Annotated in this window: 48 protein-coding genes and 3 pseudogenes (1 of these 51 running past the window's edge); 21 read left to right on the forward strand and 30 right to left on the reverse strand. The window is 64.9% G+C overall.

Annotated features, from left to right (window positions below):
* Positions 1–166 (reverse strand): annotated as a pseudogene (locus tag A5791_RS26490) (hypothetical protein); the annotation flags it as partial.
* Between A5791_RS26490 and A5791_RS13165 the strand changes: the two are divergent.
* The 7 genes and pseudogenes from A5791_RS13165 to A5791_RS13195 all read left to right on the forward strand — a co-directional run.
* Positions 159–1,025, forward strand: a pseudogene (locus A5791_RS13165) (pyruvate dehydrogenase (acetyl-transferring), homodimeric type); the annotation flags it as partial. The pseudogenes A5791_RS26490 and A5791_RS13165 sit on opposite strands and share 8 nt — an antisense overlap.
* Before the next feature lie 117 nt (positions 1,026–1,142).
* On the forward strand, positions 1,143–2,453 hold the full coding sequence (locus A5791_RS13170; RefSeq protein ID WP_067236932.1) for a CdaR family transcriptional regulator: 1,311 nt from the start codon (positions 1,143–1,145) through the stop codon (positions 2,451–2,453).
* A 140-nt stretch (positions 2,454–2,593) separates the two neighbouring features.
* Complete coding sequence (locus A5791_RS13175; protein WP_067236936.1) at positions 2,594–3,502, forward strand: ACP S-malonyltransferase; 909 nt, start codon at positions 2,594–2,596, stop codon at positions 3,500–3,502.
* 81 nt (positions 3,503–3,583) lie between these two features.
* The gene (gene acpM, locus A5791_RS13180) at positions 3,584–3,931 is read left to right on the forward strand and encodes a meromycolate extension acyl carrier protein AcpM (RefSeq protein ID WP_067236939.1); all 348 of its coding nucleotides are present in this window, start codon (positions 3,584–3,586) and stop codon (positions 3,929–3,931) included.
* Positions 3,928–5,178, forward strand: coding sequence for a 3-oxoacyl-ACP synthase KasA (gene kasA, locus A5791_RS13185; RefSeq protein ID WP_067236942.1), 1,251 nt, complete (start codon positions 3,928–3,930; stop codon positions 5,176–5,178). Before acpM ends, kasA begins: the two co-directional genes overlap by 4 nt.
* Positions 5,179–5,269: 91 nt before the next feature.
* A complete protein-coding gene (kasB, locus tag A5791_RS13190) occupies positions 5,270–6,532 on the forward strand; it encodes a 3-oxoacyl-ACP synthase KasB (protein WP_067236946.1) in 1,263 nt (420 codons plus the stop codon).
* A 70-nt stretch (positions 6,533–6,602) separates the two neighbouring features.
* Positions 6,603–8,024, forward strand: coding sequence for an acyl-CoA carboxylase subunit beta (locus A5791_RS13195; RefSeq protein WP_067236949.1), 1,422 nt, complete (start codon positions 6,603–6,605; stop codon positions 8,022–8,024).
* Between the two features lie 83 nt (positions 8,025–8,107).
* On the opposite strand, the gene A5791_RS13200 is transcribed toward A5791_RS13195, so the two are convergent.
* Together A5791_RS13200 and A5791_RS13205 are read right to left on the reverse strand one after the other, a co-directional pair.
* On the reverse strand, positions 8,108–9,685 hold the full coding sequence (locus A5791_RS13200; RefSeq protein WP_067236951.1) for an FAD-dependent monooxygenase: 1,578 nt from the start codon (positions 9,683–9,685) through the stop codon (positions 8,108–8,110).
* A 72-nt stretch (positions 9,686–9,757) separates the two neighbouring features.
* A complete protein-coding gene (locus A5791_RS13205) occupies positions 9,758–10,387 on the reverse strand; it encodes a TetR/AcrR family transcriptional regulator (RefSeq protein ID WP_067236954.1) in 630 nt (209 codons plus the stop codon).
* A 174-nt stretch (positions 10,388–10,561) separates the two neighbouring features.
* Between A5791_RS13205 and A5791_RS13210 the strand changes: the two genes are divergently transcribed.
* Positions 10,562–11,821, forward strand: a complete 1,260-nt coding sequence (locus A5791_RS13210; protein ID WP_231995891.1) for an ecdysteroid 22-kinase family protein — start codon at positions 10,562–10,564, stop codon at positions 11,819–11,821.
* 91 nt (positions 11,822–11,912) lie between these two features.
* Positions 11,913–12,887 (forward strand): DMT family transporter, encoded by a 975-nt coding sequence (locus tag A5791_RS13215; RefSeq protein ID WP_067236960.1) that lies wholly within the window; start codon positions 11,913–11,915, stop codon positions 12,885–12,887.
* Between the two features lie 29 nt (positions 12,888–12,916).
* Here the strand turns inward: A5791_RS13215 and A5791_RS13220 are convergent, their stop codons facing one another.
* Entirely contained in the window at positions 12,917–14,455 is a 1,539-nt protein-coding gene (locus A5791_RS13220; RefSeq protein WP_156661232.1) for a glycerol-3-phosphate dehydrogenase/oxidase, read from the reverse strand.
* Positions 14,455–15,024, reverse strand: a complete 570-nt coding sequence (locus A5791_RS13225; RefSeq protein ID WP_067237077.1) for a TetR/AcrR family transcriptional regulator — start codon at positions 15,022–15,024, stop codon at positions 14,455–14,457. Before A5791_RS13225 ends, A5791_RS13220 begins: the two co-directional genes overlap by 1 nt.
* Positions 15,025–15,071: 47 nt before the next feature.
* On the opposite strand from A5791_RS13225, the gene A5791_RS13230 reads away from it, so the two are divergent.
* Positions 15,072–16,661, forward strand: a complete 1,590-nt coding sequence (locus tag A5791_RS13230) for an FAD-binding oxidoreductase (protein WP_067237080.1) — start codon at positions 15,072–15,074, stop codon at positions 16,659–16,661.
* Positions 16,662–16,669: 8 nt separating this feature from the next.
* Positions 16,670–17,608 (forward strand): diacylglycerol kinase, encoded by a 939-nt coding sequence (locus tag A5791_RS13235; protein WP_067237085.1) that lies wholly within the window; start codon positions 16,670–16,672, stop codon positions 17,606–17,608.
* A gap of 162 nt (positions 17,609–17,770) precedes the next feature.
* Here the strand turns inward: A5791_RS13235 and A5791_RS13240 are convergent, their stop codons facing one another.
* From A5791_RS13240 to A5791_RS13250, 3 genes are all read right to left on the reverse strand, one after another.
* Positions 17,771–18,283, reverse strand: a complete 513-nt coding sequence (locus A5791_RS13240; protein ID WP_067237088.1) for a DUF3145 domain-containing protein — start codon at positions 18,281–18,283, stop codon at positions 17,771–17,773.
* Between the two features lie 140 nt (positions 18,284–18,423).
* Positions 18,424–19,242: a serine hydrolase gene (locus tag A5791_RS13245; protein WP_067236964.1), complete on the reverse strand. Its 819-nt coding sequence runs from the start codon at positions 19,240–19,242 to the stop codon at positions 18,424–18,426.
* On the reverse strand, positions 19,242–20,294 hold the full coding sequence (locus A5791_RS13250) for a class I SAM-dependent methyltransferase (RefSeq protein WP_156661233.1): 1,053 nt from the start codon (positions 20,292–20,294) through the stop codon (positions 19,242–19,244). The genes A5791_RS13245 and A5791_RS13250 overlap by 1 nt, the downstream gene beginning before the upstream one ends.
* 215 nt (positions 20,295–20,509) lie before the next feature.
* Between A5791_RS13250 and A5791_RS13255 the strand changes: the two genes are divergently transcribed.
* Positions 20,510–21,607 carry an S-(hydroxymethyl)mycothiol dehydrogenase gene (locus tag A5791_RS13255; RefSeq protein ID WP_067237091.1) on the forward strand — a complete coding sequence of 366 codons (1,098 nt, stop codon included), beginning with the start codon at positions 20,510–20,512 and terminating at the stop codon, positions 21,605–21,607.
* Complete coding sequence (locus A5791_RS13260; protein WP_067236970.1) at positions 21,607–22,230, forward strand: MBL fold metallo-hydrolase; 624 nt, start codon at positions 21,607–21,609, stop codon at positions 22,228–22,230. Before A5791_RS13255 ends, A5791_RS13260 begins: the two co-directional genes overlap by 1 nt.
* 129 nt (positions 22,231–22,359) lie before the next feature.
* Here the strand turns inward: A5791_RS13260 and A5791_RS13265 are convergent, their stop codons facing one another.
* Positions 22,360–22,935: an SHOCT domain-containing protein gene (locus tag A5791_RS13265; RefSeq protein WP_231995892.1), complete on the reverse strand. Its 576-nt coding sequence runs from the start codon at positions 22,933–22,935 to the stop codon at positions 22,360–22,362.
* Positions 22,932–24,440 (reverse strand): apolipoprotein N-acyltransferase, encoded by a 1,509-nt coding sequence (lnt, locus tag A5791_RS13270; RefSeq protein ID WP_082966896.1) that lies wholly within the window; start codon positions 24,438–24,440, stop codon positions 22,932–22,934. Before lnt ends, A5791_RS13265 begins: the two co-directional genes overlap by 4 nt.
* An 85-nt stretch (positions 24,441–24,525) precedes the next feature.
* Here lnt and A5791_RS13275 point away from each other — a divergent pair, with 85 nt between their 5' ends.
* On the forward strand, positions 24,526–25,482 hold the full coding sequence (locus tag A5791_RS13275) for an SDR family oxidoreductase (RefSeq protein ID WP_067236973.1): 957 nt from the start codon (positions 24,526–24,528) through the stop codon (positions 25,480–25,482).
* A 357-nt stretch (positions 25,483–25,839) separates the two neighbouring features.
* Positions 25,840–26,502: a hypothetical protein gene (locus A5791_RS26775; RefSeq protein WP_231995893.1), complete on the forward strand. Its 663-nt coding sequence runs from the start codon at positions 25,840–25,842 to the stop codon at positions 26,500–26,502.
* Positions 26,503–26,528: 26 nt separating this feature from the next.
* Here the strand turns inward: A5791_RS26775 and A5791_RS13285 are convergent.
* Positions 26,529–27,596, reverse strand: a pseudogene (locus A5791_RS13285) (Hsp70 family protein); the annotation flags it as partial.
* Positions 27,597–27,610: 14 nt separating this feature from the next.
* Positions 27,611–28,696 carry a dihydrodipicolinate reductase gene (locus A5791_RS13290; protein ID WP_067236980.1) on the reverse strand — a complete coding sequence of 362 codons (1,086 nt, stop codon included), beginning with the start codon at positions 28,694–28,696 and terminating at the stop codon, positions 27,611–27,613.
* Between the two features lie 115 nt (positions 28,697–28,811).
* Between A5791_RS13290 and A5791_RS13295 the strand changes: the two genes are divergently transcribed.
* From A5791_RS13295 to A5791_RS13305, 3 genes are all read left to right on the forward strand, one after another.
* Entirely contained in the window at positions 28,812–29,153 is a 342-nt protein-coding gene (locus tag A5791_RS13295; protein WP_067236983.1) for an MmpS family transport accessory protein, read from the forward strand.
* Between the two features lie 93 nt (positions 29,154–29,246).
* The gene (locus A5791_RS13300; RefSeq protein WP_067236987.1) at positions 29,247–30,533 is read left to right on the forward strand and encodes a cytochrome P450; all 1,287 of its coding nucleotides are present in this window, start codon (positions 29,247–29,249) and stop codon (positions 30,531–30,533) included.
* A gap of 100 nt (positions 30,534–30,633) precedes the next feature.
* A complete protein-coding gene (locus A5791_RS13305) occupies positions 30,634–31,998 on the forward strand; it encodes a flavin monoamine oxidase family protein (protein ID WP_067236990.1) in 1,365 nt (454 codons plus the stop codon).
* Between the two features lie 65 nt (positions 31,999–32,063).
* Here the strand turns inward: A5791_RS13305 and A5791_RS13310 are convergent, their stop codons facing one another.
* The 7 genes from A5791_RS13310 to A5791_RS13340 form a co-directional block, all read right to left on the reverse strand.
* On the reverse strand, positions 32,064–35,357 hold the full coding sequence (locus A5791_RS13310) for a LuxR C-terminal-related transcriptional regulator (protein ID WP_082966897.1): 3,294 nt from the start codon (positions 35,355–35,357) through the stop codon (positions 32,064–32,066).
* Between the two features lie 85 nt (positions 35,358–35,442).
* Entirely contained in the window at positions 35,443–36,153 is a 711-nt protein-coding gene (locus A5791_RS13315) for a haloacid dehalogenase type II (protein ID WP_067237104.1), read from the reverse strand.
* Between the two features lie 64 nt (positions 36,154–36,217).
* The gene (locus tag A5791_RS13320; RefSeq protein ID WP_067236995.1) at positions 36,218–37,390 is read right to left on the reverse strand and encodes a Fic family protein; all 1,173 of its coding nucleotides are present in this window, start codon (positions 37,388–37,390) and stop codon (positions 36,218–36,220) included.
* Positions 37,391–37,517: 127 nt separating this feature from the next.
* Complete coding sequence (locus A5791_RS13325; RefSeq protein WP_369828064.1) at positions 37,518–39,089, reverse strand: protein kinase; 1,572 nt, start codon at positions 39,087–39,089, stop codon at positions 37,518–37,520.
* Between the two features lie 69 nt (positions 39,090–39,158).
* A complete protein-coding gene (locus A5791_RS13330) occupies positions 39,159–40,133 on the reverse strand; it encodes a hypothetical protein (RefSeq protein WP_231995894.1) in 975 nt (324 codons plus the stop codon).
* A gap of 81 nt (positions 40,134–40,214) precedes the next feature.
* Positions 40,215–40,988: an Rv3717 family N-acetylmuramoyl-L-alanine amidase gene (locus A5791_RS13335; RefSeq protein ID WP_067237002.1), complete on the reverse strand. Its 774-nt coding sequence runs from the start codon at positions 40,986–40,988 to the stop codon at positions 40,215–40,217.
* Positions 40,989–41,043: 55 nt separating this feature from the next.
* Complete coding sequence (locus tag A5791_RS13340; RefSeq protein ID WP_231995895.1) at positions 41,044–41,391, reverse strand: hypothetical protein; 348 nt, start codon at positions 41,389–41,391, stop codon at positions 41,044–41,046.
* A gap of 430 nt (positions 41,392–41,821) precedes the next feature.
* Here A5791_RS13340 and A5791_RS13345 point away from each other — a divergent pair, with 430 nt between their 5' ends.
* Positions 41,822–42,991, forward strand: a complete 1,170-nt coding sequence (locus A5791_RS13345; RefSeq protein WP_067237005.1) for an acyl-CoA dehydrogenase — start codon at positions 41,822–41,824, stop codon at positions 42,989–42,991.
* A 4-nt stretch (positions 42,992–42,995) separates the two neighbouring features.
* Here the strand turns inward: A5791_RS13345 and A5791_RS13350 are convergent, their stop codons facing one another.
* The 4 genes from A5791_RS13350 to A5791_RS13365 form a co-directional block, all read right to left on the reverse strand.
* A complete protein-coding gene (locus A5791_RS13350) occupies positions 42,996–43,631 on the reverse strand; it encodes a TetR/AcrR family transcriptional regulator (RefSeq protein ID WP_067237010.1) in 636 nt (211 codons plus the stop codon).
* Complete coding sequence (locus A5791_RS13355) at positions 43,628–44,701, reverse strand: oxygenase MpaB family protein (protein ID WP_067237013.1); 1,074 nt, start codon at positions 44,699–44,701, stop codon at positions 43,628–43,630. The genes A5791_RS13350 and A5791_RS13355 overlap by 4 nt, the downstream gene beginning before the upstream one ends.
* Positions 44,702–44,786: 85 nt before the next feature.
* On the reverse strand, positions 44,787–45,353 hold the full coding sequence (locus tag A5791_RS13360; protein WP_067237016.1) for a TetR/AcrR family transcriptional regulator: 567 nt from the start codon (positions 45,351–45,353) through the stop codon (positions 44,787–44,789).
* 10 nt (positions 45,354–45,363) lie between these two features.
* Entirely contained in the window at positions 45,364–46,848 is a 1,485-nt protein-coding gene (locus A5791_RS13365) for an MFS transporter (RefSeq protein ID WP_067237020.1), read from the reverse strand.
* 191 nt (positions 46,849–47,039) lie between these two features.
* Between A5791_RS13365 and A5791_RS13370 the strand changes: the two genes are divergently transcribed.
* A complete protein-coding gene (locus A5791_RS13370) occupies positions 47,040–48,617 on the forward strand; it encodes a serine/threonine-protein kinase (protein WP_067237023.1) in 1,578 nt (525 codons plus the stop codon).
* A gap of 361 nt (positions 48,618–48,978) precedes the next feature.
* On the opposite strand, the gene A5791_RS13375 is transcribed toward A5791_RS13370, so the two are convergent.
* The 5 genes from A5791_RS13375 to A5791_RS13390 form a co-directional block, all read right to left on the reverse strand.
* Positions 48,979–50,190 (reverse strand): restriction endonuclease, encoded by a 1,212-nt coding sequence (locus A5791_RS13375; RefSeq protein ID WP_067237026.1) that lies wholly within the window; start codon positions 50,188–50,190, stop codon positions 48,979–48,981.
* Positions 50,191–50,367: 177 nt separating this feature from the next.
* Positions 50,368–50,913 carry a very short patch repair endonuclease gene (locus A5791_RS25990; protein ID WP_369828065.1) on the reverse strand — a complete coding sequence of 182 codons (546 nt, stop codon included), beginning with the start codon at positions 50,911–50,913 and terminating at the stop codon, positions 50,368–50,370.
* Positions 50,880–51,980 carry a hypothetical protein gene (locus A5791_RS13380; protein WP_067237029.1) on the reverse strand — a complete coding sequence of 367 codons (1,101 nt, stop codon included), beginning with the start codon at positions 51,978–51,980 and terminating at the stop codon, positions 50,880–50,882. The genes A5791_RS25990 and A5791_RS13380 overlap by 34 nt, the downstream gene beginning before the upstream one ends.
* Positions 51,977–53,308: a DNA cytosine methyltransferase gene (locus tag A5791_RS13385; RefSeq protein ID WP_197504683.1), complete on the reverse strand. Its 1,332-nt coding sequence runs from the start codon at positions 53,306–53,308 to the stop codon at positions 51,977–51,979. The genes A5791_RS13380 and A5791_RS13385 overlap by 4 nt, the downstream gene beginning before the upstream one ends.
* Before the next feature lie 372 nt (positions 53,309–53,680).
* Entirely contained in the window at positions 53,681–54,133 is a 453-nt protein-coding gene (locus tag A5791_RS13390; protein WP_067237116.1) for a VOC family protein, read from the reverse strand.
* Positions 54,134–54,286: 153 nt separating this feature from the next.
* Here A5791_RS13390 and A5791_RS13395 point away from each other — a divergent pair, with 153 nt between their 5' ends.
* Entirely contained in the window at positions 54,287–55,528 is a 1,242-nt protein-coding gene (locus A5791_RS13395; protein WP_067237035.1) for a cytochrome P450, read from the forward strand.
* Between the two features lie 3 nt (positions 55,529–55,531).
* Here the strand turns inward: A5791_RS13395 and A5791_RS13400 are convergent, their stop codons facing one another.
* Positions 55,532–56,275: a serine/threonine-protein kinase gene (locus tag A5791_RS13400; RefSeq protein WP_067237038.1), complete on the reverse strand. Its 744-nt coding sequence runs from the start codon at positions 56,273–56,275 to the stop codon at positions 55,532–55,534.
* An 82-nt stretch (positions 56,276–56,357) separates the two neighbouring features.
* A protein-coding gene (locus A5791_RS13405) for a protein kinase (RefSeq protein WP_067237041.1) crosses the window boundary here: on the reverse strand, positions 56,358–57,671 show its 3' portion. 150 nt of this gene lie beyond the right edge of the window; the window shows 1,314 of its 1,464 coding nt (coding positions 151–1,464); the start codon falls outside the window, past its right edge — the gene reads right to left on this strand; its stop codon occupies positions 56,358–56,360.

Below are 57,671 nucleotides of genomic sequence, written 5' to 3' on the forward strand. Positions count from 1 at the left end.
GCAGGCCCTCACCGGTCAGCGTGGTACGCCCGGCGGTGGCCCCGAGCACGAAGCCGCGCGCCATCTGGTCGGACGCCGCCCAGAAACCGTCGCCGGTGCGCTGGAAGCCGAACATCGAATAGAAGATGTAGATCGGGATCATCGGCTCGTTTTGCGTGGCGTCCGACCAGATGGCGCGCGGCTTCGTGCTCGGGGCCACCGCCGGGCGTACCACGCTGACCGGTGAGGGCCTGCAACACGCCGACGGCCACTCACTGCTGATTGCCGCGACCAACCCGGTGGTGGTGTCCTACGACCCGGCGTTCGCCTACGAGATCGCCTACATCATCGAAAGCGGGCTCTCGCGGATGTACGGCGAGAACCCGGAGAACGTGTACTTCTACATCACCATCTACAACGAGCCCTACGTGCAGCCGCCGGAGCCGGAGAACTTCGACCCCGAAGGCGTGCTGCGCGGCATCTATCGCTACCAGGCAGCCAAGGAGCGGCGCGCAAGCACGGCGCAGCTGCTGGCGTCCGGGGTGTCGATGCCGGCGGCGCTGAAGGCAGCTGAGATGCTGGCCGCCGAGTGGGATGTCGCCGCGGACGTCTGGTCGGTGACCAGTTGGGGCGAACTGAACCGCGACGGCGTCGCCATCGAGCGGGCGAAGCTGCGGCACCCCGACCAGCAGCCCGGCGTGCCGTACGTGACTCAGGTTTTATCCGAGGCACAAGCCTCGGGTGCGGCCGGGCCCGTCGTCGCCGTCTCGGACTGGATGCGCGCCGTTCCCGAGCAGATACGGCCGTGGGTGCCGGCCACCTACGTCACGCTCGGCACCGACGGTTTCGGCTTTTCCGACACTCGGCCCGCTGCCCGCCGCTACTTCAACACCGACGCAGAATCGCAGGTGGTCGCGGTGCTGGAGGCGCTGGCGCGCGACGGGGAGATCGACCCGTCGGTGCCGGTCGCGGCCGCCCGTCAGTACCGGATCGACGACGTGCTGGCCGCGCCGGCGCAGACTTCCGATCCGGGGCCGGGCGCCTAGCTTCTGCGCCGAGCAGACGCACAATCGCACAAAAGCACGCCGTTTTGTGCGATTGTGCGTCTGCTCGCGCCGGGTAAGTTGGCGGAAAGTGCCAGAAAAATAGCGTAGGTTTTAGGGGTGAGCGACAACCAAATCGTCCGCCCGAAATCGCCGCTCGAACTCCTGGACACCGTTCCCGACTCGCTGCTGCGGCGGTTGAAGCAGTATTCGGGCCGGTTGGCCACCGAGGCGGTCTCGGCCATGCAGGAGCGGCTGCCGTTCTTCGCCGAGCTGGAAGCGTCCCAGCGCGCCAGCGTGGCGCTGGTGGTGCAGACGGCCGTCGTCAACTTCGTCGAGTGGATGCAGAACCCGCACAGCAACGTCAGCTACACCGCCCAGGCATTCGAGCTGGTTCCCCAGGACCTGACCCGGCGGATCGCCTTGCGCCACAGCGTGGAGATGGTCCGCGTCACCATGGAGTTCTTCGAAGAGGTGGTGCCGATGCTGGCCCGCTCCGAAGAGCAGTTGACAGCGCTGACCGTGGGCATCTTGAAGTACAGCCGCGACCTGGCGTTCACCGCAGCCACGGCGTACGCCGACGCGGCCGAGGCACGCGGCACCTGGGACAGCCGGATGGAGGCCAGCGTGGTCGACGCGGTGGTACGCGGTGACACCGGCCCCGAGCTGCTGTCGCGCGCCGCCGCGTTGAACTGGGACACCACCTCCCCGGCGACGGTGGTAGTGGGAACGCCTGCACCCAGCCGCGGCGCACCCAACGCCGAACTCGACAGCGAGCGCGCCAGCCAGGATGTCCGCGACATCGCCGCCCGCCACGGCCGGGCCGCACTCACCGACGTACACGGCACCTGGCTGGTGGCGATCGTCTCGGGCCACCTCTCACCGACCGAGAAGTTTCTGGGCGACCTGTTGGAGGCGTTCTCGGACGGTCCCGTGGTCATCGGACCTACAGCGCCCATGCTGACCGCGGCCTACCACAGCGCCAGCGAGGCCATTTCCGGGATGAACGCCGTCGCCGGCTGGAGTGGCGCGCCGAGGCCGGTGCTGGCCAGGGAACTGCTGCCGGAACGGGCCCTGATGGGCGACGCGTCGGCGATCGTGGCGCTGCATACCGACGTGATGCGGCCCCTGGCGGACGCCGGACCGACACTCACCGAAACCCTTAACGCTTATTTAGATTGTGGCGGCGCGATTGAGGCCTGCGCGCGCAAGTTGTTCGTTCATCCAAACACCGTGCGGTACCGGCTGAAGCGGATCACCGACTTCACGGGCCGCGATCCCACCCAGCCGCGGGACGCATACGTGCTGCGAGTGGCCGCGACGGTAGGCCAGCTGAACTATCCCGTACCTCAGCCCAGCGCCGGGAACAACGCCCTGACTCAGGTTCCCGCGCCGGTCAGAGGCACTGTTGTCGGCGTGTCGAACGAATAGTGACTTAGACGACAGATCGCGGGACGATATCAAACGGGTAGCTTAAGGAGCTGTTTTGTAGGGAGTACACAAAAACCTAAGATAAGGTTCATAATCTGTTACACCCGCTAAAACCGTTTCCACAGTGTTCTCTTAGACACGTGATTGCGTTTCTTGCTCCCGGACAGGGGTCCCAGACTGAGGGGATGCTGTCGCCGTGGCTGGAACTGCCTGGCGCAGCAGACCAGATAGCGTCGTGGTCCAACGCCAGTGGCCTGGACCTCGAGCGCCTGGGTACCACCGCGTCGATGGAGGAGATCACCGACACCGCGGTCGCCCAGCCCCTGATCGTTGCGGCCACCCTGCTGGCTCACCAGGAGCTGACCCGGCGTGGCCTGCTGGCCGACAAAGAAATTGTTGTCGCCGGCCACTCCGTCGGGGAGATCGCCGCCTACGCGATCGCCGGAGTAATGGCCGCCGATGACGCCGTCGCGCTGGCTGCCAGCCGAGGTGCCGAGATGGCAAAGGCCTGCGCAATCGAGCCGACCGGCATGTCCGCGGTGCTCGGCGGTGACGAGGCCGACGTGCTGGGCCGCCTCGAGCAGCTCGACCTGGTGCCCGCCAACCGCAACGCTGCCGGTCAGATCGTCGCGGCCGGCGCGCTGACCGCGCTGGAGAAGCTTGCCGAAGACCCGCCGGCCAAGGCCCGGGTGCGCGCACTGGGCGTGGCCGGTGCGTTCCACACGAACTTCATGGCTCCCGCGCTCGACGGCTTTGCCGCCGCGGCGGCCGGCATCGCGACCGCCGAGCCCACCGCAACGCTGCTGTCCAACCACGACGGCAACCCGGTAGCCTCGGCCGCAGCCGCGATGGACACACTCGTCGCTCAGCTCACCAAGCCGGTGCGCTGGGACCTGTGCACCGCGACGCTGCGCGAGCGCAATATCACGGTGATCGTCGAGTTCCCGCCCGCGGGAACCCTCAGCGGTATCGCCAAACGAGAACTTCGGGGAGTGCCGGCCCGTGCCGTCAAATCACCCGCAGACCTGGACGAGCTGGCCAACCTCTAACGCCGGCTTGGCCTCGGCAAGACCAGTACAAAGCAAGTCAATTTCATTTGCACACAACATATTACGAAGGGAAACAAGAACGTGGCCGTAACTCAGGAAGAAATCATCGCCGGTATTGCCGAGATCATCGAAGAGGTGACCGGTATCGAGCCGTCCGAGATCACCCCGGAGAAGTCGTTCGTCGACGACCTGGACATCGACTCGCTGTCGATGGTCGAGATCGCGGTGCAGACCGAGGACAAGTACGGCGTGAAGATCCCCGACGAGGACCTTGCTGGTCTGCGTACCGTCGGTGACGTCGTCGCCTACATCCAGAAGCTCGAGGAAGAGAACCCCGAGGCCGCCGAGGCGCTGCGGGCCAAGCTCGAGACCGAGAACCCCGACGCCGTTGCCAACGTCAAGGCGAGGCTGGAAGCGGAAAGCAAGTGACCAAGCCTTCCACTGCTAATGGCGGTTACCCCAGCGTTGTGGTGACCGCCGTCACAGCGACGACGTCGATCTCGCCGGACATCGAGAGCACGTGGAAGGGTCTGTTGGCCGGCGAGAGCGGCATCCACGTACTGGAGGACGAGTTCGTCACCAAATGGGACCTGCCCGTCAAGATCGGTGGCCACCTCAAGGAGCCGGTCGACAACCACATGGGCCGGCTGGACATGCGACGCATGTCGTACGTCCAGCGGATGAGCAAGCTGCTCAGCGGCCAGTTGTGGGAGTCGGCGGGCAGCCCCGAGGTCGATCCGGACCGGTTCACCGTCGTGGTGGGCACCGGTCTGGGCGGCGCCGAGCGGATCGTGGAGAGCTACGACCTGATGAACGAGGGCGGGCCCCGCAAGGTGTCCCCGCTCGCCGTTCAGATGATCATGCCCAACGGCGCCGCGGCGACCGTCGGGCTGCAGCTAGGGGCCCGGGCCGGGGTGATCACCCCGGTGTCGGCCTGTTCGTCGGGCTCGGAGGCGATCGCCCACGCATGGCGTCAGATCGTCATGGGTGACGCGGACATCGCCGTCTGCGGCGGTGTTGAAGGGCCCATCGAGGCGCTGCCCATCGCGGCGTTCTCCATGATGCGGGCCATGTCGACCCGCAACGACGAGCCCGAGCGGGCGTCACGCCCGTTCGACAAAGACCGCGACGGCTTCGTGTTCGGCGAGGCCGGTGCGCTCATGCTCATCGAGACCGAGGAGCACGCCAAGGCCCGCGGCGCCACGCCGTTGGCCCGGCTGATGGGCGCCGGTATCACCTCGGACGCCTTCCACATGGTGGCGCCCGCGGCAGACGGTGTCCGGGCCGGTAGGGCCATGACGCGTTCGATGGAGTTGGCGGGCCTGTCCCCCAAGGACATCGACCACGTCAACGCTCACGGAACGGCCACTCCGATCGGTGATTCCGCCGAGGCCAACGCGATCCGGGTCGCCGGTTGCGAACACGCCGCGGTGTATGCGCCGAAATCGGCGCTCGGCCACTCGATCGGCGCGGTCGGCGCGCTCGAATCTGTACTCACGGTGTTGACCCTTCGGGACGGCGTCATTCCACCGACTCTGAACTACGAAACACCCGATCCCGAGATCGATCTGGATGTTGTCGCGGGCGAACCGCGCTACGGCGAATACCGCTACGCGATCAACAACTCCTTCGGGTTCGGCGGCCACAACGTGGCGCTCGCATTCGGGCGCTACTAGGGCCGGACAGGCACGGCGTCCGGCGACGATACGGGCTGCAAGCGGCCCGAGGAGGAGCCGGACAACACGGAAGGAAACGGTCGCAAGGCCTATGACCAAATCGCCCAAGTTGACTACGGGAAACGGCTTTCCCGACGTAGTCGTCACCGGCATCGCCATGACGACCGCGTTGGCAACCGACGCGGAGAACACATGGAAGCAGTTGCTCGACGGACAAAGCGGGATCCGCACACTTGAGGACCCGTTCGTCGAGGAGTTCGACCTCCCGGTCCGAATCGGCGGGCACCTGCTCGAGGAATTCGACAGCACCCTGACGCGCATCGAGCTGCGTCGGTTGTCGTATCTGCAGCGGATGTCCACCGTGCTGGGCCGGCGGGTCTGGGAGAACGCCGGGTCACCCGAGGTCGACACCACCCGACTGATGGTGTGTATCGGCACCGGAATGGGGTCCACCGAGGAGCTCATCTGGGGTTACGACGAGCTGCGCGCGCGCGGCACCAAGGCTTTCAACCCGTTGGGTGTGCAGAAGTACATGCCCAACGGCGCAGCCGCGGCCGTCGGGCTGGAGCGCCATGCCAAGGCCGGGGTGAGCGCCCCGGTATCGGCGTGTGCGTCCGGTGCCGAAGGCATCGCCCAGGCCTGGCGGCACATCGTCCTCGGCGAGGCCGACATGGCGATCTGCGGTGGTGTGGAGACGAAGATCGAAGCGGTGCCGATCGCGGCGTTCGCGGCCATGCGCATCGTGCTGTCGACCAACAACGAAGACCCGGCGGGCGCCTGTCGCCCGTTCGACAAGGACCGCACCGGCTTCGTGTTCGGTGAGGCCGGCGCGCTGATGGTGATCGAAACCGAGGAGCACGCCAAGGCTCGCGGGGCCAACATCCTGGGCCGCGTCATGGGGGCCAGCATCACCTCGGACGGCTTCCACATGGTGGCTCCGGACCCCAACGGCGAGCGCGCCGGGCATGCCATCAAGCGGGCGGTCGAGCTCGCCGGGCTGACCCCCAGCGACATCGACCACGTCAATGCGCACGCCACCGGCACGCAGGTCGGTGACCTTGCCGAGGGCAAGGCCATCAACAACGCCCTCGGCAGCCACAAGCCGGCGGTGTACGCTCCCAAATCTGCTCTCGGCCACTCGGTGGGTGCGGTCGGTGCAGTGGAGTCGATCCTGACGGTGCTCGCGTTGCGGGACCAGGTGGTCCCCCCGACACTGAATCTGGTGAATCTCGATCCCGAGATCGACCTGGATGTGGTGGCGGGCAAGCCGCGGCCGGGTGATTACCGGTATGCGGTCAACAACTCGTTCGGATTCGGCGGGCACAACGTGGCGATCGCTTTCGGACGCTATTAGACGGCGCCTTTAGAAAAAGCCAAGGACCATCCGCTAAACCTGAGCACCACCCGGAACTAGGAGACCTGCGATGACAATCATGGCCCCCGAGGCGGTTGGCGAGTCGCTCGACCCCCGCGATCCGTTGTTGCGTCTGAGCAATTTCTTCGACGACGGCAGCGTGCAGCTACTGCACGAGCGTGACCGCTCCGGCGTGCTCTCCGCGGCCGGCACCGTGAACGGCGTTCGCACCATCGCGTTCTGCACGGACGGGACCGTGATGGGCGGCGCCATGGGTGTCGAGGGCTGTGCGCACATCGTCAACGCCTACGACACCGCCATCGAGGAGCAGAGCCCGATCGTGGGCATCTGGCACTCCGGTGGGGCCCGGCTCGCCGAAGGCGTGCGGGCGCTGCACGCGGTCGGGCAGGTTTTCGAGGCCATGATCCGCGCGTCGGGCTACGTCCCGCAGATCTCGGTGGTCGTCGGCTTCGCCGCCGGCGGCGCCGCCTACGGGCCGGCGCTGACCGACGTCGTCATCATGGCGCCGGAAAGCCGGGTGTTCGTCACCGGGCCGGACGTGGTGCGCAGCGTCACCGGCGAGGACGTCGACATGGCGTCGCTGGGTGGTCCGGAGACTCACCACAAGAAGTCCGGGGTGTGCCACATCGTGGCCGACGACGAGCTCGACGCTTACGAGCGCGGTCGTCGTCTGGTTGGATTGTTCTGCCAGCAAGGGCATTTCGATCGCGGCAAGGCCGAAGCCGGTGACACCGACATCCACGCCCTGCTGCCCGAGTCGGCTCGGCGTGCCTACGACGTGCGTCCCATCGTGACCGCGATCCTGGACGAGGAAACGCCTTTCGACGAATTCCAGGCCAACTGGGCGCCGTCGATGGTCGTGGGGCTGGGCCGGCTGTCCGGCCGTACGGTCGGCGTGCTGGCGAACAACCCGCTGCGCCTGGGCGGCTGCCTGAACTCCGAAAGTGCCGAGAAGGCAGCACGTTTCGTGCGGCTCTGCGACGCCTTCGGTATTCCACTGGTGGTGGTTGTCGACGTGCCGGGCTACCTGCCGGGTGTCGACCAGGAGTGGGGCGGCGTGGTGCGCCGCGGCGCCAAACTGCTGCACGCGTTCGGCGAGTGCACCGTTCCGCGCGTCACGCTGGTCACCCGAAAGACCTACGGCGGGGCCTACATTGCGATGAACTCCCGCTCGTTGAACGCCACCAAGGTGTTCGCGTGGCCGGACGCCGAGGTTGCGGTGATGGGCGCCAAGGCGGCGGTCGGCATCCTGCACAAGAAGAAGCTCGCTGCCACACCGGAAGGTGAGCGTGAGGCGCTGCACGACGAGCTGGCCGCCGAGCACGAGCGGATCGCCGGCGGGGTGGACAGCGCCATCGACATCGGTGTGGTGGACGAGAAGATCGACCCCGCGCACACCCGCAGCAAGCTCACCGAAGCGCTGGCTCAGGCCCCGGCTCGCCGCGGCCGCCACAAGAACATCCCGCTTTAATAGCGCGAGCTGGGCCCACGCGCGCCAGCTGGGGAACGCAAAAGCACCCGCACGCACGGCGTGTCGGGTGCTTTTGCGTCTGCTCACCCACGGCACAGAATCGTCGAAAGTGCTTGGTAGAGCTGGCTTTCTGGATCCGAGGGCAATTGTTCGGCCCGCCAGCCGACGAAATCGTCCGGGCGGATCAACAGCGCACCTTCGGGCGCGAGTCCAGTGACTTGTGCCCATTCGTCGCTCTGGATGCAATGCGCTGTGATCGGAACGCCGAGGCCAGACGACACCGAGGATGCGGCCGCACGCCAGTGATCGTCGCCGGTGAAGACGGTGAACCCGGTACCGAGCAGGTCTAGCGTCGACACCCGCTCGCCGCGATGCTGCACCCACACATGCGGCACCCGGGTGCCGGGCTGTCCGCGTAACTCACCCACCAGCGCTCCGGCGTCCGGCTCACCGTCGACAATTGCGGCCGACCGGTATCGGTAGCCGATCAGCAGCGCAAACATCGGCGCTTCCTCGTCCGCGGGCAGCCCCGGCCCCTGGTCTTTGAGCCGCAGAAATGCCAACGCCGGCCCGATCAGGGACTGACGCGCATTGAAGCGCCCAACCGGGTGTCGCTCGGCATGGTAGGTCGCCAGTAATCCAGGATCGGCGTTGCCTTGCAGGACCGTTGCCAGCTTCCAGGCCAGGTTGTGCGCGCTCTGGATGGCCGTGTTGGCGCCGCCACCCTTGAACGGGGGCATGGTGTGCGCCGAGTCGCCGACGAGAAAGATTCGGCCGCTTCGGAATTGGTCGGCCACCCGTTCGTACGGCTGCCACGGCGCCACATCGATGATTTCCACCTCGATCGGCTCCCCAACAGCTTTGACGAGCAGCTCGCGGCAATGCTGCGGCGTGAACTGAGCGGCGGTCTCACCATTGTCGGGAAAGTAGGTGGTGATGAACATGCCCAAGTCGTCGCGCACCGGCAGAAATATCCCGTTCACATCCGCGTTGTCGACTTGCACGGCGTCGCCGTCGTCGAGCTGAGGGACGAACTTTCGCCACGGCGCCCGGAAATAAATGAAGACGACATATATCGGCAGAGCCCCGTAGCCCGAAATCGTCACACCGAGTGCGTCACGGATCGGACTGTGCACGCCATCGGCGGCCACAAGGAAATCGGCGCGCACGGCTTCCGAGACACCCGAATCCCGGTCGCGCAAAACGGCATTCACAGCCGCGTCGTCCTGCTCGAACGAGCACAACTCCGTGTGGTAGCGCGCCTCGTTGCCGGACCTGCGGACGTGGCCGAGCAGGATCGGTTCCAACGCGCTCTGTGGGCAATACTGTCCGGCCGGCTCGGGACTAAGTCCTTCGAAGGGCGAGAAAATCGCATCGGCGTCGAACGCCTGCTTCTGTTCGGTGCTGGCCAGCGTCGGCTTGCTCACCATGTCCGAAACTCCGTCCGCGATCGCGTGGACCTCGTCGGCGAGGCCCAGGCCGCGCAGGATCTCCAGGCTGCGGAAACTCAGGTTGCGTGCTTTCGGGTAGATGAACACCTCCCGGCGCTTCTCCACCAATAGCGAGCGGACACCATGTTTGGCCAGCAGGGCCGACATGGTCAGGCCACCGGCGCCGGCACCGACGATGAGCACCGGTACGTGTTGGACCTTCACCGCCATCTCCCTCCTAGACGGAACGGTATAGTTCCGCTTGGACCCATGCTGGCACTCCGAACTGGAACACGCAAACTGTTACGGCGCCGACGCGCCGGCAAGCGGCAACAGCACGTCTTCGAGCACGCGGCGGACATAAACCCGGTCGATCGGTCGACCGGTCAGCACCCGCAGCACATTGAGGCCCAAGGCGACGTCCGGTATGAGACTCAGATCGCGGCCGGACGGGATTTCCCCGCGGGCCACCGCCTGGTCGAGCACCCCACGCACCACGTGGCGCGGCCTGGAAAGGACGAGATCGTCCAGTGCGGCCGCCAGGACGGGATTGTGCATCGCGGCCGTCGCCACTCCCACGATCACCTGAATCATGCTGTAAGCAGTGTCATCTATGTCCGGTACCGCCGCGACCAGCGCGTCGATGTCGCCGCGGAGACTCCCGGTGTTGGGCAGTTCGACGGGTCCCAGCTGCCGTCGCCAGTGGGCGATGGCATCGGCCACCACCACCGCCTTCGAGGGCCAACGACGATAGATTGCGGCCTTGCCGACGCCGGCGCGCGACGCGATGTCGTCCATGCTCAGCCGGTCATACCCCAATTCGGCAACACCCCTCAGCGCCGCATCGAGGATGGCTCCGTCCAGGGACCGGTCCAGGCGCCGCGGACTTCGTGCGCGCGCTGCGCGATCACTTCCAGCACTCTCATCGGCCATCGCGGTGACCTCACCCTGTCGAAACGATACGGTTCCGTCCAAACATACTCCGTATCCGGCCGCTCGTGCCGAGCAGACGCAAAAGCTCCCGAAACCCCGCCCATTTCGGCTTCTTTGCGCTGACCTTGGCCTGAGTGGGCGCACGTCGTTGTCGCGCGCTATGGCCTGTGCCCGGTGGCGCCGGACGTGGGGGGCGCTCCAAGAATCCTCCAAGGCGGCCGCTGGATTCTCATCGATATCGTTGCGGCCAAGGGGGCGACGCAGCAGAGTAGAGAAATAGTGAATCTGATCACGTCAGGTCGGGCGATCGCGGAATCCGCGCTCGCGCTGTCGCCGTGGGTTCCGGCGCCGAAGCCTCGGTCGGCGGCGGACGTCGATGCGACGTGGATAACGGCGGTATTCGGTCAGCGCGTACCGGGGGCGGTCGCGCTTCGCGTCAAGACCGTGGAGGGCACGTCCGGGCTGACAGACCGGCGACTTCTGGCCATCGAGTGGAACGCCGCCGGCCAGGACGCCGGTCTGCCCACCGGCGTGTTCGTCAAGGCGACGCCGTTGTCAGCGAAAAACCGTGCGATGGTGGCCGCCCTCGACATGGCGATGAACGAAGTCGGGTTCTACAAGGCGATCCGGCCAGGACTCGGGGACGACGTCGCGCCGCAGGTGTACGCGTGCCACGCGGGCCATGGTGGCCGTTACCTGCTCCTGTTGGAGGACCTCGTCGGCGCCGGCGCAACCTTTCTCGAGAGCCCTCACGACCTCGACCTGCCCTACGCGGAGGGCGTCGTGCGCGCCCTGGGCCACCTGCACGCGGCGTTCTGGGACAGCCCGCGTCTGAAAAACGACCTCTCCTGGATCGCGTCGGAGAGGCAGCGGCCTGGATTTGCCGTCATGCTTTGGCAGTTCCGCCGCATGCGCAAGAAACTACTCGCTTCCGCCGAGTACGAACTGCCACCGTCGGTGCGACGCATGGCCGAATTCGTCAACCGCAACGATCATGCGCTGCACGCTAAGTGGAAGGTCGGTCCGCAGACAGTGCTGCACGGCGACGGGCACGCCGGCAACACCTACGGCCTTCCGGACGGGCGAAGCGGGCTTCTCGATTGGCAGCTGATCCAGCGTGGACCCGGCATTCGTGAGATCAGCTACTTCTTCACGCATTCGCTGCCGATCGAGCTGCGCAGACAGCATCAGGAAGACCTGATCAGGCTTTACCTGTCGACCCTGCAGGAATACGGCTTGACCGACCCGCCGACGTTCGACGAGGCGTGGCAGGCGTACCGATTCTTCGTCTTCGACGCGTGGGATTTTATCGGCCTCTGCGCCGTGTGGCCCGGGCTCCAGCCCCCCGAATACGTCGAGGAAGGATTTCGTCGAGCGAACGCCACGGTCGCCGATCTGGAGGTCGACAAGGCGGTGATGGCCGCGCTGTCGTGACCCGGGACGTAACTGTGAACTTGGATCGGCTGAGTCCACGAGACTGGATGTTGGGCAAGGCTTTTGAGCCGGTGCGGCAAGGAGGGCAACCATGTTGAAGGCGGAGATCATCCCCGCAATCTTGGCCCTGCTCGGCGCGCTGTCAGCCGCGATCGGGATTGTGATCCGACAGCGGTCTGCACATTCGGTCACCGAGGGCGAAGTCGGCCACCTGACGCTGTTCAGCATGCTGGTGCGAAACCGCCGCTGGTGGCTAGGCGGTATCGGGGACATTGCCAGCAACATCTTCATTGCTGTAGCCCTATACCGTGGCTCGGTCATGCTGGTCACCTGCCTGCAGGTGACAGTGTTGCTGTTCGCCCTACCCATCTATGCGAAGGTGAGCGGTCATCGCATCACCCGCTCGGAGTGGGTCTGGGCGGTAGTGCTGGCCGCGGCGTTGGCGCTGCTCATCGTGGTCGGGGATCCGACGGCCGGCGAGCCCCGGGGCGCGGTCAGCGACTGGCTCATTGTGGCCCCCGTGATGGGTGCGGCGTTGGTGCTGTGCGTGTTGGGGGCCCGGGTTTTGAAAGGCCGTCCGGCCTCGGCGGTGCTGCTGGCGGCGGTGAACGGGGCCTCGATAGCGTTGTTCGCCGTCCTGACCAAGACCATTGTCCACGTGCTGCATCACGGCGACCACCAGTTGCTCGATAAGTGGGAGTTCTACGTCTGGATCCTCGCCGCGGTGTCCGGGATAATCTTCCAGCAGTCAGCGTTCCGCGCCGGCTCGCTGACCGCCTCTCTCCCGACGATGATCGTCGCAAGGCCGGTGGTGGCCGTGATACTCGGCGTCACAGTGCTCAAGGAGACGCTGCAACTAAAAGGCCGTCCGGAGTGGACCTTGCTGATAGCGCTGACGGTGCTGGTGATCGTCGCCACGGTGATGCTGGCTCGCGGTGAGGCCGCCACCATAGAGGAAGACGAAGAACGCGACTTGCATCGCGTTACAGCCAGCGACGAACCGAACAAGGTGCCATCGGAACGCTTGGGCGACGGACGCTTACCCGGCAGCGCTCCTACTGGGTGACGGGACGGCGCTGGGCCTTTTGCGTCTGCTCACGACACGGAACTCAGGAACTCCTCCGCCACCGCGACCACCCGCTCGCGGTCACGTGGCACCAAACCGATGCGCGTGCGCCGGTCGAGGATGTCGTCGACATCCAGTGCGCCCTCGTGGGTCACCGCGTATTCGAACTCCGCACGGGTGACATCGATGCCCTCCGCGACGGGATCGGTCGGCCGCGCGCAACTAGCTGTGATGATGACGTTTGACGCCTCGGCGCCGTAGCGGTCTACGAGGGAAGCCGGCAAACCGCCTCCCGGGCCGGCCGCAGGTCCGGGGTTTGCGGGCGCTCCGATTAGCGGCAGGTTGCGGGTCCGGCACTCCGCGGCATGCAAGTGCCGCAAGCGGATGGCATGGTCGAGGACATCCTCTGCCATGTAACGGTATTCGGTCAGCTTGCCGCCGATCACGCTGATCACACCGGATGGCGACTCGACCACCGCGTGATCACGAGAAACATCGGCGGTGCGACCTTCGCCGGCGTCGATCAGCGGCCGCAGACCGGCATAGGAACCGATGACGTCGCTCGTACCCAGCCTGGTTCCCAATGCGGTGTTCACCGTGTCCAGCAGAAACGTGATCTCTTCTGAAGATGGCTGCGGCACATCGGGAATCGGCCCCGGTGCGTCCTCGTCCGTCAGCCCGAGATACACCCGGCCCAACTGCTCGGGCATGGCGAACACGAAGCGGTTCAGCTCCCCCGGAATCGGAATCGTCAGCGCCGCAGTCGGGTTCCCCAGAGCTTCAGCGTCGAACACGAGATGCGTTCCGCGGCTGGGGCGCAACTTCAGCGAGGAATCGATGTCGCCCGCCCACACTCCCGCAGCGTTGATGACCGCACCGGCCGACACATCGAAGGACTGACCGGTGCGGCGGTCGGTCAGTCGCACTGAATTACCGGTGGCCTCCGACGCAACCACATACGTGAGGATGCGTGCGCCGTGCTGTGCCGCGGTGCGTGCCACCGCGGTGACCAAGCGGGCGTCGTCGATCAACTGCCCGTCGTAGGCAAGCAATCCGCCGGCAAGCCCGTCGCGCCGCACGGTGGGTGCCATCTCCACGACGCGCCGCGCCGGAATCCAACGCGAACGCGGCAGCGTAGCGGACGGCGTGCCGGCCATCGTGCGCAATACGTCGCCGGCCAGAAACCCGGCGCGCACCAACGCACGCTTGGCGTGATTCATCGACGGCAGCAACGGCACCAGCTGCGGCATGGCCCGAACGAGGTGGGGGGCGTTGCGGGTCATCAGGATTCCGCGTTCTATGGCGCTGCGCCGGGCGATTCCGATGTTGCCGCTGGCCAAATAGCGCAGACCACCGTGGACCAGCTTGGAACTCCAGCGGCTGGTGCCGAACGCCAGATCGTGCTTTTCCACCAGCGCCACCCGAAGGCCTCGCGACGCGGCATCCAAAGCGATTCCGGCGCCGGTGATCCCCCCGCCGATCACGACGATGTCCAGCGGCTCGCCATCGGCGAGAGCGCCGAGTTCCGCGCTGCGGCGCGCGGCATTCAAAGCGGTCGAATCGGTCATCAGGACAGGTATCCGTTCAGTGAGTAGGCGAGTTCGGTGGCCAGGGCTTCGGCGTCCAGGACGGGACTGACGATGTCCGCGGATTGAATGGTCGACTGGGCGATCAACAGCACCATCGTCGCCAGCTGCCGGGGGTCCCCGGCGCGGACGCTGCCGTTGTGTTGTGCGACCTCCAAGCGGGCTGCCAACCCCTCGATCAAGAATTGTTGGCTGGTTCCGAGGCGCTCGGTGATGTACACCCGGGCCAGCTGCGAGTGCATGACCTTCTTGATCAGTTCGTCGCCGCGCAGCCGGTCGGCCACCGCGACGGTCTGTTTGACCAGCGCCTCCCGGTCGTCCCCGTCGAGCGGAACCTCGCGCACGACCTCGAGTAGATGACCGGTCAGCAGCGCCGACATGATCGACGGCGTGTCCGGCCAGCGGCGATATACCGTCGGGCGGCTCACACCCGCGCGCCGGGCGATCTCGGCCAGCGTCACCCGGTCGACGCCGAAGTCGAGAACACAACTCGCCGCTGCCGCAAGAATGCGGTCTCCGATGTCCTCGGCCGCATTACTGATTGACAACATATGTAATACTGTAACGCATGACGCACCTCGAGGAACTCCTTCCACCGATGAAATGGAACGCGTGGGGAGATCCCGCCGCCGCCAAGCCACTCTCCGACGGCATCAAGGCTCTGCTGAAGCAGGTTGTGGGCCTTGAGGATTCGGGTGAGGCCGAACTGGAACCCGACCAGGTGAAGCTGCGGCCGTCGGCCTTGTCGCAAGCCGATCAAGACGCACTGGCCAAGATCGTCGGCGCCGAGTACTTCCGCGTCGCGGACCGCGATCGGCTACTCCACGCCGGCGGCAAGTCCACGCCCGACATGCTGCGCCGCAAGGACCGCGGCATCCAGGACGCGCCCGACGCGGTGTTGCTACCCGGCGGCGAAGACGGCGAAGACACCGTCGCCGCGATTCTGCGCTATTGCTGTGACCACGGCATAGCCGTCGTCCCGTTCGGCGGCGGCACCAGCGTCACCGGTGGGCTCGATCCCGCTCGAGGTCGGTTCAGCGCGGTGATCTCACTGGACTTGCGCCGCTTCAACGAGCTACATGCGCTCGACGAAGTGTCCGGCATCGCCGAACTGGGCGCCGGCGTCACCGGTCCGGACGCCGAACGCCTCCTGGGCGAACATGGTTTCTCGCTCGGACACTTCCCGCAGAGCTTCGAATACGCCACCATCGGCGGTTTCGCCGCGACCCGGTCGTCGGGTCAGGACTCCGCGGGTTACGGCCGTTTCAACGACATGATCATCGGCCTCCGCATGATCACTCCGGTGGGTGTGCTCGATGTGGGCCGGGTAGCGGCCTCGGCGGCGGGCCCGGACCTGCGCCAATTGGCGATCGGCTCGGAAGGGGTCTTCGGTGTCATCACCAAGGTGCGGTTGCGGGTGCACCGGGTGCCGGAGACCACCCGCTATGAGGCGTGGTCGTTTCCGGACTTCGCGACCGGGGCCGCGGCACTGCGCGCCGTCACCCAGATCGGTACCGGACCCACCGTCGTGCGGCTTTCCGACGAGGCCGAGACCGGAGTCAATCTCGCGACCACCGAGGCGATCGGCGAGAACCAGATCACCGGCGGCTGTTTGGGATTGACATTGTTCGAGGGCACCAAGGAGCACGCCGAAAGCCGACATGCCGAGACGCGCGCGCTGCTGGAGTCCTTGGGCGGCAAATCGCTGGGCGAAGGCCCGGCGCAGGCCTGGGAACGTGGCCGGTTTGCCGCGCCCTACCTGCGCGACTCGCTGCTGGCGGCGGGCGCGCTCTGCGAGACGCTGGAAACCGCTACCGATTGGTCCAACCTGCCGGCGCTGAAGGCCGCTGTCACGGAAGCGCTTACGTCGTCGCTTGCCGAATCGGGGACGCCGGCGCTGGTGATGTGCCACATCTCGCACGTCTACCCGACCGGTGCGTCGCTGTACTTCACTCTGCTTGCCGGACAACGGGGCAATCCCGTCGAGCAGTGGATGGCCGCCAAGAAGGCCGCGTCCGACGCGATCATGGCAAACGGCGGAACCATCACCCATCACCATGCGGTCGGCGCCGACCACCGCGCCTGGATGCGTGACGAGGTGGGCGATCTGGGCGTGCAGCTGCTGGCTGCGGTCAAGGCCACATTCGATCCGGCCGGAATTCTCAACCCCGGCAAGCTGATTCCGTGAAGCCGGACATCCCTGGCGGCCATCTGAACCGGCGCGAGATCAGCAAGGTGACCGCGCTGACAAATCCCCTGTCGGGGCACGGCGCCGCGGTGGCGGCCTCGCAACTGGCGATCGCCCGCCTTCAGCACCGGGGTGTGGAAGTCATCGAGATCGTCGGCGAAAATGCCGAAGATGCGCGGTATCTCGTCGCCGCGGCGGTCGAAAAGGGAACCGACGCTGTGGTCGTCACCGGCGGCGACGGCGTCATCTCCAACGCGCTGCAAGTGCTGGCCGGCACAGATGTGCCGCTGGGAATCATCCCCGCGGGCACCGGTAACGACCACGCCCGCGAATTCGGCATTCCCACAAAGGATCTCGAGGCCGCCGCGGACGTCGTCGTCGACGGCTGGACGAAAACCGTTGACCTAGGCCGGGTTCGGTCCGACCATAACCGCAAAAAGTGCGACAAATGGTTCGGCACCGTGGCGGCCACCGGGTTCGATTCCCTGGTCACCGACCGAGCCAACCGGATGACCTGGCCACATGGGCGACTGCGCTACTACGTCGCGATGTTCGCCGAGCTGTCGCAGCTGCGACTGCTGCCGTTCCGGTTGGTGCTCGACGGAGCACAGGAGATCGAGGCCGATCTCACGCTGACCGCCTTCGGCAACACTCGAAGCTATGGCGGGGGGATGCTGATCTGCCCCAACGCCGACCCCTCCGACGGCCTGCTCGACATCACCATGGTGGCGTCCGCGTCGCGGACGAAGCTGGTCCGCTTCTTTCCCACCGCGATCAAAGGCACCCATGTCGAGCTGGACGAGGTGACGACCGCTCGGGCCAAGACCGTCGAGGTCGAATGCCCCGGGATCAACGTGTACGCCGACGGTGACTTTGTCTGCCCGTTACCCGCGGAGATCTCCGCGGTGCCGGCTGCACTGCACATTCTGCGTCCGCATCGCGGCTAGCGGGTGACCACCGCCGCAGGCCCCATCAGCCTCAGCATTCCCACCAGTCACTGGAAGCGCGGGTATGTCCGCGCACGATTTTGCTAGCGCGGGCGATAGCGATTTCCGGAAGCGAAGGTGCCGCTACTTAGGTGCTGAAGTGACCTGTGTGACTAGGACCCTTTAGCCGACTCCGCGGCTCAGCCACGTCACCTCGCCGGCGTCGCCGCCGTCGCGATAGACCTCCAGCGCCTCGTCCCACGCCGTTCCCAACACGGAGTCGAGCTCGGCGGCAAGTGTGTCGGCACCCTGCGCCATCAGCGCCCGCAGCCGCATCTCCCCGACCATGATGTCGCCGTTGGCGCTCATCGACCCGCTCCACAGACCAAGCTGCGGAGTGTGGCTGAAGCGCTGGCCGTCGACCCCCGGACTCGGGTCCTCGGTGACCTCGAACCGCAGCACCGACCAGGAGCGCAGCGCGTCGGCCAGCCGGGCGCCGGTGCCCACCGGCCCCACCCAGTTGGTGACCGCCCGCAGCTGTCCCGGCATGGCCGGCTGCGGCGTCCACACCAGGTTCGCCTTGGACTGCAGAGTCGACGACAACGCCCACTCGACATGCGGGCAAACCGCCGCGGGCGAGGCGTGTACATACACCACGCCAGTCGTCAGATCGGCGAATTGATTCGACGCACGCATCTGCTGCTCCTTCGGTTCCACGAGGGACGTCTTCCCCAACGACCTGGTGAACCCGACAAGCAGGATGCTCAAGATGTATTTGTGTCGTGCGTGTCTATTGTGCCTTGTGATACCCGTGTTGCGCTAGTGTTCAGTTCCTATCAGATGTATTGCGATAGGACCGCATCTGAAATCGCCGGCCAGATGTCCAGCGCCCATTCACCGAAATCGCGGTCGGTCAGCACCACCAGCGCCAGATCAGCCACGGGATCTGCCCAGATGAAGCCCCCTGCCTGGCCGAAATGGCCGTACGTGCGCGCCGAATTGCGCGAGCCGGTCCAATGCGGCGACTTCGCATCCCTGATCTCGAAGCCCAGCCCCCAGTCGTTGGGTCGTTGCGCGCCGTAGCCGGGCAAGACGCCGTTCAGCCCGGGAAACTGCACGCTGGTGGCCTCGGCGTGCATCTGGGCCGAAACCGTCGACGGCCGCAGCAGGTCACCGGCGAACACCGCCAGGTCACCCACCGTCGAGGTTGCCCCGAACCCCGCGGCCTCAGCGCCGCCGTCCAACCGGGTGGCCTTCATCGCGAGCGGCTCGCACACCGCCTCGGCCAGGTAACGCCCGAACTCGATTCCCGACTCTTGCTGCACCGTCTCGGCCAGCACCGTGAAGCCGGTGTTCGAATACACCCGTCGGGTACCGGGCCTGGCCAGCACCTGATCAGAAGTCATCGCCAGGCCCGAGGCGTGCGCCAGCAAATGCCGGACGGTGGAGCCCGGCGGACCGGCCGGGGTGTCCAGCTCTACGACACCCTCTTCGACGGCGACCTGCGCCGCGCGGGCCACCAGCGGTTTGGTTACCGACGCCAACGCGAAAACTCGCTCGGTGTCGCCATGTGTGGCCAGCACGCCTGTGGGTGCTATCACCGCGGCGGCAGCCGCCGGCACCGGCCACTCATCGAGCACCTCGAGGGCGGCCATCACTTCCGGGCGATGTAGTAATAATTGATCGGATCGGACTCGATCTCGGCCACTTCGACCTCGTCGAACCCGGCGTCGGCAAGCATTGATACCGCCAGCTGACGTCCCCACACCGCGCCCAGGCCCGCGCCGTCCATGGCCAGCGAGACCGTCATGCAGTGCATCATCGAGGTGGCGTACAGGTAGGTGCTCATCGGCACACCGACGTTTTCCTCGAGCCGGCTGGACGCTTTGACGTCCGCCATCAGTAGGACACCGCCAGGTCGCAGGGCACGATAGATGTTTTGCAGCACGCGCGCCGGCTGCGCTTGATCGTGGATGGCGTCGAACACCGTGATCACGTCATAAGTGGCGACCTTGTCCAACTCGGCAAGATTGTGGCTCTCGAAGCTCGCGTTCGTCAGACCCAGCTCGGCGGCTTCCGAGCGGCCGGCGGCGATCGCCTCTTCGGAGAAGTCGATGCCGGTGAATCGGCTCGTCGGGAACGCTCGGGCCATCAGGTTGATCGCATGACCGCTGCCGCATCCGAAATCGGCCACGTCAGCCCCGGCCCGCAACCGCTCGACCAAGCCGTCGACCAACGGCAGCACCACGTCGATCAGCGCCGCGTCGAAGACCACGCCGCTCATCTCGGCCATCAGCGCGTGAAAGCGGGGAAATTCGCTGTAGGGCAGACCGCCGCCCGCCCGCACGCAGCCGATGATCTTCTGTTCGACTTCGCTGAGCAACGGAATGAACGAGGCCACAACGGCAAGGTTGTTGGGCCCGGCAGCCCGGGTCAGCGCGCCGGCGCGGTGCGCGGGCAACGAATAGGTCGCGGTCTGCGCGTCGTAGTCGACGACGTGCCCGGTGGTCATGCCGCCCAGCCACTCCCGGACATAGCGCTCGTTGAGGCCCGCGGCGTCAGCGATTTCGGCGCTGGTGGACGGCGGCAGCCCGGCCATGGTGTCCAGCAGACCGGTCTGATGCCCGATGCTGAGCAGAATCGCCAGACTGGCGCTGTCCAGGGCCGCGGTCATCCGCTCGGTGAACTCCTCAACCGTCTCGGTCATGCTCACGGACGCTACACCCGTCTCGTGACGCGCCGAGCCTGCCTCGTGACGCGCCGAGCCTGCCGCCAGGGCGCCGGGATTCGCGTAATCGCGTGCCTCAGCGCAGGATCGGCGCCACCACCGCAGGCTCGACGCACGGCCCGATGGTGGCGACCCGCTTCGCCCGGCTCCGCCGCGCTCGCGATCACCACGGGCCGCAAAGTAGTTTGGTGCCCATGAGTCAGACCGTGCGAGGTGTCATTTCACGCAACAAGGACGAACCCGTCGAATTGGTCGACATCGTGGTCCCTGATCCGGGGCCCGGCGAAGCCGTGGTCGACGTCATCGCCTGCGGGGTCTGCCACACCGACCTGACATACCGCGACGGCGGCATCAACGACGAATACCCGTTCCTGCTCGGGCACGAGGCCGCCGGAACCGTGGAAGCGGTCGGCCCCGGAGTAACCGCCGTCGAACCGGGCGACTTCGTGATCCTCAACTGGCGCGCGGTCTGCGGACAGTGCCGCGCCTGTAAGCGTGGCCGGCCTCGCCTCTGCTTCAACACCTTCAACGCCGAGCAGAAGATGACGCTGACCGACGGCACCGAGCTCACCCCGGCGCTGGGCATCGGGGCATTCGCCGACAAGACGCTCGTTCATTCCGGCCAGTGCACCAAAGTCGACCCGCAGGCCGATCCCGCCGTCGCCGGTCTGTTGGGCTGCGGGGTGATGGCCGGCATCGGTGCAGCGATCAACACCGGCGGTGTCACCCGCGACGACACGGTCGCCGTCATCGGTTGCGGCGGGGTGGGCGATGCCGCTATCGCCGGTGCCGCGCTGGTCGGAGCCAAACGAATCATCGCCGTCGACAACGACAACACGAAACTGGACTGGGCCCGCAAATTCGGGGCCACCCACACCGTCAATCCCCGCGAGCTTGCCGACGGCAAAGACCTAGTGGAAACCATCCAGGACCTCACCGACGGCTTCGGCGCCGACGTGGTCATCGATGCCGTCGGGCGCCCCGAAACCTGGAAACAGGCCTTCTACGCGCGAGATCTCGCCGGAACCGTGGTGCTGGTCGGGGTGCCCACTCCCGATATGCGCCTGGACATGCCGCTGGTGGACTTCTTCTCTCACGGCGGCGCACTGAAGTCGTCGTGGTACGGCGACTGCCTACCCGAACGCGACTTCCCCACCCTCATCGACCTCTACCTGCAGGGCCGACTCCCGCTGGACAAGTTCGTCTCCGAACGCATCGGACTCGACGACGTCGAGGAAGCATTCCACAAAATGCACGACGGTAAGGTGCTGCGATCGGTGGTGATCCTCTAATGGTTGCAATCGAAAAGGTCGTCACGCACGGCACATTCGAACTCGACGGTGGCAGTTGGGAAGTCGACAACAACATCTGGCTGGTCGGCGACAACTCCAATGTCGTGGTCTTCGACGCCGCCCACACCGCGGAGCCGATCATCGAGGCCGTCAACGGCCGCCATGTGGTCGCGGTGGTGTGCACCCACGGGCACAACGATCACGTCACGGTGGCTCCCGAGCTGGGCAAGACGCTCGACGCACCGGTGCTGCTACACCCCGCCGACGATGTGTTGTGGCGAATGACCCACCCGGACAAGGACTTTCGTTCTATCTCCGACGGGCACACACTGAGCGTCGCGGGCATGCAATTGCAGGCGATGCATACTCCGGGCCACTCTCCCGGATCGGTGTGCTGGTATGCCTTCGACCTGGGTGTGCTTTTCAGCGGCGACACGCTGTTCTCCGGTGGCCCGGGCGCGACGGGGCGTTCGTACTCGGACTTCCCGACGATTCTGCAGTCGATATCCGAGCGCCTCGGAAAGTTGCCCGGCGACACCGTCGTGCACACCGGACACGGCGACGACACCACCATCGGCGACGAGATCGTCCATTACGAGGAGTGGGTCGCCCGCGGACATTAGTCACCGCGCGTCGGCAACCAGCCCCGCGAGGGTGCGCAAAATGCCGGCTGTTATCGGCGTGTCGTCGTACAAACACGCACGCTCGCGGTCAGAGCTCGCGGTCAGAGCTTCGCGGTCAGAGCTGCGCGGTCAGAGCTGCGTAGCCATCACCGCCGACCTCACGGTGCGCCTGCTGCGCCCCAGCCACATCACCGAAAACGCCAGATCGGCCAGGCCCACCACGAACAATCCGACGAAAACCCACACCAGATAGCCATACGAGCTCTGATGGCCGAAAGACAGCCGCGGGCTGATGTAGCCGTTGACCTGGCCGTCGGTCGTGACGTTGTAGGTGCCCTCGGCCGGAACATGAACCAGCCAAACCCGCACGTGCGCATCGTTGTTGACAGTCGTTGTGCTACCGATGCTTTCGGTGATGACGGGCTGCGCCACACCTTCCGGCGGAATGATCGTCACACCTAGCGGGGGCACCGGCAGACCGCCGCCGTTGGTTCCGCCGATCACCACCGTGTGCAGGCTGGCGGTCACCTCACCGGCAGGCAGGTGCACACTGCCCGAGCCCGGGATCGGCACTTCGCCGTAGGCGTCGTACTTGTCCAGAAAGAATGCGTTAAGGATCAACGTGGTGATGAATCCGGCGACCGACACCACCAGGATCACGATGGCGGCGGCTAGCGAAAACTTGGCGAGCCGTCTGCTGCTCATCCAGGCAGTGTGTCATGTGCCAGGCTGCGGTGACGACCGAGTACGGCAAGGCAGAAAGCGCCACCCAGAACCGCAAACGCCGTCACCAGAACCCAGTCACCGAGCCGTTGGTACAGCGTGGCATTCGACCCCAGCGGAACGTTCACGACGACGACACCGCGGAAGTCCGACGGACACCAGGCGAGCCGCCGGCCCCGGGCGTCGAAGACCGAGCTGTCCCCGGACAGTCCCACGTGAACGGCGGGGCGGCCCACTTCGACGGCACGCACTGCGGGCTGGCCGGCTAGCTGTGGCTGTGCCCAACTCCCCTGGAATGACGAGGTCGAACTCTGATACACCAACAGCCGGGCACCGAGCTTCGCCTCGCGCCGGGTCAGATCGGGAAAGGTGATCTCGTAACTGATCAACGGGCCGATGGCCAGCCTGCCGGCATCGAAAACCACCGGCCCCGAACCCCGTTGCCGGTCGGCGGCGGCAGCCTTGGAGTGGCGGGTGATCCAGCCGAAAAGCGTTCGCAGGGGCACATATTCGCCGAAGGGCACCAACCGGGTCTTGCGGTAGCTGCCCAACGATCCGTGTTCGCCGATCAGCACCGCCGACTTGAAGATGCCACCGCCGGGCGCCGGCGCATCGACGTTGACCAACAGATCCGCCCCCACCCGCCGCGACAGCTCCGTGAGGCGGTCCAGCACCTCCGGGTGGCTGGTGAGGTCTTGTCCGACACTGCTTTCACCCCAGACCACCAAGTCCGGCCGTTGGCCGGCCAACGCCGCGGTGAGCGCCTCGCTGGCCGCCTCACGCGCTACGGCGTCAGCAATATCGCCGGTTTGCACCAAGGCCACACGCACCGCAGCAGCGCCGGCCGGCGCCGGCCCAAGCTGGTACCAAGCCGGGCCGAGCGCCGCGCACGTCACGGCACACGCCACCATCACCAGCCAACCTGCCCGCTGCCGGTGCAGAATCGCGCCGACGATCGCGGTATTGGCCGCAACCAGAAGAAAACTCGTCAGCCACACCCCGCCCAGGGAAGCCGACGCCAGCATCACGGGCTGGTTCCACTGCGACGCACCCAAGGGTGCCCACGGGCCGCCCAGCCACGGGAGGGATCGCACGGCTTCGGCCGCGACCCACGCGCTGGGCACCACCACCACGGCGGCAACGGTGCGGCTGATGACAAGCGACGACAGCAACCGGCGGACGACCCACCCCCACGGCAGCCACAGCGCGCCGAGCCCGAAGGCCACCAACGCGAGCGCCGGCCCGATGCTGTTGGCCAGCCAGTATTGCGTGGTGAGCACGAATGCGCTCATACCCAGCCAGGCCCGCACGGCACCCGCCCACGGCGACGGCGCAGCACGGACCACCAACAGCAGCGGCACCAAACCGACCCACGCCAGCCACCAGCACGACGGCGCCGGAAACGCGAACGCGGGTATCGTCCCGAAGACCAGCGCCGCCGCCCAACCGGGGAAGCGCTGCGCAAGTGCCTCCCGACGTAGGCCCATGCCGACCAGAATGCCGCTCCGGTTCGCGAACGGCGACGGAAAGAGCAGACTGGGACGCGACCCACCGGAAAGGAGAGTGATACGCATGGCCAACGATCTCGTCGCCACGGTGCCCGATCTGACCGGAAAGCTGGCAGTCATCACCGGAGCCAACAGCGGTCTGGGGTTCGGCCTGGCCCGACGGCTGTCCGCGGCCGGAGCCGACGTGGTCATGGCGATCCGCAATCGCGCCAAGGGTGAGGAGGCGATCGAGAAAATCCACGCGACGGTTCCGGACGCGAAGCTGACCATCAAGGCGCTCGACCTGTCGTCGCTGGCATCGGTGGCCGCATTGGGCGAACAGCTCAATTCCGAGGGTCGCCCGATCGACATCCTGATCAACAACGCCGGCGTCATGACGCCGCCGGACCGCGACACGACCGCGGACGGATTCGAATTGCAGTTCGGCAGTAACCATCTCGGCCACTTCGCACTGACCGGACACGTGCTGCCACTGTTACGCGCGGCCGAGGGCGCGCGGGTTGTCTCGCTGAGCAGTCTCGCGGCGCGGCAAAGCGGCAAGATCCACTTCGACGACCTGCAGTTCGAGAAGTCCTACGCCGCGATGGCCGCTTATGGCCAGTCGAAGCTGGCGGTGTTGATGTTCGCCATCGAGCTGGACAAGCGCAGTCGTGCGGCTGGCTGGGGCATCGTCTCCAGCGCGGCACACCCCGGCTTGACCAAGACCAACCTGCAGATCAGCGGACCTTCGCACGGCAGAGACAAGCCCGCGCTGATGGAGCGTTTGTACAAGACGTCGTGGAAGTTCACGCCTTTCCTCTGGCAGGAGATCGAGGAGGGAATCCTGCCCGCGCTGTATGCGGCCGCGACTCCGCATGCCGAGGGCGGCGCGTTCTACGGCCCCCGTGGCGTCTACGAGCTCGCGGGTGGCGGGGTGAAACTGGCCCACGTTCCCAAACGCGCCCGCAACGAGGACGACTGCCGACGACTGTGGGATATCTCCGAGGAGCTCACCGGCGTCAGCTACCCCAAGCCCGACTGACGTTTTCGCGGGCTTCACCCAAATAGGTTGGGGCGCACAACGATCCCTTCGAAGATAAGGGTCGGGTTCCAATCAGACGGCGACGCAGAGGGTTTCGGCGAGCAGTGGGCGGCGCACCCGCCGTCCGCTCGCTCTGCGGCCAAGGGCCGGGCTTCACGACGATGTCAACGACCCCCCACAGGAATGAATTCATGTAGCTCACCGCCGCCACTGCGCGCTGGCTGGCGAGCGGGCCGCATTCCGCGCGCGTTAATTGTGCTGGGTATACGGGAATACTCAGCGTTTCGATACCGCGCTACAGCGGGTAACCCTGACCGAAGGGTGGTCGCCAACCATAACTCCAAAAGGGGGCAACGCATGACAACCCAGGAAAACGTGCCGGCGGACTCGGCCGAAAACCAAGAGCCTGCGTCTGACGAATCTCCGGCCGACCGAGAGGCGCCAAAGGACGAAAAGGATTCAAGGAACCAAGAGGATCCTTCGGATCAAGAGGATTCGTCTGACAAGCAAGAGGGTTCGGGCGATTCCGAAAACCTGACCGAGAAGCCAGAGCCGGACGAAGATGACAAAGAAGAAGCCGCCAAGATGATGACGGCTTACGAACCCCGGCCGACGCTGGTGCTGCCGGGCACAGGCGGGGCGGTTTCAGGCACGGCAGTCAACGACTGGCTCGACGACGAGGGAAACCCGAGTGCCATGGGCGATGACGATGCCCCCGCGGCCAAGGCCGAGTCAGAAGGTAGTAAGTCCTCAGGAGAAGGCGGCGAGCCCAAGGCCGAGTCCGAGACACCCGACGACCAGCGGTCATCCCACGAGGAGCGGTCGTCCGACGAGACGCGGTCATCCGACGAGGAGCAGTCATCCGACGAAGAGTCCGATGACGGGCTCTCCATGGAAGAGCAGATAGAAAAAGACAAAGAATTCAACGAGAAAGTCATCGAACAGGCCAAGCAAGACGAAGGCAAGAGCGAGGAAGAACTTGCCGAAGCCGAACAGGAAGAGAAATCGGTAACCCGATAGGTTCAGCGGTCCGGGCTCGCCCCGGATACCGTTTCGCGGGCATCCTCCGGACCACGTGCCGTCCGTAGCGCGCCGCCGACGGCGGCTGTCAGCTGCGGACGCGGCGTCGTGACTACGGGGATCTGCAGCCGCGCCGACAGCGCCGTGGTCACTGCGGGTATCTGCGCCGTTCCGCCCACCGAAATTACCGCGACTAGATCCGAGTCGTGAATTGCGTTGCGCGACAACGTGTCCACTAGCACCGCAATGAAATTGTCTAACGGACCGCGGATGGCGTCGTCGAGTTCGCCGCGAGTGAGCCGGATATCGCTGCGCAGGTCCGACTCCTCGGACAGCGTGGTCACCGTGCTCGACGAAAGCTGTTCCTTGGCGATTCGACAGCCGGCCCGTAGGCGGCTCAGCGAGCCGACCACCGAGCTAGCGCCCCGAACGAACGAGTCCGCGCTCGGCATGTTGTCCAGGACCGCAGTCAGCAGCGCCTGATCGACCAGGCGGCCGGAGAAGTCGTGGTGCCGCACGGTCGGGGCGACGGGCTGATACTCGGCGGAGGCGTCGACCAGCGTGATGCTGGTGCCGCTGCCGCCGAAATCGCAGACCGCGACGATGCCGTCGTCAGGTATGCCCGGGCTGGCCCGCACGGCGAACAGCGTCGCCGCGGCGTCCGGGATCAGGGTCAACGGCTGCGTGCGATTGGACCATTCGGACACCCGGCTCAGCGCCGAGCCCAGCGCATCCACCGCCTTGGGTCCCCAATGTGCGGGATAGGTCACCGCGACACGCTCCGGCAGGGGCCGCCCGCCTGTTGCCGCGTAGGCGAGCGCCCGGAGCCCGTCGGCAACCAAGGCCTCACTGCGATGTGCCGAACCGTCCGCCGCCACGATGCCTGCCGCGTCACCCACGCGGTGCACGAAGTCGCTGATCACCAGGCCGGACTCGTCCAGCCTCGGGTTCTCCGACGGCACACCGACCTCGGGTGGACGCTGACGATACAGCGTCAAAACCGGTCTGCGGGTGATCGCGTGATCGGGTGTCACCGCAGCCAGGTTGGTGGCACCGATTGACAGGCCCAGCGTCGGTGTCGCTAGTTCGGCCATCTCCAATGCCCTGGTCAGCGTATTGTTCCGGCGCCGGGGATCAGCGGTAGGTCCAGCGCGGTGACCCAGCCCGGCGAAAGATCGTTGACCGCCGGGACCGCGTTCAGCGCCCGCATCCCGGTGGCCAGGCAGCCCGCCGCGGCCGCGTCGCGGCCCGAGCCGTCGGTGAACCGGAACGCGGTCTCCTGGAAGATGCTGGGCGTCCCCTCGATATCCACGCGGTAGACGTCGTTGTCGTGACCGGTCGGCCAGTCGGGTGCGGCGTCGAGCCCGATGCGGTTGACATGTTCCAGCTGTATGCGGGTCTCGCCCTGGTAGACGCCGTTGATGGTGAATCGCACGGCCGCGACGTGGCCGGCCTTGATGACGCCTTTGGCCGTGCTGCGCTCGGTGGGTGTCACCCACTTGTCCCAGGTGGTGGTGATTTCGTCGAGCATGATTCCGGCGGCGTGGGCGATCATCGGGACGGTGGCGCCCCACGCAAAGATGAGCACATCGCGGTTTTGCAGCATCGGACTGTATTCGGGCTCGCGGCCGATGCCCATCTCGACTTCGTAGTCGCCTTCGTAGTTGGTGTAGTCCAGCAGCTCCGACGCGCGCACTCGCCGTACTTCGGAACATAGGCCCATCAGGGTCATCGGGAACAGGTCGTTGGCGAAGCCCGGGTCGATGCCGGTGGTGAAGCACGACGACTCGCCCAGCTCGCAGGCTTGGGTGATGGGCTCGATCCACTGCGGTGGATTCAGGTGCATCGTCGGCCACACCCACGGCGTCATCGCGGTCGAGCACACGTCGATGCCGGCCCGCAGGAAACGGGTGATCAGCGAAATGTTTTCCTTGGCTTTCATCGCCGTCGGGCCGTAGTGCACCAGCGCGTCGGGTTTCAGCGCGATCAGGGCGTCGGCGTCATCGGTAGCGACAACGCCGACCGGTTCGGCCAGTCCGCAGATGTCGGCGACGTCGCGGCCGACTTTGTCCGGGTTGCTGACGCCGACACCGACCAACTCGAACATCGGGTGCTTGACGATTTCGGCGATCACCATCTTGCCGACGAAGCCGGTGCCCCAGATCACCACCCGTTTCTTGTCGTGTACCGACATACGCCGCCACCTTTCGGATCGCCAGTCCCGCTTCAGCCCGCTTCACCTTAAGCATGTCGAGCGACTGACAGAAAAAGCTCGCTTGTGGTCGTGGGTTTTGACAGCATGGGAAACCATGAAGCATCTTCGCGGCGCCTCGGCCCTGTTCGCTGTCGGCATCGGATTCGCGGCCACTTGCGGCGTGGCACACGCCGGCGACTTCCCGGAAGTCCGCTACGAAGTCAGCGGCAGCGCCGGCGTCGCCGAGCTGATCAACTACCAAACCGACACCGGTCAGCAGCGGGCCGTGAACGCGCGGCTGCCGTGGTCGGCGAACTTCACTTCCTTCGGGGGCCAGGTGTTCGTGCTCAGCGCTCAGGCGCAAGGCACTGTCACCTGCCGAATCATCGTCGACGGCAACGTGACCAAGGAGGCCACGGCCACGGGGACGCCGGCTCACACCGTCTGCTCGCAATGAGTTCTCTGCCGAACAGTCGCGAGGCGCTTTGCGTGCGACGGCTTTCGGGGCTGCTCGCCGTCAGGGACGGCGTGAGGGACTAGGAGGTTCGACGTGACGAGCGGTATTGCGAGCCGGGTAAACGGAGCCGCGCCACCGGAGATTCCGCTTGCCGACATCGATCTCGGCTCGCTCGACTTCTGGGAACTCGACGACGACATCCGCGACGGCGCCTTCGCGACCCTGCGCCGCGAGGCGCCGATTTCGTTCTGGCCCGCGATCGAGCTGGCCGGATTCCCGGCAGGCGAGGGGCATTGGGCCCTGACCAAGCTCGACGACGTCTTCTACGCCAGCCGTCATCCGGACGTCTTCAGCTCCAACCCCGGCATCACCATCAACGATCAAAACCCTGAGGTGGCCGAGTACTTCGGCTCGATGATCGTGCTCGACGATCCGCGACATCAGCGGCTGCGCTCGATCGTCAGCAGGGCGTTCACCCCGAAGGTGGTGGCCCGCATCGAGGCGTCGGTGCGCGAACGGGCCCGCCGGCTGGTCACCTCGATCATCGCCAATCACCCTGACGGACAAGCCGATCTGGTCAGCGAACTCGCCGGACCGCTACCGCTGCAGATCATCTGCGACATGATGGGCATCCCCGAGGAGGACCATCAGCGGGTGTTCCACTGGACCAACGAGATTTTGGGCGTCGGCGACCCTGATCTGACCAGCGATCCCGAGGAGTTCATCAAGATTTCGATGGACATCGGTGCCTACGCCACCGCACTGGCCGAGGACCGGCGGGCCAACCATCACGACGATCTGACGTCGAGCCTGGTGGAGGCCGAGGTCGACGGCGAGCGACTGACCTCCTCGGAGATCGCGTCGTTCTTCATCCTGCTGGTGGTGGCCGGTAACGAGACGACGCGCAACGCGATCAGCCACGGAGTGCTGGCACTGACCCGCTATCCCGAGCAGCGCGAGAAGTGGTGGTCGAACTTCGATGCTCTGGCGCCGACTGCGGTCGAGGAGATCGTGCGATGGGCCTCGCCGGTGATCTACATGCGGCGCACCCTGACTCGGGATGTCGAGCTGCGCGGCGTCAAAATGGCTGCCGGAGAAAAGGTTTCGCTGTGGTACAACTCGGCCAACCGCGACGAGTCGAAGTTCGCCGATCCCTGGACGTTCGACGTGGCGCGCAATCCGAACCCGCATGTCGGTTTCGGCGGCGGCGGTGCCCATTTCTGTCTGGGCGCCAACCTGGCCCGCCGCGAGATCCGGGTGATGTTCGATGAGCTGCATCGGCAGATCCCCGACATCGCCGCGACCGCAGAGCCGTCACGGCTGCTGTCGCAATTCATTCACGGCATCAAGACCCTGCCGGTCACTTGGTCACCTAAATAGGCCGAGCAGACGCAGAATCGCACGCAGAACGCCGTCGACGTGCGATTCTGCGTCTGCTCGGCATTGACTGCTCAGCGGTATACCGGTAGGCCTTATCACCATGGCCGACGTCGACGTCTGCGTGATCGGCGGGGGTTTTGCGGGTCTGACTGCGGCGCTTCGCCTCAAGCAGGCCGGCCGTTCGGTGGCTCTGCTGGAAGCCCGCGACCGCGTTGGCGGCCGGACCTTCACCGTGAGCCGCGACGACGGGTCGTGGATCGACAAGGGCGGCGCATGGGTCGGCCCGACGCAGGACCGCATCTATGCGCTGATGAACGAATTCGGTGTGTCGGCTTTCAAGCAGTACACCGACGGCGAAGCCATGATGGTCGTTGAGGGCAAGCAATACCGCTATCGCGGCACGATCCCGTGGAGCATGAGCCCATGGGCGTCGCTGAACCTCGGCGCGGGTTTCTTCGGAATCAGCCAGCTGTGCAAATCGATCCCGCTCGACGCGCCGTGGGAGGCCAAAAACGCCGCCAAGTGGGATCGCATGACCCTGGCCCAGTGGCTGGACAAGAACGTCATGTCCAAGGCGGCCCACGACCTGCTGGATACCGCGGTCAGCGGCTGCTACACGTCGGCGGCCTCCGAGGTGTCGATGTTGTTCGTGCTGTATCAGATGGCATCGGGCGGCGGACCCGGGTTCGTACTGGGCGGCAAGGGCGCATCGCAGGACGCCCGGGTGGTCGGCGGAATGGGTGCGATCTACCGGCCGATGGCCGCCGAACTGGGCGACGCGATCCAGCTCTCGCAACCGGTGCGGTCCATCACGCAGGACGCGGACGGGGTGACCGTGCGGTCCGAACGCGACGGCATCCGCGCGCAGCATGCGGTCGTCGCGGTGCCGCTGGCGATCGCCAGCCAAATCGTCTACGAGCCAATGCTTCCCACCGATCGAGCGTTCCTGCATCAGCGGATGCCGAGTGGCGCCATCGTCAAGATTTCGATCGTCTACGACGAACCGTTCTGGCGCGCCGACGGATTGTGCGGCCAGTCCGCGGCGCCGGGCACCCCGGCTCCGGTGACGATCGACGCCTGCACCGACACCGGCGCGCCGGGCATCTTGTGCGTGGTCAGCGAGGGGCCGACCGCGCGCGAATACGACCGCCTCGACGAAACCGAGCGCCGCCAAAAGGTTCTCGACACGCTCGTCCACCGATTCGGCGCCAAGGCCGGCAAGCCCGTGGAGTATGTGGAACAGAACTGGAGCCGCGAACCCTACTCCGGCGGCGGGATGCTCAGCCACGCTCCGCCCGGTGTGCTCACCGAGTTCGGGCATGCGCTGCGCGAACCCTGCGGCCGGATTCACTGGGCCGGCACCGAGAGTTCGGCGAAGATGTGCGGCTGGATCGACGGCGCGATTCGCTCCGGCGAACGGGCGGCCAGCGAAGTGATGGCCGACGAAGCGGTGCCGGCTTTCTGAGGCCGAGCAGACGCAAAAGCACCCGTATGCCCGGCGTGTCGGGTGCTTTTGCGTCTGCTCGGCGACTAGCCGCTTTGCCGCGCTGCCTCTTGAACCAGTTGCACGCGGGAAGCGATGCCGAGTTTGGTGTAAACGTGGGTCAGGTGTGCTTGCACTGTCCGTGGCGATACGAACAACCGCGTCGCAATGTCCTTGTTGCCCAGGCCTTCACAGACCAGCCGCACGACGTCGTTCTCCGCTGGCGTCAGCGATGCCCAACCGCTGGCCGGGCGGTTACGTTCGCCGCGACCACGCTGGGTATAGGTGATCGCGTCTTCGGTGGACAATGTAGCGCCCTCCGACCAGGCAGCGTCAAACTCGCTCTCCCCCATTGCCTCTCGCAGCAGTCGTACGCACGCGTCGTGGTCGGCGTCGTAGATTTTGAACCGCACCGCGCCCATGCGGTCGCGCAATGCCTTTGCCGCGCCAAGAATCCGTGCGGCATGCTGATGGCTGCCGGCATCGGCGCGTAACGCGGCAATCACCTCGAAGATGTCGGGCAACGTCACGTATATCTGGCCGGTTGCAGCGGTGGCGAGCGCATCGTAGGCGTCGCGTTCGGCGTCTTCCCGACGACCCTCCGCGATCGAGACCCGCGCGCGTGTCGTCAATGCCACCGCTAGGTGCCAGCCCTTGGTTGCCGCGATGGCCTCATCGGCGTAGCGGCGGGCTGCATCCGAATCACCCATTGCCAGCGCAACTTTGGTGAGGACGTGAGCCGTGTGTGATGTTGCTGCGTATGGCTGGTGGCTCAGGCAGCGACGAGCGGTCTCGCTCGCTTCGTACGCCGCCGCGACATCACCCGCGGCCAATTCGGCGTTGGCCAACGCCGTGTAGCCCATCCCCGGCAGAAATTCGCCGAGATCGGCCGCGGCTTGGATACCCGCTTGGGCCGCTGTGCGCGCCGCAACGACCTGCCCTTGATATGAGAGTGCAAGACCAAGGCCCTGGAAGGTACCCGGCTTGAACAAATCCTCGTTCGCCGCCTCAGCGGCTGCCGAGAGTGCGCTGAATTCCGCTACGGCGTCGGTCAATGCGCCCTGCATCAGCAGCGCAAACGCCAGAGCCTGATGACACTGCCGTGAGTAGACGCGATCACCAATGGCGTCGGTCAATGCGCAACCTTCTTCGGCGGCAGCGCGCGCCGCGACCGGATCACCGCCGACGATAGCCACAAACGCCTGATAGGAAAGGATTTGGCTCAACCGCCAGGAGTCTCCCAGCGTCCGGGTCAGATCAATGGCCTCGGCGAAGAACGGCTGCGCGACCTCGGGCCCGTGTCCATATCCCGTGGACCAACTGTAAGCGGCGAGTGCCCGTGCCAACAACGCCGGGTCGTCGACTTCGCGCGCCATCGCCACGGCCTCTTCGGCTTGATCCAGGCTCGCCGTGGTACCGGACCAACAGTCCAGCAGCGCTTTGTCGACCAGTGCTCGGACACGCACTGCCGCGGCAACTTTGGCTATGTCGCTACGGGCGTCAGCGAATACAGTGTCGAACCAGGCGCGGCCCTCTCGAAGGCGGCCCCTGCTGGTCCACAGCGGTTGCAGCGACGAAGCAAGCGCCAATGCTTGCTCGGTGTCGGCATTTTCCATGCTCCATCCGAATGCGCTTCGGAGATTGTCCATCTCGATTTCGGCCTGTTCGACGCGCTGCTCATAGTCGCTGCGAGCCGGAGCGTCGAGCACGGCCGCCATCGAGGTGTAGTAATCCCGATGACGCGACCGCATGGCGTCGGCTTCGCCGGACTCACCGAGTTTTTCCTGCGCATACTGGCGCACCGTTTCGAGCAACCGGTACCTGGTTGAGCCGCTGGTCTTTTCGGCGACCACCAGTGACTTGTCGACGATCAGGCTCAGCTGGTCGAGGACCTGGTAGCGCTCCACGCCATCGGCGCCGGCGACCGCCCGCGCTGCGTCGAGGTCGAATCCGCCGAGAAACACGGCCAGTCGGCGGAACAAGATTCGTTCGGTGTCGGTCAGCAGAGCGTGCGACCAGTCGACCGAAGCGCGTAACGTCTGCTGGCGGCGAACCGCAGTGCGCGAACCACCGGTCAGCAGGCGAAATCGGTCATGCAGGCTGTCAACGATGTCGGTCAAGGACAACGCGCGCACCCGCGCGGCGGCAAGTTCGATGGCAAGCGGCATTCCGTCCAGGCGGCGGCAGATTTCCGTCACGGTGGCGACCGTGTCGTCGGTCATGGTGAAGTCGGCCTGGGCCAGGCGAGCGCGGTCGGTGAACAATTCGACGGCCTCGTCGCCGACGGACAGCGACGGCACCTGCCACGTTGCCTCGCCGGCCACCAGCAGCGGTTCGCGACTCGTCGCGAGCACTTTGAGGTTCGACGCGCCACCGAGCAACGCCGTAACCACTTCGGCGCTGGCATCGAGGAGGTGCTCGCAATTGTCCAGCACCACCAACATCTGGCGGTCACGAACAAACCGCAGCAGCGTGTCCATCGTCGAGCGGCCGGGCTGATCGGGAAGCCCGAGCGCGCGGGATACCGTGAGGGCCACCACCTCGGGAACCGTGATCGGCGCCAGATCCACGTACCAAACTCCGGCGGCGAATTCCCGCGCCACCGCTTCGGCTACCTGGGTTGCCAGGCGGGTCTTGCCTACTCCGCCGGTGCCGGTCAGCGTCACCAAACGGTTGGCGGCCAAGGCATCTCGTAGGCTGCTCATCTCGGACTGGCGCCCGACGAAACTCGTCAATTGCGCCGGAAGGTTGTGGGCGACAACCGTTCCGGCTGTGCGCAACGGCGGGAAGTCGTTTTGCAAGCCGGGGTGACACAGCTGCACCACCCGTTCGGGCCGCGGCAGATCGCGCAGCGGATGGGATCCGAGGTCGATCAAGGTCGCACCGCCGGGAAGCTGGTCGACGACGAGCGACTCGGTGGTCCCGGAGAGCACCGTCTGCCCGCCGTGCGCAAGATCGCGCAGCCGCGCCGTGCGATTGATGGTCGGGCCGACGTAGTTGCCCTCATCACGGAGCCGGACCTCGCCGGTGTGCATCCCGATGCGCAGCCGGATCGGCGCCAGCGGCGCGCGTTGCAGGTCCAGCGCGCAAGCCAGGGCGTCGGAGGCGCGGCCGAACGCGATCACGAAGCTGTCGCCTTCGCCCTGTTCGACCGGGCGCACACCATCGTGGGCGGCGACCGCCTCAGACACCACCTGGTCCAAGCGCGCGAGGGCGGCCGTCATTTCATCGGGCCGGGTTTCCCACAGCCGCGTCGAGCCCTCGACGTCGGCCAGCAGCAACGTCACCGTTCCGGTCGGTAGTTCGTTCACGCCAACGTCATTCCACTCGGTTGTGCTCATGCTAGCCAGCATGCGGTCAGACGCGGCGCAGAACATCAGCAAAATGGCTAATAGCGGCGGACGCGCGCGGGCCTTGACTACGCGCTCAGCACCCGAGTTGGTTGGCGAGGTCGAGGAAATCGGACGCGTTGATGTCGAACTCGTCGGAATAGTCGACGTCGGCGGCGCCGTCTGCGCCGAACTCCAGCGGTCGTGCGACGAAGCCCGTACGGAATCCGAGACGGGCAGCGGCGCGAATGTCGTACTTGTGGCTCGCCACCATCATGATCTCGGCAGGGTTCAGACCGAGATAGGTCGCGGCCATCCGGTAGATCGCGGGGTCCGGCTTGAAGACCCCGGCCATTTCGGCGGCGAAAATCGCGTCCCACGGCAAGCCCGCGCGTTTGGAGACGTTGACCACCGCGGAAACATCCGCGTTCGACAGGGTCGCCAGTGTGTACTTCGATTTCAGACGAGTCAGTCCGGGGACCGCATCGGGCCAAGGCTTCAGGCGCTGCCAGGCCAAGGTGAGCTCTCCTCGTTCGTCATCCGAAAGTCCGGTGATGCCGTACTCCTCGCGTATCGTGTCCAGCGCGTTGCGATAAATCGAGTGCACCGAGACCCATTTGTCGCCGGTGGCAGAGTCCAATGCGGCGAAATATTCTGCGCGCCAACGCCGTACCAGCTCTGGCCAATTGACGTTCGGCCACCGCCCGTTGCTGATCCGCTCCGCTTCGCCGCACACGGTCGAATGAAAGTCCGTTGCCGTGCCTTGCACGTCGAACAACAACGCCTTGAGTGCGTGCCCCGAAACCACTTGTGCCACTCTAGCTTACGCATTGGGTTTCGACGCGCGTCGTCCCTGTTAGCAAAACGGTCGGTCAGCCCCGCCGTCCGGCCCGTTCGGCGAACGCGTCGAGCGCGGCGAGCACTTCAGGAGACCGCCACACTCGGTTGCGGGGCCCACTGGTCGTCTCGACAAGAATTCCCGCCTCGGTGAGCGGGTTGAGGTAGCGGTGAGCGTTGGTGGATTCGATGCCCAACTCCTGCGCAAGCAGCGCAGCGTTGACGACCGGGCGGTGAGTCAACAAATCAGCGACCCTCCACACCGCCGAGTCGGACCGCGCGGTGATCACGTCGTTCCAGTTCTCCCGGATACCGCGAATATCGGCGATCAGCTGACGTCCGTTCGCGACAGCCAGGACGCTGGCCCGTGAGAAGCGCTCGACAATCGGCGCGGCGTCACCGTCGCGGTAGGTAGTCAGCGCGGCGAAGTATGCATTCGTGTCGGCCAACAGCCCCGCCGAGAGCGGAACCGTCACCTGGCGGGTCAGGCCCCTGTTGCGCAGCATGGCTTGCACCAGTGCGCGGCCCGTGCGTCCGTTCCCGTCGGTGAAGGGGTGAATGGTCTCGAACTGTGCATGCGCGACCGCGATCTGCGGCAGTGTCGGAACGTCGTCGCGCTGCGCGAAGGCGATTAGGTCGCGGATCGCGCCGGGCAGCAGCTCGTGGCGCGGGCCGACGAATGTCGCGCCAATAGGGGTGGAGCCGCCACCGATCCACACTGGCTCGGTACGGAATTCGCCTGGCGTATGGCGCGGCTCATTAGCCATTAACGCGCGGTGCATCGCCAGAATGGCGTCGGCGTCAACAGTGTCGGACAGGGCGACCGCTGCTTGCATGGCAGCGGTGTTGGCGACGATCATCTCAGCGTTGCGCTTGGCCTTGCCACCGGGCAGCTCGGCTTCGGCTATGGCGCGGGCTGATGCGGTCAGGTTCTCGATTTGCGAGCTGGCGGCTGACTCTGACCGCAGCAACACGGCAGCGAATGGTGCGATTTCACCTCCGAGTTCGGCGTCGAACCGAGTGATCTCGCGGCTGGCGGACTCGGCTTCTGTGAACACGGAGGGCGGCAAGTCGAGGACCAGGTCGGCAATCTCGGCCGGCACGGCGGGGTGATAGGTCCGGTATTTCGGCAGCGCCGCGCTCACGTACCGCGCCCCCTCTGGTTCCCAACGAACGTTTTCGTAGGTGATGGCGCGAAGTGAAGTCACTGCCGTAGTCTAACCTCACTTATATGACTAAATGAAGTTTATGGGGTCGATTGGCTTCACTTAGCGAGCAGACGCAAAAGCACGCGAAATCGGCCAATTTTCGGTGCTTTTGTGTCTACTCGCCGAGTTACCAGAGGTAGACAACAGCGTCTTGTCCGCCTGTGCACTTGATCCACGGATTGGAGCCGTCGCCTGCGCACTGCATGAGGAAGTTGCGGGAATTGATCGGGTCGCAACTGACGCCCGCGAGGCCGCTGCAAGCAACAGCGCCCGGCGCCGACACGGTCCGCGCCGCGAGGCTCGCATTGCCGTATGTGCCCCAATACGCGGTGAGCACGGAATTGGCGAAGAAGCAGGAAGTTCGGGATGACCCGCGCCCGGCACGCGTTCCGAATCCGGTCCTGTCCGGCAGTTGAAGAACGTCGCACGTTTTGCGGTCGGGACTTGCGTCCGGTCCGGTCATGAACGGCGGAGGTACGTTCCCGCTGGGCAGCGACTCGGTCGAAGTCAGGGGCGACTGGATTCCACTCGACGCGACCGAAGGGGATCTGGCCGAGCTCGAAGGCTCTGCGGTCGGAGCCGGCGTCGAATTCATCTTTGCGAGAAGACCGATGATGATGCCGACCGCTCCGAGAACAAGCGCAGCCGCGACGGCAATGACGGTCGGCAGCACCCACCGTGACCCGCCGCGCCTTTCGCTGTAGGCGACCGGGGCAACTTCCGTTGGCGCCGAATCGGGGCCGGATGGTGGGAAGTATTGCGGCGCGGACGATCTGGGCTGCGGCGATGGCCGCTGTGCCGGCGGCCGTTGCTGCGCCGCCGGCCGCGACGTCCACTGGGTCGGCGCTGCTTCCGGCATGGCGGTTTGGGTGCCGGTGCCCCGCAATGCCCGAGTGGCCGCGCGCCCCAATGCGCCCGCGCTCCCGTACCGATCGTCTGGTTCTTTGGCCATGCCTCGGGCGATGACTTCGTCGAAGGCCGGCGGGACGCTCGGATTCGTGACACTCGGTCGAGGCGGTGCTGCCGTCAGGTGCGCCGCGATCACGGCCTGCTGGCTGCCGGTCGCGAATGGCAGTGCGCCCGTCAGGCATTCGTAGAGCACACAGGCCAGCGAGTAGATGTCGACGGCCGGGGTGATCTCCTTGTCGCCGAATCGTTCCGGCGCCATGTAGGCCCATGAGCCGATCCGGGCACCGGCCTGCGTCAGGCGGGTATCGCCGATCACCTCGGCGATGCCGAAGTCGACCAGGTACGCGAAATCGGCTGGTGTGACGAGGATGTTCTGTGGCTTGACGTCGCGATGGATCAGCCCGTCGGCGTGCGCCGCGTCGAGTGCCGCGGCGATTTGACTGACGATGGAGACGGCTCGCTCCGGATCGAGCGGCTGCTCTTCGAGAATGGTCTGCAAGTCGGTCCCGCGGACCAGCCGCATGTCGATGAACAGGCAACCGTCGATCTCACCGACGCCATGGATCGGGATGACATGCGGTTCTTGAAGTTTCGCCGCGGCGCGTGACTCTCGCTCGAATCGCAGGCGGTACCTGCGGTCATCCGCGTACTGACTTTTGATGATCTTCAGTGCGACGGTTCTGCCGATCTCGTTGTCATACGCCTCATAGACTTCGCCCATTCCGCCTTTGCCGACAACGCCGACGATCTTGTACTTGCCGAATGTCGTACCGACACGCGAATCGGCCACGGTCACCTCCTCCCGCACGGGCAATATGCGGCTCGTCGCCGAGGAATTTGCGGCGCAACGGTGTTCATGTCACTCACCGCACTTTCCGGCGGGCAGCGACCCGTAATGTTGCGTCAGCCAGTGCGCTACCTCACCGAGAGCCTTTGTGCCGTCGTTGAATTGCCCCGAAGCAGGTTCCGCGGCGATCGCCACCGCGATCTTTCCCGTCGGGGTGATGAGGATACCGATCTGTCGCACAAGGTAATTGCCGGACGGCGACGGACCCCATCCTCCTTTGAACTGAGTGCCCGGAATATCTCCGATCCCCCAAGTCTGGTTGGCCACGACCTGCCCCATCAGAGCGAATATCGGGTCGTTCTTGCTGTTGCAGGCGGCGCTGGCGAGGAACCGGACTTGATTGGTAAGCGACCAATCGGTCTGCCCGAAAGCGGTATACGGCGGCCGCACCCGTTTCCACTCGACGGTGGTCGGATCGCCGGTTTCCCGCAAAACCTGTTCGACCTTTTGGCCGGCCGTTTGTGGCTCACCGAGTTGAGCCCAGACGCTTTCGGCTGCCGCGTTGTCGGATTCGGTGATGGCGGCTCGCATCGCGTCGGTAACTTGAGGGGGGTTTTGCTGCCGATATGCCGCGATGACCAGCGGCACTTTGATCGTCGACCAGGCCTTTCCCTCTTTCCACTCCCCCAACGTCGTGAGGTTTTGGCCGCCCCCGACGGCACCGACGACAACGCCCAGTTTGGCGTTCACTCTGGCCTGCAAGGCGGCGAACTCTGCGGTCAACGGGTCGCTGGACGACGGCGGCGAGCTCGCTGCGGGCGCTGACGGTTGGGACGCCGCCGGGCCGGGCGGTTTGGTCGGCGTTTGGTTTGACGGCTTCGCGGCGGGTCGTGGCGCGTGGTGGTAAGTGAAAACGGCGGCGAACGTCACGATCGCGGCCATCACGATCAGCGTCGCACCAATTGCGATCGCACGTTTTCCCCGCCAGGTTCGGCGCGGTTCGGGAGTTCGGCTGTGCCGGCCACCGGGCTTTCCGGTGACCGTCATGGTCGGCGCCTATCGCGGCGTATTGCTGACATCGTGAGTTGACGATGCGTCACTTCAGCATTTGATGTCAACGTACGACCGCTAGCCGGTGCCTGCTTTCGCGCCGAGAAAGGTCGTTATCCCTTTGACGACCGCCGCGGCATATTGCGCCCGGCCGTCCGCGCTTTCGATCTTGGCGGCGTCCTCGGCGTTTCGCATATTGCCGAGTTCGACGAGAATCGCCGGGTACTCCGCCAGGTTCAAGCCGGCCAGATCCGCGCGCCCATACAGCCCGTCGGAGCCGATGTAGTTGGCCGGTTGCATACCGGAGGCGGCCAACGCATCGCGCATCGTATGCGCCAACTGGATCGCGGGACCGGATTGGGCGCCGTTGAGCGGCGGGCTGGAGTAGTTCACGTGGAATCCGTGACCGGACGGTGGTCCGCCGTCGGCGTGGATGCTGACAATCGCGTCCGGATGCATCGCGTTCCCCAGCGCCGCACGCTGATCGACGCACGGTCCCACCGAGCTGTCGTTATCCCGCGACAGCTGTGTGCGTACCCCGAGCTCGTTGAGCGCCGCCGCTATCCGCCCGACGACGTCCCAGGTGAACGCATGCTCTGGATAGCCGCTGCTGGTAGTCGTCCCCGACGTGTTGCATTGCTTGGTTCCGCCGCGGCCGTTGGGAACTTGGCGGCTTATCGAAGCGTCGACCACCCCGTTGTGGCCGGGGTCGAGGAAAACCGCCATCCCGGCAATGCCGGCCGTAGCGCGTGGGGGGTCAATCGACATGGCGCCCAGTATGACCGGCGCGACACCGGCAAATTTCAGGATGCCGCGCCTGGTAACCGGTCGCAGGCCGTACGGATCGCTCACCGCGCGATGGTAACAACCACGTCGTCGACGCGCCCTTCATGCCGTGGTGACGGCGCTATGGGTCGCGGCCAGACCGCGCGATAGGTCGCTTCACCGCGTCCAGCGCCGGATACAGATAGTGCATGAGTTTGGCGCCTTCGATGCCGTAAATCCCACGGTCGTCGCCTTGCAGCACCCAATCGTGCTGCTCGTCGGCGCGGGCGGCGAGCGCATTCGCATATTGCGCGTATTCAGCTACGCGTTCTCGATGCCAGCGCGCGATGGCCCGCCCGAGGAAGAAGAGGCCGACCAGCACCAGCGCCCCGACAATCCACCAGAAGAATTTGACGATGATGGCGATGAGGAACAACACGCCCAGCACGCCACCGAACCCGCCGTTCGCGTTCGCCTTGGAAGCACTCATGCCCGCAAGCTACTCAGGGGCACCGACAGAATTGGTGTCAGCGATTCAGTGCCGGCAGATTCGTTTCCCCTGATAAATCACGCACTGCTGGTAGACGGCCGGATGCACCACGTCGCTGCGGGATTGGCAGGCCTTGTCGGCGCAGGCAGACTGCGCGTCTGCGCTCGCCATTGCAGGCCAGCCGAACAAGACACATGCCGCAACAGGCGTCACGCAGGCCATACGCAGCTTACGCAACACAGTCGATGTCTTCCCTTACGCGGCGGTTTGACCAAGTCGGAGCATACGTCACGGCGGACATTATGAGTACCGGTACACGCGCCGCTCGGGCAAGTGCTACCGCGGCAGTTAACTTTCGGTGGCGCAACGGGTTAGCTGGCAGCAAACATCGCTCGTATGTACATACAAAATAGTATGGTACGGTGACGGCATGTCGCTGGTCGATAGCCGTCCGACGTATGGGATTACCGACGAGTTCGTCGCTCGCCTCGCGGAGCGGGCGGAGGAGGCCGAGCGGCTGCGCCGCCTGCCCGCGGCGACGGTCAGCGAGTTCAGACAAACGGACATGCTCCGCCTGCTGCTCCCTTGCCGCTACGGCGGCATTCAAGCATCGTTTCCCGAACTGCTGCAACCGATTCGGCGAATGGCGCACGGATGCCCGTCGAGCGCCTGGACACTGGGGTTCTACGCGCTGCACAACTGGATGCTGTCGTTGTTCGACCCGAAGCTTCAGGACGAAGTCTTCGCCTCCGGACCCATCCTGGCGCCGGCTCCCCTGGCCCCGACCGGCCGTGGCACCCCGGCCGATGGCGGTGTACGCCTGAGCGGTCGCTGGTCGTGGGCGACCGGTTCGATGGACGCGGACTGGGTGATCGTCGGCGCGCTCATCGAGCGAACAGACCGGATCGATCCGGCGCTCGTGGTGGTGCCCGCCGACGAGGTCGCGGTCGACGATGTCTGGCACACCGCGGGCATGCGCGGCACCGGTTCCCACGATGTCGTCGTGACCGACGTCATCGTGCCCGAGCACCGCATTGTCGCCGTGGCCGACATCTACGGCGGCACCTCGCCCGGCGCACGCGAGCACGGGGTGCCCACCTACCGGTGGCCAATGGTTCCCGCACTCGCACTCGTGGCATCGATGCCGGTGCTCGGGGCCGCCGAACGGGTGACGGAACTCTTTGCCGAACGGCTGAGCGCCCGCGTGTTGGCGTATAGCGGCGTGGCGCAGAAGGATCAGCCGTCGGCGCAGATCCGGCTGGCGAATGCCCGGGTGCGGCTGCGTGCCCTCAGCGCACTCGTCGCCGAAACCGCCGACGGCATAGAGCAACTGGTTACCGAGGGCACCCGTGTTACCCGGTCGGTGCGCGCTGATGCACGGCTCGCCGCGGCCCACACCGTGCGCGAATCCCGCGCGATCATCGCCGATCTACTCGAAGCTTCCGGTGCCAGCGCGCAATTCCTGTCGAACCCCATGCAGCGCTTCAAGCGTGACGTGGACATCGCCGCCGGGCACGTGGTGTTCGACTACGACATGAGTTGTGAACTGGCCGGCGCGCTGGCGATCGGCGCGAAGATCTCACCGATCGCGATGGTCTGACCAATCAACATGCGCGCGCACGCAAAGCGCGATACGCAGCGCGGCCGACGATGTCGGCGAGAGCTTCCGGCGACCACGCATCTGGCTGCTCGAGCAACATTCGCGCCGCCGTTTCGCACATTCCGACGAAGATCTCGGTGAGTACCGGAGCGACGCGGTCGATGTCGTCGACCTGCCAGCGCTCGAACAGCGGCCACATCACCGACGCGACCTGCTGGCGGATTCGTCGCCGGCCATGCGAGATCGCCTCGGCGAGAAGCGGTTCGGGATCATTGGCGAAGATGATACGCCAAGAGGCGGGGCGGCGCTTGACATCGTCGAGCAGGGATCGGAACCCGTCGACGAACATCTGCTCAACCGACGTCGTCTTCAACGGCGGCAGGATCGCCAGTAGCGCGTTGAGTGCGACGTCTGTCTCGCGATCGAGCAGGGCGCGCAGCACGTCACCCCGGCCGCTGTAGCAGTCGTAGACGACCGGCCGGCTCACTCCCATGCGCACCGAGATGGCTCCCATGGTGACCGCGGAAACCCCTTCGGCCGCAGCAAGTTCCAGCGCCGCGTCGAGCACCTGGGGCCGGCGGCGTTCCGGGCCGAGGTGTTCGGCCCGCGGGCGTTCACGCGGCGCGCTGCGCGGAGTCACACCACAGAACCGAGGATCGGCTGGGATTCGATGATGCCGTCGTCGCTGGGCGTGAGGCCCTGGTCGAACACCCGGGCCTTCTGTCGGTCGCGGAACTGCTTGTGCGCCAACGCGGGAGCATCGAAGCCGAGCCGGGCCTGCGCCTCATGCGGCGTGGTGGTCACCGGATTCTGCGCCGGCACCGAGCACAGCACCGGTGCCGCGACCGCAACGGTGGTGGGAGACAGCAACTGCAACAGCATCAACTGGAATCGGGTGCTCATGCTGATCGTCTTGAACGCGACACGCAAAACCGGGACCACTGCCGCGTCGAGCACGGGATTGACTGGGAGACCGGACATCTGCCGCATCCACTTCGGCATTGTGGCCAGCGTTCCGCGGCGCAGGACTGCGGCGACCAGCAGGGCACCGGGCTGCATCAGTGGCGGCATCGGCGGCAGCATCACCTCCGCGCGCAGCAGATGGTTCATCGCTTTCTTGGCGATGTCGGAACCCAGCAACTGCGGCCGCATTTCGTCGAAGTACTGCCGGATGCCCTCACGTGTCGTCGGCACGTCGGCCGGATCGCAGGTTTGCAGTTCGGCGGCCAGCGCGCACTCGGCCCAGTACTGCCGCTCCTCCTCCGGCGAGAGCTTGCCGGGCCCGTACTTTTCGTAGGCGACGAGGATGGAGTGCCATGCCGTGAGGTGGATCCACAGCTGTGACGCCGGGTCGTTGGCGTCGTAGCGGATACCGGTCACCTCGTCGGTGCCGACAGCTTTCGAATGGATCTTCACCAACACATCGGCGGCCTTGACGGTGGATGCGCTGTCGCCGAACGCCACCATCGAGAAATAGCGCAGCGTGCGGTCGTAGCGGGTGCGCGGCCGCTTGTAGATTTCGTGGGTCTTGTCGACGGCAGCGACCAGAGCGGGGTCGAGTTCTTCGATCACCACCGAGCGCTGGAAGCCGACGGTCAGCGACGTCGGGTAGCTCCACACCTTCCAGGTCACCGAGTCTGGGCCGAAGAAGCCGTAGTCTTCGGCCGCTTTGACCTGCGGTAATGACATCATGTCGCGGATCCCGCCCATGTGCGCCCCTTTTTCCGACACTGTGTAGGAATTTCCGACAACGTGTAGGATAACTCGCTCTAGGGTTCGCGTGTCAAGCTGACGGCTACGTCGGATCGGTCAGCATGAGGTCGAGGAAGCGTTCGCGTTGGGCCGCCTTTTGCGCCTGGGCGGCCGAGCCGGCGAGGTGCAGCAGCCCGATTCCGGCGGCGAAGGTCAACTCGGCGCGCAGCTTGGCGTCTGCCGGGCTGAAGCCGTAGTCCGCGTAAGCCTTTGTGACGGAGCGGAGCAGGCGTCCGTCGGCCGCACGGATATTGGCGGCGGCGACGGGGTCGGTACGCGCCCATTCGCGCATGGCACGTTCCAGCATCCAATGTTGTGGGCTGGTGAGCGCAGTCATCATGGCGGACAACCGTTCTCGAGGTGGCAGGGCGTCGAGTTCGGCAAGCGAGCGCCGGTCGTCTTCCAGGAACGCATTCCATGACTCGACGAGAGCGGCGCGATAGCTCTCCATGTCCTCGAAGTGCCAGTAGAAGCTGCCGCGCGTGACACCGACGCGCTGGCAAAGGCGTTCGACCTTCAAAGCGCGTACGCCGTGCTCGGCGAGCAAGTCGTAGCCCGCCTGCAGCCAATCCTCGACCGTCAGGCGGGACTGGGGCTTGCGTGCTGCCACACCGTGAAGGTTACGGGTGGCTCGCGTCGTCCTCGTTCTCGGCGTCGGCCACGGTCAGCGGCAACGCCAGTTCCTCCAGCGGCCGTCGTTCGGCTGCGACACCGAGCCAGATTTCGACTACCCCCGCGATTGCCATCACGACGGCCCCGATCAGGAACGACCACACCACCTGACCGCGCTGCCCCGAATTGATCAACTCGCCGAACAATAACGGCCCCGTGATACCGCCGATCGCGGTGCCCACTGCGTAGAAGAACGCAATCGCCAGCGCCCTGGTCTCCATAGGAAAGATCTCGCTGACGGTCAGGTAGGCCGCGCTCGCACCCGCCGACGCCAAGAAGAACGCGGCTCCGAGCACAGCGATGAAAGTCCAGGGACCGCCAGTCTGGGTCACGAACAGCACCGCGAGGACGACGACCACGGCCGCCGAACCGATGTACGTCGACGCGATCATCGGCTTGCGGCCGACGGTGTCGAACAGGTGCCCGAGCAACAAGGGGCCGAGGAAATTGCTCAGCGCCCACACAATGAAGAACAGCGGCACACTTCCCGACGGCACGCCGTAGAAGTTCTTTTCATTCAACAGCGTGCCGAGATTGAACGTCACGCCGTTATAGAGAAACGCCTGCCCGATGAACAGGGCCAGTCCCAGCACTGCACGCTCCGGATAGAGCTTGAATGCCACCTTGGCGATCTCGGTGAACGAGATCGTCTCGCGCTGCCTGATTTTCAGTGGTCGCCCTTGCGGCTCGGACAATGGTTCGCCGGTTTGCTGTTGGACTTCGCCTTCTATCTCGCCGACGACTTGTTCGGCTTCGTCATTGCGCCCGTGAATGAACAACCATCGCGGACTTTCCGGAACGTTGCGCCGCACCACGAGGACGAAAATGCCGAAGATGGCGCCGATGCCGAAGGCGAGCCGCCATCCGATGTTGGCCGGGAAGTTCGACGTGTCCAGTAGTACCAGCGCGCCGGCCGCCCCGAGGGCGGAACCCAGCCAGTAGGTCCCGTTGATGATCAGGTCGACGCGACCGCGCAGACGTGCCGGGATCAGTTCGTCGATCGCCGAGTTGATAGCGGCGTATTCGCCGCCAATGCCCGCGCCGGTAAAGAAGCGCGTGATGAAGAAATACCAAGGGGCGAAGGCGAATGCGGTCGCAACGGTGGCGGTCAGATACAGCACAAGGGTCAGCACGAAGAGATTGCGCCGTCCGAAGCGGTCCGTCAGGTGACCGAAGAACAATGCACCTAAGCATGCACCGACGATGTAAATGGCCCCCGCCATGCCGATGTTTGCGGCGTTGAGGTCGATGCCGCTGCCCGGCTCCTTGAGGCGCGCCGACACGTTGCCGACCATCGTGACCTCGAGCCCGTCCAGGATCCACACCCCGCCCAAGCCGACGACCACGCGCCAGTGGAAGCGCGACCAGGGCAGCCGGTCCAGCCGTGCCGGTATCTGCGTGGTGATGGTTCCGGTCTGCACGCCTTCGCTCATGGGTTCTTCACTACCCGTTGCGGCGGCGAATCGCACCTCCGGTTTTTGGGTGAGCGGACGCAAAGTCGCGTTCTGCGGGCCTGACGAGTGCGATTGTGCGTCTGCTCGCCGGGGTCAATCCTGCGCAAACGTCTGCGAGCTGGACCCTTGTCAGCGGATACTTACCGGAGCGCATCAAGGCAGGGGGTTCCGTGAAGTCGCTGGTCGGCGGGTCGTTCGGCAAATACCGCATCAACCGGATGCTGGGCAAGGGCGGCATGGGCGAGGTGTACGAGGCGTACGACACCGACAAGGGCCGGACCGTTGCCCTGAAGGTGCTTGCCGATCAGTACGCGCAAGACGACACCTTCCGCACGCGGTTCTTGCGCGAGTCGCGGGCCGCCGCCGTCCTGCAAGAGCCGCACGTCATCCCGATCCACGACTGGGGCGAGATCGACGAAACGCTGTACATCGACATGCGGCTGGTTCAGGGTCAGACGTTGGCCGAGATGCTCAAGGTGCGAGCCCTGGAACCGAAACGGGCGGTCGATATCGTTCGGCAAGTTGCGGCGGCCTTGGATGCTGCCCATGCCGAAGGGCTGATCCATCGCGACGTCAAACCGCAGAACATTATTGTCACGGCAGACGATTTCGCGTACTTGGTGGACTTCGGTATCGCCGAAGCCCGCGGCGACACCCATCTGACGATGACGGGTTATCACATCGGCAGCTTCGATTACATGGCGCCGGAGCGATTCCGCGAGCAGGCGGCCACAGCGGCTGTCGATATCTACGCGCTGGGATGTGTTCTCTACGAGGCGTTGACGGGCCGCAAGCCGTTTCCCGGTCCGAGTGAGCAAGTCATCACAGGTCACCTCTCGATGCCGCCGCCGCGAGCAAGTGCGGTGAATCCTCTTGTCCCGGCGTCTCTTGACGACGTCATCGCTCGCGCCATGGCGAAAGAGCCAGATGATCGTTACGGCAGCGCCGGAGCGTTGGGCCGCGCCGCCACGCGTGCGCTTACAGATGTTCCGACGGGCCCGCGCGCCGCGCCGACGATGCCGGCCGGCGGGTATGGGCCGCCTCGCACCGCGCCTCCTCCCCCGAATTACGGGTTTCCCAGTGGGCCTCAGCCGTATTCTCCTTCTCCTGGAACGGGTCCCGATCGTGTGGCTGCTACCCCAGCTTCCGAGGAGCGTTCGTCAAGATCCGTAGTGCCGATCGTTGTCGCAGTAGCGGCGGCGGTGGTTGTGATCGTTGTTGCGGCGACGATCGGTGTGCTGGTTAGCCGAAATTCCGGGTCGGACAACGCAACTCAGCCGACGATCAGTTACTCGACGCCCAGCTCGAACACGTATGACACCGGGTCACCGTCGACAACTTCGTCGCGAACGGTTGCCCCGACGTCTCAAGATCCCACACAGCAACTACGTCAAATCGCTGATGGTGACCGGTCTTTCGTGGCCAGCCAGCTGGCGGACAAATGGGTGCCGCAGCTCAGCTCGAAGCGACCTGGCATTAAAGACAACGGAGTGGTGTGGGACAACGCCATGGCGCTGCAAGAGCACCAGCAGCTACGGCAGCGTTACTCGGGCAGGCTGCTGTGGTCGGGTGACTGGTCGACATTCTCCGATGCTGACTTTTGGGTCACCATTGCGGGCATTACTTTTCCGAACTCGGCGGGTGCGCTGGCGTGGTGCCGGGATAAAGGGTTTGATCGGGACCATTGCATCGCCAAGATCGTGAGTACGACGGCTCCGGTCGCTGGAAGTACGGCGTACAACAACTGAGTAGCTGTTGGGTCGAACGACAAGATCGCGTCGATGAGCCGAAACTCTATAAAAACAGCCACTTTTCGATTCAGACGCCGGCCACAGACTATCCGATCGCCTGTTTCGTGCGTCGACCGCATCTTCAAGCTCAGCGACCATCGCCCTATGGCATCGACGCTCCTGTAGACGTCGAGTAGGGCACAGTAATACCACTAGATGTAATCGTGGTCTTTTCGCTGAAGCGGCACGCGGTACTCCTTGGTCCCGTCGCCGTCGACCTCGGTATAGGTCATGCCGATTGGTATCCACTCCAGCGCCATGACTTCATAATCCGCCGGAACGCAAGGAAATACCGCCACGCGGCAAGACAGCTACACCTTCACGGCGCTGTCGCTAGGTTGGGGAACCGGTTGGTCAGCCACGCCTGAACTGCCGCTACATCCCCGTAGCCTTTTTCGCGAAGAGCTTCTATAACATCTCGTGCGCAGATGAGCGCGATCGGGTGCTGGTCGGATCGGACCTCGTCGTACACCTGGGAGCCGAAGTACGAAGTCGTCACGAATACCCCGAAGTTCCGGGGGCGCAGCCGCGCAATGAGTCGACTGACGTCTTTCACGCCGACCGAATTTGTGGCGGCGTAGCACTTCGCCTCAAGTGCAAAGTCAAGGATGATGCGATCGGCGAGCGGCCCCAGTGGGTACTCGCCCACGGCATCTCTGCCGCCGTCTCGACGGGGAGGCGTGATATAGCAGTTCCCCGTGCCAGGGGCTATCATCCTCCAGATTTCAACGGCGCATTCCTCAAAATCGGTTGGCCGGCCGTGAAAGTGGTGACGAATAGCCGACAGGATGCTTGCGCCCACCTTGTCGTCTGGAAGTTGTTGCTCGCGACTTCGCACGACCATAGTGGGCGGCGCGATGAGGGGCGTATAGACGCGGCCCTCCACCCAATTTCTCCACGGCGTAGGACAGCCGTCGGTGGTCGTGGGGGCGCCACCTCTGACGGCGTCTAGCCACGAGCGGGAAACCGTTGCCACGTCGAGCACAGTGAACTTTGCGCGGTAATTCTGAAATCGTAGTCCGCTCTTGTTCCTCCAGATCGCTGTCAGTTCTTCATCGGGAGCAAGTGTCGCTGAGCCGGGGGCCAACAGGCCACGAAAACGAACGGCCCTGCCTGGGAATGCCTTCTCGAAGAGTAGGAACGGCGGGACGCGAAGCCGGTCGTATTCTGATGCACCGTGCGCCGCCTCAAAGGCGTCTCTGAGGAGAACGTTGCCACCACGACGCGTGTCATGTAGCTCGTGACCAGGCGTCCGGTTGTCGCCGTAATAGGTGAACTCGCCAGTCTGAGGGTCAAGGCAGTCTGGCCAATCGACCTCCTCGCCGCTGGTGTATAGCACCGACACCCGTACAGTTTTCTGCCACGGTGACCCGACATGGCGGAACCCGCCTTGGTTTCCGACCCCGCGAACCAAGCGATTGAGCGGGTCATCTGAGACATTCTTCTGACTGCCGCCGAGGTATACCGCCTCGAGGTGCAAGTCCGAGGTCGGAAGTTCCTCAAATGGAACTGCCCGGCCACTGTCGCCCATGTAAGGAACCGTACTGGGAATACGGAGAGATTCGTGGCCGATCGACGCTGTTCATCTGGCTCGATCGGGACATGCCGAGCTGTTTTGACCGACTCACTTCGTATGTATTCGGCAGCCGCGTCATCGTACATATTGGCAACGCGCCATCTCAGCAGGCGGACGAAGAGGCCCTAACGGTTAGGCCTTGGCACGGGGAGAAGCGGTTGGGGCGGAGCGGTTGCGGAACTGGACGGCGGTCGCAATGCGACCGACAGCGTCGGCAAGATCATCATGCTCCCAAACGCGTATCACTAGCCATCCGTGCGATTCCAAGGCGGCGGTTGTCTTCTTGTCACGCTCCGCAGTTCGGGCAAGTTTCGGACCCCAGTACCAGTTGTTCACGCGCGGTTGTCGGCCGTGTTGGGAGCATGCATGCCAGAAGCAGGAGTCGTAGAAGACAGCAACCTTTGCCCGTGTGAAGACGATGTCAGGCCGTGCCTTTGCACCGTCAGACAAAAGCAGCCGGTAGTCCTTGCGGAATCGAAGACCTCGGGCGTGAAGAAGCGATCGAAGACGGAGTTCCGGACGCGTGTCAGCTCGCTTAATAGCCTGTTGGTTGCGCGACCGGCCCTCGGTCGCCGGGCGCGGCACCATGCCTCGTTCGTGCGCCTTTTGCCGGCGGGCAGCGGCTGCGTTGCCGCGCCCACTGGCTAAGTAGCGTGATGGATGAGCCCCTGAAGCCATTGCTCGATACTCTCAAGTCGCCCGGATTCCAAGTGTTCGAGAGCCCGTCTGATGCCTTCTCCCCGCCGGGGAACCGGTGCGTTGTACGCGGCCCCCAGACCATCCGGGTTGATGTGCACCACGGAGGTAAACAGCAAGGTTGGCCCACGCCGGTTCTCGCACGCCGCCGCCAGCCGGGCCGGGTCGAACTCGTTGGTGAGCAGCGTGTAGTCGAAAGCTTGTCCTGCTGACTCGTATCGTGCGTAAGCCTCGAAGTCGGTTGCGAATTGTTCTTCACGGTCGCTCCGAACCGACCACTTACAGGTAATAAGAATGCGGTAGTCCTCGGGTGGTCGGATGAGCGCTAGATCGACCTGGCGTGGCTTCTCGCCTGCGCGCGGCGCATAGAAGCCTGGTAGTTCATCCAGCCATGGGCGCACACGAATCTCGTACTTTTCGGCGATGGCGGGAATGCGACGCAGAATCGCGGCAACCGTGTCTTCGAATCCTTCACCCAGAAGATTCTTGCGCTTGTTCTCCTGGGTCACATGCAGGCGAATGCGCTCGGTCAGGTCGCGGAGTATGTCCTCGGGGGGGTCCTTGGATAGCCAGTCGCCAAGTGTGTCAAGAATCAATTTGACAAGTTCGGGGTCCTCCCCTGGTAACGGCATCTGTCGCGCGCTGTAAGCAGAGCGCTGTTCCTCTGCCCTCGCCGCGTTCTCACCACGCTGCGCACTTGCTGCCGCTGCGAGGCCCTCGGTCGCCCAGCGGAACAGGATGTCTATTTCATCACCAAGGTCACCGGCATCCACTCCGAGGGCATCGGCCAGCCAAGCATGGAACGCTAGGGACCGGGCGTACCAGGGCCGGCCCGGCCGGCATTTGTCGGATTCGTAGCAATGTGCCAGGCCGATAGTCGGGTCGAGCCACAGCAAGAGCCGGTACACGTGTTCCCACGCGGTAGACGGCTCGACGGCACCAGCATTGCTGAAGTACCGATTCAACAGACGATGTCGGTTGTCTGCCCCGAAGGCGCGTTGGATTACCTGCCCAGTCTCGTCCGCAAGGCCTTCGCCGTTGTCGCTCATGCCGTTTGCGCCTGGCTCCATGCCTGCAGCAGTGACACGATCTCGCGCGCTGCTGCCGCCGCGAGTAGAGGAGGTACTGCGTTGCCGGCCTGCCGGTATCGCGAGTGCGCAGAGCCGCCGTCTATCCGACCACTCAGTGGACCGCGTCTTGGATCAGTAGTGAATACAAACCGGTCGGGAAACGACTGGAGACGAGCGAACTCGCGCACTGAGAGGCACCGAACATCGCGATAGTGATAGACAGAGTCAGCTTTGGTATTCAACGTCCATGCCCAAATTGCCGGATGCAACCTGCGGTACGCGTAGTAGTGACGCCGGCTAAGAGTTCCGGTTCCGTTGTGTGGACCCCACTTAGCGCCGGTGAGGTATCGATCGAGCAGTTCGTCAGGGAGGTCTCGGTGGTTACCGCCGGGCGGGATGGAACGCAACCGCAATATAGTATCGGCGTTTGCGCGCGGCACGGACACGTTTTCCAATGTGTTCGCAGACCCATTGCTCCGCATGAGCTTCTGATATGCCGAGGAGGCGGGCGGCAGTCCATCTGCCAGGGTATCCGCTCGGCGTCCCAGCACCAGACCTTCAAGGTCACCGATGGCTTGAAGCGCTGTGACGGCCGTCAGGTCGTATGGGTCGTCCAGCCGACGGAGCATCGCCGCGTCGTCGCTCGGCCGAGCAGCCAAATGGTATTCGGTCGTGTCGTTCACCACTCGGGCGAGCTGCACATGAGCAGTTATCCCTGATCCTGTGAGCTGGTGCGGCGAAGCACGCATCGCGCTACGGATGCCGATAAAGAGCAGGCGTTTTCGCGTCTGCGGTACACCGAAGTCGGCTGCGTCTACGAGTTGAGGTGTAACCAGGTACTCGCCGTCGAGGGAGAGGTCCTCAGTCACTTGCTCCTTAATTCCCATTTGCGCCATGCCAGGCACGTTTTCCATTAGGAACGCGGCAGGCAGTACCTCGCGAACTACTTGGACGAACTCTCGGTATAAGGAGTTGCGTGGATCATCAATCAGGCGCGTGTGGTTGCGGACTTGGGAGAACGCTTGACATGGGGGGCCGCCGACAATGATGTCCACACCCCGCGCGGCAGCGAGGACCTGCTCTCGCACTGAGGACCTACGCAGATCGCCGACTACTGTCGTAGCCTCAGGAAAGTTCAACGCGTATGTCGCAGCGGCGTCGGGATCGTTATCATTGCCGGCGACGACGCCGCACCCTGCCTGCCGGAATCCTTCAGAAAGTCCGCCAGCACCGGCAAAGAGGTCGACCACACGATAAGACGTTGGTTGCTTGCCGGCGCGGCGACGCTTTAAAGACGAGGTAGTCACGCGCCAGTCCTCATGGCCTCGTGATTGTTGACGCGAACGGAGGCCGGAGCGCTATCACGGTTGTGACCGTACATGGCGGGGGCGACTAATCCTGTTAAGGCGCGCCCCGTCGCACCGTAGCCCGCAAGCCACTAGCAGGTCGGTCCGTGGACGGCGCCATAAGCCTGGGCACGGACAGGCTCACGCAGCCGAGGAGAGTAGGCCTCTAGCTCTGCTTTCTGCACGAGAGTTTTCGCACGACGCAGCGCTCTCAGCGAAGGAACCGGCCTTCGGGACGCTTAGCCGGCTTGCAGGGCGTCGTTCAACGTAGTCATTTCGGTAGCGCTTCATCTTCCGCTTCGGCGCACTGAAAGCGAGCGCGTAATAACCGCGCTAAGGCTGAGGCGGCAAGGCCGAAAGCCAGTCATCCGACAGCAGTTCTAGCAACTGGCCATCCGGATCGCGGATCATCGCCGACCCCTCCGTCACGCTCGCGTCGACCACGGCTCCCCCGAACTCCGCGACCCTGCACAATACGCCTTCGAGATCAGACACCGAAAACGACAGATGCGTTAGCCCCACCTGATCCATCACCCGCTCCGGCCCGGCATGAACTTCACGTTTCGCGTAGTCGATAAGTTCCAATACAAACCCGTCCCGCACCAGATATGTCGCATGCACGCCGAGCGGCTCGGGCAGCTGCAAGAGCGGGGCGGTGCGGTCGTCGGGTGGGTCGATCTCCCACCAGAACTCAAACCCGAGCAGGCCCTCGTAAAAGCGACGTGATCGCTCGCGATCCGCGACGCACAACCCGACGTGGTTGAAAACCGTTCGATGACTAGCCATTACAACCTTCTGTCGCTCGTACCGGCCGTCGGCCATGACCGCGGGCCAGCTAACGCTACCGCCGCATACTCAAATGCGTAATAATGCAAAGATAGCCAATCAAACACCCACTACCGCAGCATCACTAATCCCCTTGCGCAAGAGGTCTTTTGGATGACCACCCGCCCGGACATCAGCCCAGACGCGATAGTGGATTTCGATCACCACTCCGACGACTACAACCTCAACGAGCTGGCCAGAAACGCCGAACTCAGACAAAAATGCCCCGTCGCATGGAACGAGAACTACGGCGGCTTCTGGTTCCTCACCAGCTACGCAGCCGTCAGTCAAGCCGCCAGAGACGGCGACACCTTCGCTCACAAATACGAACCCAACGCCGACGACGGAATCGACTACCAGGGCGAGATGGGCGTCCCGCGCCCCGAAGGTCAACCGGCGCTGGGCATCGGTGAGATCGACGGCCCCTACCATCTGGCCCTACGCCACGCGCTGGCCCCATTTTTCTCGCCAGGCGCCGTGCAGAACATGAAACCGTTCATGGAGCAACTGGCTCATGAGTTCCTCGACCAGAAAATCAGCGATGGACAAATAGACCTCGTCCTCGACTACGCCGGCCCGGCCCCGGCCATCCTGACCATGAAATTGATGGGCCTGCCGTACGACAACTGGCAGCTCTACGCCAACCTCTTCCACTCCGTCATGGCCGTCCCCCAAGACAGCGACGAGTACATCAACGCCATCTCGCAAGTCCCGCAAATGATGCAAGGCGTCCTCGACTTCGCGGCCGCAAGGAAAGCCCAGCCCAAAGACGACCTGACCAGCTTTCTCCTTCAGTGGGAATTCGACGGACACCGCCTCACCGACGAACAGCTGCTCAACATCGTCTGGAACCTCATCGGCGGCGGCGTCGACACCACCACCTCCCAGACCGCGCTGACCCTGCTGCATCTCGGCACCCACCCGGAGCTGCGGCAACAACTCATCGACCACCCGGAGCTCTACCGCACGGCCACCGACGAGTTCCTGCGCTACTTCTCCGTCAACCAAACCCTGAGCCGCACGGTCACCAAAGACATCGAAATGAACGGCCAACACCTCCGAAGAAACGACAAAGTCGTCATCAGCTGGCTGGCCGCCAACCACGACGAAAAGGAGTTCGACCGACCCGACGAGATCATTCTCGACCGACTACCCAACCGCCACCTCGCATTTGGGCTTGGACCGCACCGCTGCATCGGATCCCACCTGGCGCGACTCATGTCCGAGGTGATGGTCAAGGCGGTCCTCGACCGCATCCCGGACTACCAGGTCGACCTCGAAGGCGTGCACCAATACCTGGGCAACCCGAGCATGACCGGCTTGGGCAGGCTGCCGGTGACCTTCACAGCCACCTGACCGTCAACCGTCGATCAACGCGGCACGCATTTCGTCGGCCTGGGAGAAGCCGCGCGCGATCGCTCGTTCGATCACGGCGCCAAGACCGGGAGGCACATCTGGCCGCAACAGACTTACCGGCGGCGGTGACTTATCCGCTAACGGCCGACCCGTCAGTGCCTCATAGCCCACCACGCCGACGGCATACAGATCGTCGGCCTCCGTCGCTGCCTTGGAAGCCATCCCTTCGGCCGTGAAGTACGCGACGTCAAGCATTTTGGCGACACGGAAATCGGCGAGCTTGGCTTCCCCCCGTGCCGTGAACAAGATGTTGGCCGGCTTTATGTCGCGGTGCAGGACGCCGGCGCTGTGCGCTTCGGCAAGACCGTCCAAGACGCCGTCGAGGACGACCTCAACGAATTCCGGTGCCAGCGGCCCGCGAGCCATGCAGTCGGCCAGCGACACTCCTGGCAGGCGCTCCATCACGATGAACGGCAACCCGTCGTGCTGGCCAAGGTCATGAACCACCACCACGTGCTGACCGGTTGGCTGCGCGGCTACCCGCGTCTCCAACAGCAGAGGATCATCGACGCCGGAATACAGCAGCTTGATCGCGACGGGACGGCTCAATTTCAGATCCCAGCCGTCACGCACTTCCGACATCGAATTGCGTCCCAGCACACCGCGCAGTTCGTAGCGACCGTCCCCCAGGACCCCGCCCGGCGCCATCACCACCCCGCTGGTGCCACATCCCTGTTGGTGCTGCATTCCCATTCATCCGTTCGATTCCGTCTTGCACGGCGCATAGCCGCGGAGCCTGCAAGCCAAACGTTAGACGCGTGATGAATTGTCAGGTCGCCGTCGCGTATTGCAGCACCCGCTCCGAGGAATCGACGTGTCCGTTGCTGATGATTCGCAGCCGCTTGGGACCCACCTCGTAGCGGGTGCCGTCGGCCGGGTTCGTCACGTCGAATCCGCCTGATACCCGAACCGCGTTGGGCAGTTCGATATTGGCGCCATCGCGGATCCGCTCGCCGCGGTAGTAGAAGCTGTCGGGCCCGCGTTGACACACCACCGCAAGAGATTTGGCGGTTCGCGCTACCGCGGCCGGAGGGTTGCCCGCGTCGCAGCGGGCGGAATGGCCGACGAAGCCCAGCCCGTCGGCACCTTGGACGGGCCGTGAAAGCGACGGCATCGTCGTCTTTGTCGTGGTGGGCGCGCTCGACGTCGCCGGAGGTGCGGCCGTCGCAGTCTGCGGCGGTGAACTGTTGCGACCACTACCAAGAGCCAAGACAACGGCCAGACCCGCCGCGACGATCAGCATCACCACCGCCAGCCCGCCTACGACGAGGGGCGCCGGGCTCAGACGCCGGGCCCGCGCAACCACGGGCAACGGCGGGTAAGGGCTGCTGCCCGTGTCCTCCGGGTTTGGGTAACTCGCCGCGAACGGGCGCGTGCTCGGCGTAGACGGCGGTACGACCACCGGGTCCCCCGACGATGCCGCCGTGGCAGCAGCGGCCAGTTCTCCGGCCGACGAGAATCTCGCCGCAGGCTGTTTGGCCATACCGATGGCGACGACGTCGTCGAATGCCTTGGCGATTCCCCGTCGCATGATGCTGGGCCGCGGCACCGGCGAGCGCATGTGCGCCTCAGCCAACTCCCGGACGTCCGCGCCCTCGAACGGCGGATCACCGGTAAGGCATTCGTAGAGCACGCACGCCAGGGAGTAGACGTCGCTCTGTGGCCCGACCCCGTCGCCGCTGAACCGCTCGGGTGCCATGTAGGCGCCAGACCCCATGAGTGGTCCACCGGTATCGCCGACGGCTTGAGCGATGCCGAAGTCGCCGAGATACGCAAACCCATCGCCAGTGAGCAGCACGTTTTCCGGCTTGACGTCGCGATGGACCAGCCCCTCGGCATGCGCGGCATCCAGCGCCGCCGCCACCTGCGCCGTCACCGAGGCCGCCTGCCTGGGATCGAGCGCACCACGCTCGCGCAACAACTCCCGAAGGTTGCCGCTGTCGACCAGCCGCATATCGATGAAGAGCACCCCGTCGATCTGGCCGAAGTCGTGCACCGGGATGACATGCGGGCTCTGCAGTCGCGCCGCCATCCTGCACTCTCGCAAGAATCGTTCCTGGAACGACGGGTCTGCGGCGAACTC

The sequence above is a fragment of the Mycobacterium sp. 852002-51163_SCH5372311 genome (genome assembly GCF_001667115.1).
In the GTDB taxonomy this organism is placed as follows: Bacteria; Actinomycetota; Actinomycetes; order Mycobacteriales; family Mycobacteriaceae; genus Mycobacterium.

Bases quoted from the DNA above. Each gene is read 5' to 3' on its own strand.
- kasB (WP_067236946.1), top strand. From the start codon at position 5,270: ATGACCAAATCGCCCAAGTTGACTACGGGAAACGGCTTTCCCGACGTA.
- A5791_RS13195 (WP_067236949.1), top strand. From the start codon at position 6,603: ATGACAATCATGGCCCCCGAGGCGGTTGGCGAGTCGCTCGACCCCCGC.
- A5791_RS13200 (WP_067236951.1), bottom strand. From the start codon at position 9,685: ATGGCGGTGAAGGTCCAACACGTACCGGTGCTCATCGTCGGTGCCGGC.
- A5791_RS13205 (WP_067236954.1), bottom strand. From the start codon at position 10,387: ATGGCCGATGAGAGTGCTGGAAGTGATCGCGCAGCGCGCGCACGAAGT.
- A5791_RS13215 (WP_067236960.1), top strand. From the start codon at position 11,913: ATGTTGAAGGCGGAGATCATCCCCGCAATCTTGGCCCTGCTCGGCGCG.
- A5791_RS13220 (WP_156661232.1), bottom strand. From the start codon at position 14,455: ATGACCGATTCGACCGCTTTGAATGCCGCGCGCCGCAGCGCGGAACTC.
- A5791_RS13225 (WP_067237077.1), bottom strand. From the start codon at position 15,024: ATGTTGTCAATCAGTAATGCGGCCGAGGACATCGGAGACCGCATTCTT.
- A5791_RS13230 (WP_067237080.1), top strand. From the start codon at position 15,072: ATGAAATGGAACGCGTGGGGAGATCCCGCCGCCGCCAAGCCACTCTCC.
- A5791_RS13240 (WP_067237088.1), bottom strand. From the start codon at position 18,283: ATGCGTGCGTCGAATCAATTCGCCGATCTGACGACTGGCGTGGTGTAT.
- A5791_RS13245 (WP_067236964.1), bottom strand. From the start codon at position 19,242: ATGGCCGCCCTCGAGGTGCTCGATGAGTGGCCGGTGCCGGCGGCTGCC.
- A5791_RS13250 (WP_156661233.1), bottom strand. From the start codon at position 20,294: ATGACCGAGACGGTTGAGGAGTTCACCGAGCGGATGACCGCGGCCCTG.
- A5791_RS13255 (WP_067237091.1), top strand. From the start codon at position 20,510: ATGAGTCAGACCGTGCGAGGTGTCATTTCACGCAACAAGGACGAACCC.
- A5791_RS13260 (WP_067236970.1), top strand. From the start codon at position 21,607: ATGGTTGCAATCGAAAAGGTCGTCACGCACGGCACATTCGAACTCGAC.
- A5791_RS13265 (WP_231995892.1), bottom strand. From the start codon at position 22,935: ATGAGCAGCAGACGGCTCGCCAAGTTTTCGCTAGCCGCCGCCATCGTG.
- lnt (WP_082966896.1), bottom strand. From the start codon at position 24,440: ATGGGCCTACGTCGGGAGGCACTTGCGCAGCGCTTCCCCGGTTGGGCG.
- A5791_RS13275 (WP_067236973.1), top strand. From the start codon at position 24,526: ATGGCCAACGATCTCGTCGCCACGGTGCCCGATCTGACCGGAAAGCTG.
- A5791_RS26775 (WP_231995893.1), top strand. From the start codon at position 25,840: ATGACAACCCAGGAAAACGTGCCGGCGGACTCGGCCGAAAACCAAGAG.
- A5791_RS13290 (WP_067236980.1), bottom strand. From the start codon at position 28,696: ATGTCGGTACACGACAAGAAACGGGTGGTGATCTGGGGCACCGGCTTC.
- A5791_RS13295 (WP_067236983.1), top strand. From the start codon at position 28,812: ATGAAGCATCTTCGCGGCGCCTCGGCCCTGTTCGCTGTCGGCATCGGA.
- A5791_RS13305 (WP_067236990.1), top strand. From the start codon at position 30,634: ATGGCCGACGTCGACGTCTGCGTGATCGGCGGGGGTTTTGCGGGTCTG.
- A5791_RS13310 (WP_082966897.1), bottom strand. From the start codon at position 35,357: ATGAGCACAACCGAGTGGAATGACGTTGGCGTGAACGAACTACCGACC.
- A5791_RS13330 (WP_231995894.1), bottom strand. From the start codon at position 40,133: ATGACGGTCACCGGAAAGCCCGGTGGCCGGCACAGCCGAACTCCCGAA.
- A5791_RS13340 (WP_231995895.1), bottom strand. From the start codon at position 41,391: ATGAGTGCTTCCAAGGCGAACGCGAACGGCGGGTTCGGTGGCGTGCTG.
- A5791_RS13345 (WP_067237005.1), top strand. From the start codon at position 41,822: ATGTCGCTGGTCGATAGCCGTCCGACGTATGGGATTACCGACGAGTTC.
- A5791_RS13355 (WP_067237013.1), bottom strand. From the start codon at position 44,701: ATGGGCGGGATCCGCGACATGATGTCATTACCGCAGGTCAAAGCGGCC.
- A5791_RS13365 (WP_067237020.1), bottom strand. From the start codon at position 46,848: ATGAGCGAAGGCGTGCAGACCGGAACCATCACCACGCAGATACCGGCA.
- A5791_RS13375 (WP_067237026.1), bottom strand. From the start codon at position 50,190: ATGGGCGACAGTGGCCGGGCAGTTCCATTTGAGGAACTTCCGACCTCG.
- A5791_RS25990 (WP_369828065.1), bottom strand. From the start codon at position 50,913: ATGGCTTCAGGGGCTCATCCATCACGCTACTTAGCCAGTGGGCGCGGC.
- A5791_RS13380 (WP_067237029.1), bottom strand. From the start codon at position 51,980: ATGAGCGACAACGGCGAAGGCCTTGCGGACGAGACTGGGCAGGTAATC.
- A5791_RS13390 (WP_067237116.1), bottom strand. From the start codon at position 54,133: ATGGCTAGTCATCGAACGGTTTTCAACCACGTCGGGTTGTGCGTCGCG.
- A5791_RS13395 (WP_067237035.1), top strand. From the start codon at position 54,287: ATGACCACCCGCCCGGACATCAGCCCAGACGCGATAGTGGATTTCGAT.
- A5791_RS13400 (WP_067237038.1), bottom strand. From the start codon at position 56,275: ATGCAGCACCAACAGGGATGTGGCACCAGCGGGGTGGTGATGGCGCCG.